39 protein-coding genes and 2 tRNA genes are annotated in these 54,772 nt (G+C 46.5%); 9 read left to right on the top strand and 32 right to left on the bottom strand.

Features of this window, described 5'->3' with window-relative positions; genetic code table 11:
• Positions 1–62: 62 nt before the first annotated feature.
• Entirely contained in the window at positions 63–266 is a 204-nt protein-coding gene (locus ACZLMD_RS02740; protein WP_022305290.1) for a hypothetical protein, read from the bottom strand.
• Positions 267–576: 310 nt separating this feature from the next.
• Between ACZLMD_RS02740 and truA the strand changes: the two genes are divergently transcribed.
• Complete coding sequence (truA, locus tag ACZLMD_RS02735) at positions 577–1,365, top strand: tRNA pseudouridine(38-40) synthase TruA (RefSeq protein WP_489495094.1); 789 nt, start codon at positions 577–579, stop codon at positions 1,363–1,365.
• Positions 1,366–1,552: 187 nt separating this feature from the next.
• Here truA and coaBC read toward each other — a convergent pair whose 3' ends face one another.
• The 18 genes from coaBC to ACZLMD_RS02645 all read right to left on the bottom strand — a co-directional run bounded on the left by coaBC (position 1,553) and on the right by ACZLMD_RS02645 (position 29,170).
• Complete coding sequence (gene coaBC / locus ACZLMD_RS02730; protein ID WP_482521283.1) at positions 1,553–2,749, bottom strand: bifunctional phosphopantothenoylcysteine decarboxylase/phosphopantothenate--cysteine ligase CoaBC; 1,197 nt, start codon at positions 2,747–2,749, stop codon at positions 1,553–1,555.
• Between the two features lie 57 nt (positions 2,750–2,806).
• Entirely contained in the window at positions 2,807–3,190 is a 384-nt protein-coding gene (gene panD / locus ACZLMD_RS02725; protein ID WP_022305125.1) for an aspartate 1-decarboxylase, read from the bottom strand.
• Between the two features lie 56 nt (positions 3,191–3,246).
• On the bottom strand, positions 3,247–4,086 hold the full coding sequence (gene panC, locus ACZLMD_RS02720; protein ID WP_118558959.1) for a pantoate--beta-alanine ligase: 840 nt from the start codon (positions 4,084–4,086) through the stop codon (positions 3,247–3,249).
• Positions 4,087–4,118: 32 nt separating this feature from the next.
• The gene (panB, locus tag ACZLMD_RS02715) at positions 4,119–4,946 is read right to left on the bottom strand and encodes a 3-methyl-2-oxobutanoate hydroxymethyltransferase (RefSeq protein WP_022305127.1); all 828 of its coding nucleotides are present in this window, start codon (positions 4,944–4,946) and stop codon (positions 4,119–4,121) included.
• A gap of 232 nt (positions 4,947–5,178) precedes the next feature.
• Positions 5,179–6,033, bottom strand: a complete 855-nt coding sequence (locus ACZLMD_RS02710) for a Rossmann-like and DUF2520 domain-containing protein (protein ID WP_489495093.1) — start codon at positions 6,031–6,033, stop codon at positions 5,179–5,181.
• Complete coding sequence (locus ACZLMD_RS02705) at positions 6,005–6,292, bottom strand: hypothetical protein (protein WP_489495092.1); 288 nt, start codon at positions 6,290–6,292, stop codon at positions 6,005–6,007. The genes ACZLMD_RS02710 and ACZLMD_RS02705 overlap by 29 nt, the downstream gene beginning before the upstream one ends.
• Positions 6,293–6,309: 17 nt before the next feature.
• Positions 6,310–7,344 (bottom strand): hypothetical protein, encoded by a 1,035-nt coding sequence (locus ACZLMD_RS02700; RefSeq protein ID WP_489495091.1) that lies wholly within the window; start codon positions 7,342–7,344, stop codon positions 6,310–6,312.
• A 713-nt stretch (positions 7,345–8,057) separates the two neighbouring features.
• Positions 8,058–8,324 (bottom strand): 30S ribosomal protein S18, encoded by a 267-nt coding sequence (gene rpsR / locus ACZLMD_RS02695; RefSeq protein WP_022304837.1) that lies wholly within the window; start codon positions 8,322–8,324, stop codon positions 8,058–8,060.
• A 33-nt stretch (positions 8,325–8,357) separates the two neighbouring features.
• The gene (locus ACZLMD_RS02690) at positions 8,358–8,813 is read right to left on the bottom strand and encodes a single-stranded DNA-binding protein (RefSeq protein ID WP_118558962.1); all 456 of its coding nucleotides are present in this window, start codon (positions 8,811–8,813) and stop codon (positions 8,358–8,360) included.
• A gap of 22 nt (positions 8,814–8,835) precedes the next feature.
• Positions 8,836–9,123, bottom strand: coding sequence for a 30S ribosomal protein S6 (gene rpsF / locus ACZLMD_RS02685; protein ID WP_118559033.1), 288 nt, complete (start codon positions 9,121–9,123; stop codon positions 8,836–8,838).
• A 208-nt stretch (positions 9,124–9,331) separates the two neighbouring features.
• Positions 9,332–12,298, bottom strand: a complete 2,967-nt coding sequence (locus ACZLMD_RS02680) for an MFS transporter (RefSeq protein ID WP_489495090.1) — start codon at positions 12,296–12,298, stop codon at positions 9,332–9,334.
• 15 nt (positions 12,299–12,313) lie between these two features.
• Entirely contained in the window at positions 12,314–14,353 is a 2,040-nt protein-coding gene (locus ACZLMD_RS02675; protein WP_489495089.1) for an ATP-binding cassette domain-containing protein, read from the bottom strand.
• A gap of 2 nt (positions 14,354–14,355) precedes the next feature.
• A complete protein-coding gene (locus tag ACZLMD_RS02670) occupies positions 14,356–16,653 on the bottom strand; it encodes a cysteine peptidase family C39 domain-containing protein (RefSeq protein ID WP_489495088.1) in 2,298 nt (765 codons plus the stop codon).
• Positions 16,654–16,665: 12 nt separating this feature from the next.
• Positions 16,666–17,580 (bottom strand): hypothetical protein, encoded by a 915-nt coding sequence (locus ACZLMD_RS02665; RefSeq protein WP_482522994.1) that lies wholly within the window; start codon positions 17,578–17,580, stop codon positions 16,666–16,668.
• Positions 17,581–17,593: 13 nt separating this feature from the next.
• Positions 17,594–18,748: an ABC transporter substrate-binding protein gene (locus ACZLMD_RS02660; RefSeq protein ID WP_489495087.1), complete on the bottom strand. Its 1,155-nt coding sequence runs from the start codon at positions 18,746–18,748 to the stop codon at positions 17,594–17,596.
• A complete protein-coding gene (locus tag ACZLMD_RS02655) occupies positions 18,736–20,133 on the bottom strand; it encodes a hypothetical protein (RefSeq protein WP_489495086.1) in 1,398 nt (465 codons plus the stop codon). Before ACZLMD_RS02655 ends, ACZLMD_RS02660 begins: the two co-directional genes overlap by 13 nt.
• A 138-nt stretch (positions 20,134–20,271) precedes the next feature.
• Positions 20,272–28,971, bottom strand: a complete 8,700-nt coding sequence (locus ACZLMD_RS02650) for a Calx-beta domain-containing protein (RefSeq protein WP_489495085.1) — start codon at positions 28,969–28,971, stop codon at positions 20,272–20,274.
• A 37-nt stretch (positions 28,972–29,008) separates the two neighbouring features.
• A complete protein-coding gene (locus ACZLMD_RS02645; RefSeq protein ID WP_022306644.1) occupies positions 29,009–29,170 on the bottom strand; it encodes a hypothetical protein in 162 nt (53 codons plus the stop codon).
• Between the two features lie 202 nt (positions 29,171–29,372).
• Here ACZLMD_RS02645 and ACZLMD_RS02640 point away from each other — a divergent pair, with 202 nt between their 5' ends.
• Positions 29,373–30,083, top strand: coding sequence for a LytR/AlgR family response regulator transcription factor (locus tag ACZLMD_RS02640; RefSeq protein WP_489495084.1), 711 nt, complete (start codon positions 29,373–29,375; stop codon positions 30,081–30,083).
• 93 nt (positions 30,084–30,176) lie between these two features.
• The gene (locus ACZLMD_RS02635) at positions 30,177–31,535 is read left to right on the top strand and encodes a sensor histidine kinase (protein ID WP_482523000.1); all 1,359 of its coding nucleotides are present in this window, start codon (positions 30,177–30,179) and stop codon (positions 31,533–31,535) included.
• A 55-nt stretch (positions 31,536–31,590) separates the two neighbouring features.
• Here the strand turns inward: ACZLMD_RS02635 and hisC are convergent, their stop codons facing one another.
• From hisC to ACZLMD_RS02615, 4 genes are all read right to left on the bottom strand, one after another.
• Positions 31,591–32,658, bottom strand: coding sequence for a histidinol-phosphate transaminase (hisC, locus tag ACZLMD_RS02630; protein WP_489495083.1), 1,068 nt, complete (start codon positions 32,656–32,658; stop codon positions 31,591–31,593).
• A gap of 129 nt (positions 32,659–32,787) precedes the next feature.
• Positions 32,788–33,978, bottom strand: coding sequence for a pyridoxal phosphate-dependent aminotransferase (locus ACZLMD_RS02625; RefSeq protein ID WP_455056369.1), 1,191 nt, complete (start codon positions 33,976–33,978; stop codon positions 32,788–32,790).
• Between the two features lie 194 nt (positions 33,979–34,172).
• A tRNA-Lys gene (locus tag ACZLMD_RS02620) sits at positions 34,173–34,245 on the bottom strand.
• A gap of 96 nt (positions 34,246–34,341) precedes the next feature.
• Positions 34,342–35,109 carry a CAP domain-containing protein gene (locus ACZLMD_RS02615; RefSeq protein ID WP_489495082.1) on the bottom strand — a complete coding sequence of 256 codons (768 nt, stop codon included), beginning with the start codon at positions 35,107–35,109 and terminating at the stop codon, positions 34,342–34,344.
• A gap of 240 nt (positions 35,110–35,349) precedes the next feature.
• Between ACZLMD_RS02615 and ACZLMD_RS02610 the strand changes: the two genes are divergently transcribed.
• Positions 35,350–35,422 (top strand) — tRNA-Lys (locus ACZLMD_RS02610).
• Between the two features lie 175 nt (positions 35,423–35,597).
• Positions 35,598–37,400: a glycoside hydrolase family 25 protein gene (locus tag ACZLMD_RS02605; RefSeq protein ID WP_489495081.1), complete on the top strand. Its 1,803-nt coding sequence runs from the start codon at positions 35,598–35,600 to the stop codon at positions 37,398–37,400.
• Between the two features lie 167 nt (positions 37,401–37,567).
• On the opposite strand, the gene glgB is transcribed toward ACZLMD_RS02605, so the two are convergent.
• Together glgB and ACZLMD_RS02595 are read right to left on the bottom strand one after the other, a co-directional pair.
• Positions 37,568–39,805: a 1,4-alpha-glucan branching protein GlgB gene (glgB, locus tag ACZLMD_RS02600; protein WP_489495080.1), complete on the bottom strand. Its 2,238-nt coding sequence runs from the start codon at positions 39,803–39,805 to the stop codon at positions 37,568–37,570.
• Between the two features lie 239 nt (positions 39,806–40,044).
• Positions 40,045–42,363, bottom strand: a complete 2,319-nt coding sequence (locus ACZLMD_RS02595; protein ID WP_489495079.1) for a cellulase family glycosylhydrolase — start codon at positions 42,361–42,363, stop codon at positions 40,045–40,047.
• A 138-nt stretch (positions 42,364–42,501) separates the two neighbouring features.
• On the opposite strand from ACZLMD_RS02595, the gene ACZLMD_RS02590 reads away from it, so the two are divergent.
• On the top strand, positions 42,502–43,389 hold the full coding sequence (locus ACZLMD_RS02590) for an AraC family transcriptional regulator (RefSeq protein WP_486817865.1): 888 nt from the start codon (positions 42,502–42,504) through the stop codon (positions 43,387–43,389).
• A 106-nt stretch (positions 43,390–43,495) separates the two neighbouring features.
• On the opposite strand, the gene ACZLMD_RS02585 is transcribed toward ACZLMD_RS02590, so the two are convergent.
• Positions 43,496–44,032, bottom strand: a complete 537-nt coding sequence (locus tag ACZLMD_RS02585; protein WP_489495078.1) for a hypothetical protein — start codon at positions 44,030–44,032, stop codon at positions 43,496–43,498.
• 588 nt (positions 44,033–44,620) lie between these two features.
• On the opposite strand from ACZLMD_RS02585, the gene ACZLMD_RS02580 reads away from it, so the two are divergent.
• Both ACZLMD_RS02580 and ACZLMD_RS02575 read left to right on the top strand, forming a co-directional pair.
• On the top strand, positions 44,621–46,003 hold the full coding sequence (locus ACZLMD_RS02580) for a flagellin N-terminal helical domain-containing protein (protein ID WP_489495077.1): 1,383 nt from the start codon (positions 44,621–44,623) through the stop codon (positions 46,001–46,003).
• A gap of 292 nt (positions 46,004–46,295) precedes the next feature.
• A complete protein-coding gene (locus ACZLMD_RS02575) occupies positions 46,296–47,018 on the top strand; it encodes an ATP-binding protein (RefSeq protein ID WP_489495076.1) in 723 nt (240 codons plus the stop codon).
• Between the two features lie 267 nt (positions 47,019–47,285).
• On the opposite strand, the gene ACZLMD_RS02570 is transcribed toward ACZLMD_RS02575, so the two are convergent.
• Entirely contained in the window at positions 47,286–48,728 is a 1,443-nt protein-coding gene (locus tag ACZLMD_RS02570; protein ID WP_489495075.1) for a flagellin N-terminal helical domain-containing protein, read from the bottom strand.
• A gap of 372 nt (positions 48,729–49,100) precedes the next feature.
• Positions 49,101–49,670 carry a tyrosine-type recombinase/integrase gene (locus tag ACZLMD_RS02565; protein WP_484108693.1) on the bottom strand — a complete coding sequence of 190 codons (570 nt, stop codon included), beginning with the start codon at positions 49,668–49,670 and terminating at the stop codon, positions 49,101–49,103.
• 301 nt (positions 49,671–49,971) lie between these two features.
• Here ACZLMD_RS02565 and ACZLMD_RS02560 point away from each other — a divergent pair, with 301 nt between their 5' ends.
• Complete coding sequence (locus ACZLMD_RS02560; RefSeq protein ID WP_489495074.1) at positions 49,972–51,483, top strand: flagellin N-terminal helical domain-containing protein; 1,512 nt, start codon at positions 49,972–49,974, stop codon at positions 51,481–51,483.
• 295 nt (positions 51,484–51,778) lie between these two features.
• On the opposite strand, the gene ACZLMD_RS02555 is transcribed toward ACZLMD_RS02560, so the two are convergent.
• From ACZLMD_RS02555 to ACZLMD_RS02540, 4 genes are all read right to left on the bottom strand, one after another.
• On the bottom strand, positions 51,779–52,693 hold the full coding sequence (locus ACZLMD_RS02555) for a hypothetical protein (RefSeq protein ID WP_489495073.1): 915 nt from the start codon (positions 52,691–52,693) through the stop codon (positions 51,779–51,781).
• Positions 52,694–52,794: 101 nt separating this feature from the next.
• Positions 52,795–52,920, bottom strand: coding sequence for a hypothetical protein (locus ACZLMD_RS02550; RefSeq protein WP_489495072.1), 126 nt, complete (start codon positions 52,918–52,920; stop codon positions 52,795–52,797).
• 164 nt (positions 52,921–53,084) lie between these two features.
• Positions 53,085–53,681: a hypothetical protein gene (locus ACZLMD_RS02545; protein WP_489495070.1), complete on the bottom strand. Its 597-nt coding sequence runs from the start codon at positions 53,679–53,681 to the stop codon at positions 53,085–53,087.
• The coding region (locus ACZLMD_RS02540) for an AAA family ATPase (RefSeq protein WP_489495069.1) at positions 53,674–54,772 on the bottom strand (1,099 nt) is incomplete at its 5' end. The genes ACZLMD_RS02545 and ACZLMD_RS02540, both read right to left, overlap by 8 nt.

Here is a 54,772-nt window from a genome sequence, read left to right as displayed (position 1 = left end):
CCACCTCGTTATAAATCAGCCATCTTCATTTCCAATAACCATTTTTCAATTGCAATCGCAATTTATTGCTTAATGATTTTATTGAGCTTCGCAAAATAATCTTTCTTAGAAATCACTTTCACACCGGTATCATTTTTATATATAATATTATCTCCATTTTCATCATACATCATTTTAGAATAACCACTGCAAACAAATGAATATGTATTTTCTTCAAAAATAGAATTTACATTATTAGATACCAAATAAAAAATTCCTTCATCCACTATAATATATGTATCTCTTAGTTTTTCTTTTAACTCATTTTTTCCTTAAAAATTCTTCCTTTTTCATAGTATCACCTTTTCAAATTATATCATTTACATACTTTAGTTATAATATTATTAAAAATATCTTTACTTTATCACTTCATTTATAATATGTCAACTCCTTCCTTGAGCCTCCAATGATATTCTGTTACAATAAAACACACACAATTGATAAATGATATAAGGAGTAAACGAACTTTTGACCTCAGCAACAACATCGTAAAACTTCTTGTCATATAGTGATATAAACACAGAAAAGGACACCACCATGAAAAATTATAAACTCATCCTGCAGTATGACGGCACGCGCTACAGCGGCTGGCAGAAACAGGGCAATACAGACAATACGATTCAGGCAAAGCTGGAGACGATCGCATCAAAGCTGACCGGCGTCCCGACAGATGTCAACGGCTCCGGGCGGACTGATGCCGGTGTCCATGCTTTGGGACAGGTGGCAAATTTCCGCTGTGAGGAGTCCGCACTGCCGCCGAAGTTTCTGCGATCAGAGGAAACTGTCACCGACCTGATCCGGGATTATTTTAATAATGCTCTTCCAATGGACGTCCGCGTCCTCTCGGTCAGTGAAGCTCCGGCACGCTTTCATGCAAGATTAAATGCAAAAGAAAAGCATTACCGATATGTGATCGATAATGCTGCCGTTCCCGATGTATTTACAAGGCGGTACGCCGCACGGATCCCGGCTGAGCAGGAGGCGCGCGTTTCATATGATATTGAAGCGATGCAGTGGGCCGCAAATGCTCTGATCGGCGAACATGATTTTAAGAGTTTTTGTGATAACCGGCACATGAAAAAATCCACTGTCCGAAGCATCCACGATATCCGGATCGTTTTGCAGGACGACCGAATCGCCATGGATTTCTACGGCAATGGATTTCTGTATCATATGGTTCGCATTCTGGTTGGGACGCTGTTGGAGATCGGAAGCGGAAAGCGCTCTGCCGATGACATTTCCCGCATTCTTCAGGCACTGGACCGCCGGGAAGCAGGGTTTACCGCACCGGCACAAGGGTTATTTCTCGTAGAAGTGACCTATTAGTTTGGAGTTTAAGCGCACTGGTACTTTTGTAGAATTCAATCCATTTCACAACTAAATAATTAATTTGTATTATAAAAGCCTCGCACTATTTGGATATATCCTCTCCTTGCCGGTTGTCCGGTAAAGAGGGGTTATATCTTCTATGTCGAGGCTTTTGGTATATATTATTATAAAATTGTAGTTCATTCTATGCCTGCATCCGCTCAAGGATCGTGTCTAACAGCTGCCCGGCAACCTCTTCCTTGGACTGCAGCGGCAGCTCAACGGTATCCTCCGGCGTGATCAGTGTGACCACATTGGTATCGCCTCCGAAGCCGGCACCCTGCACCTTGAGGTTATTGGCAACGATCATATCGACATTCTTTTTGGCAAGCTTCGCTCTGGAGTTATCGAGCATGTTTTCTGTCTCCATGGAGAAGCCGCAAAGGAACTGTCCCGGCTTGCGATTTTCTCCGAGCCAGCCGAGAATATCCTTCGTGCGGGTCAATGCGATCGCATTGTCGCCATCCTTCTTTTTGATCTTCTCGGAAGCCACCTGCACCGGTGTGTAATCTGCCACCGCTGCAGCTTTAACGATAATATCCTGCTCTGCCGCACGGCTTGTCACTGCTTCAAACATATCTGCCGCACTTGTCACAGGCACAACATTTACAAACATTGGCGGATCGATAGAGACCGGTCCGGTTACAAGAGTCACCTCTGCGCCGCGCAGCATCGCCTGACGCGCAATGGCATATCCCATTTTGCCGGTGGAATGATTGGTGATATAGCGCACCGGATCAATCGCTTCCACGGTCGGCCCCGCCGTGACCAAAACACGTTTTCCTTTCATTGTCTTCTCACATGCGGTTTCCTTCAAAATGTACTGAAGAAGGACATCCTCCGATGGGAGCTTCCCCGCACCCACATCGTGACATGCAAGAAGTCCGACTGCGGGCTCAATGATCTCCATGCCATAGTGCTTCAGCTTCTGAAGATTGTCCTGCACGATCGGATTCTCATACATTGCTGTATTCATAGCCGGAGAGATGATCTTTTTGCAGCGGCACGCCATGACCGTGGTCGTCAGCATATCGTCGGCAATACCATTAGCAAGCTTACCGATCACATTGGCGGATGCCGGTGCGATCAGTACAACATCAGCCTGCTTTGCGAGCGCGACATGCTCTACACTGTACTGAAAATTACGGTCAAATGTATCGATCAGACATTTGTGGCTTGTCAGTGTCTCAAATGTCGTCGGATGAATAAAATTCGTAGCATTCTGCGTCATCAGTACCTGCACATCAGCATGCAGCTTGACCAGCATGCTTGCAAGATTGGCTATTTTATAGGCTGCTATACTTCCTGTAACACCAAGTACGATCGTCTTTCCTTTTAACATTGTTTCCCTCTTTTCTGAGCCTTTCGAAGTTGTTGTAATGTACCACTTTTCTTTCCCCTAGGAAAGCTGTCCGTGCTTCTCATAGCTGGTGACACGGCTGATATGATTCTGCTCGTCTACAAATACAACCTTCGGTTTGTGATCCTTCGCCTCCTCCGGCGTCATCTGACAATAGCACATGATGATCACATGATCGCCCACCTGCGCCTGTCTTGCCGCCGCACCATTGAGGCAGATCATGCCGCTTCCCGGCTCTCCGGCGATGGTGTATGTCTCAAAGCGGTTGCCGTTCTCAACATCGACGATCTGAACCAGCTCATATTCTAATATTCCTGCCTGCTCCATGAGTTCCGGATCCACGGTAATGCTGCCCACATAATTTAATTCTGCCTGCTGCACGATGGCACGATGGATCTTTCCCTTTAACATTGTAATCTGCATTTTGATTCTCCTTTTATCTGCATAAGCTAATGAGCGGATTGCAAAACTCGCATTCATTATTTAATAAAGTTGTCGATCAGTCTTGTCTTACCGATATAAACTGCCATGGCTGTCAGGATCTCTCCCTCGGTGCTGTCAACCGGCTCAAGTGTATTCCAGTCTACGATCTCAACATAATCGATTTTGGCAAGTGGCTCTTTCTCGATCTCACCGCGGATCGCTGCGATAACCTTTTTGGCGTCCTTCTCACCATCCTCGATCAGCTTTTTGCCAAGCTTTAATGAACGGGATAATACAAGTGCTGCCTTTCTCTCCTCCGGGCTTAAGTAAGTATTTCTGGAGCTTTTGGCAAGTCCATCCTCCTCGCGGATGATCGGGCAGCCCACGATCTCAATACCGAAGTTCAGATCAGACACCATATGACGGATCACGGCGAGCTGCTGCGCATCCTTCTGTCCGAAATAAGCGCGGTCCGGTGTTACGATATTAAACAGCTTGGAAACAACAGTACATACGCCACGGAAATGAATCGGTCTTGTCTTTCCACAAAGACCGCCGGTCAGCGTACTCATATCCACAAAGCTTGAGAAGTCATCGTGATACATCTCGGACGGCTCCGGATGAAAGATCAGACTCGCCCCCGCATCCTCACAGAGTGCTGCATCTCTGTCCATATCTCTCGGATAGCTTTCCAGATCCTCGCTTGGTCCAAACTGCATCGGATTAACAAAAACGCTGACAACCACTCTGTCATTGTCTGCCACTGCGCGGTCGATCAGGCTCTTATGCCCTTCATGAAGATATCCCATGGTTGGCACAAGACCTACGGTAAGTCCCTGCTTTCTCCACTCCTTAACCTGTGCTCTCACTTCTGCTACTGTATTTACGATTTTCATTTTATGATACTTCCTTTCCCGTTGTCCTTGTATTAATAAAGCTTGTCCAATACGTCATCATCTATCTTAAATGTATGCTCCTGTGCCGGATAAGAGCTTTCCTGTACTTCCTTTATGTACTGGGTGAAGCCCTTCTTCATAACTTCTCCGACCTCGGCAAAACGCTTTACAAACTTTGGAGAATAATCGGAGAACATTCCAAGCATATCCTGATATACCAGAATCTGTCCGTCACAGCCTGCACCGGCACCGATTCCGATCGTTGGAATATCAAGCTTGTCGGTGATGATCTGCGCCAGCTTTGCCGGAATACATTCCAGAACAACCGCAAAGGCTCCTGCCTCCTGTACGGCAAGTGCCGCCTCGATAATACTCTGTGCTGCCTCCTGGCTCTTTCCCTGCACCTTGTTGCCGCCAAATGCATTGACGTGCTGCGGTGTCAGTCCGAGATGTGCGCATACCGGAATACCTGCATCCACGATTGCCTTGATCTGCGGACATACTTCCTTGCCGCCCTCCAGCTTAACTGCATTGCCGCGTCCTTCCTTCATCAGTCGTCCCGCATTGACTACGGCATCGTAAACGGATGTCTGATATGACATAAACGGCATGTCGATCATGACAAGTGCGTTTTGGGCTCCGCGGGAAACGGCAGCGCCGTGGTGGATCATATCCTCCATTGTCACAGAAAGCGTATCCTCATATCCGAGAATCACATTGCCAAGGGAATCACCAACAAGAATACCGTTGATCCCTGCCTCATCCTCCAGCTTTGCCGTGGAGTAATCGTATGCGGTAAGCATTGCGATCTTGACTCCGTCCTGTTTTGCCTGTCTCCATGTCTGTACTGTGTTTTTCATTTGATTACCAACCTTTCTGAATATCCGCTATCCTCATGGATAGTCGCATTTCCGGTCACCGCCCACACCTTCTGTGCAACCGGCAACGATGTTTGTTCTGTTCCATTTTACGGACAGATCTCCTCAGCCTGCGAATGCTTTAATCTGTTTTCTCTTCAAACAGATCTCTTTCAGTCCGCGAATGCTTTAATCTGCTCCCTTTTCAAACAGATCTCCTCAGCCTGTGAATTCTTTAATCCGCATTCTCCTCAAACAACTTCCGGATCGGGGTATAGTCCCTGTCCGGATTGCGCCGCCCGGCAAGCTCTACCATGGTGCTGCCAAGGCTCTGATAGATTCTTCCCGCCTTGCTGCCCGCCAACGCCTGCAGATGCTTCTCGACCGTCTGCGCATCACCGCGCTCCACCGGTCCCGTCAAAGCATTGACGCAGCCCTTCTCCAGCATGGATGCGATGTTGCCCTCCACAAGCGGACGCAGAAGTGCCATCGAATCCTCCTCGGCAAAACCACATTCGGATAGCACATCAATGCTCGCCTGCATGAGTCCAAGCATTTCATTGCTTGCCATCGCTGCTGCCGCGTGGTACTTGATCTTATCCTCCGCCTTCAGGGTCAGCACATGATGACCAAGCTCTTCCCACATCGGCTTCATCACTGCAACCGCCTCCGGGTCGCCCTCCAATGTCAGATATGCTGTATGAAATTGTTCATATGAATGGAACTTGTCGCTGAACGCGTACATCGGATGCATCGAGATTCCAAGGGCACCTGCCCTTTCCCGATCAGAAAATACATAAGAAGTTAATGAACCACTGAAATGACATATGATGTGATGATCTAAGTTTTCTTTCAAAAGTGCTTCCCAGACATGGGCGATCACGCCGTCCGGTGTCGTAATAAATATAATATCGTTATCCTGTGTAAGCTCATGCAGGGTCGTATATGTCCCTGTCCCTACAAAAGTCGCTGCCTCGTCAGCGCTTTCTCTCGTCCGGCTGTAAAATCCACCGACATCCCTTCCATGCATGGAAAGGTATCTGCCAAGTGTTGTTCCGACTTTACCAGCCCCTATAATGCCTATCTTCATGGGAAACCTCCCTGTGATGATATCGGAAGCTGTCCAATATCTGTGTGATCATCTGATTGTCATTTGTCGTTCGTTCTGATGCAGTTTCTCTCCGAATACCGCTCATTTTCACAGAATAACACAAAGCGGCGGCTTTTTCAAGCCGCCACTTCACAGAATATAACCCCCAATCAATTAAAATCAACCAAAACAATTCCCCCAGCCAGATCATGAACACGATTCCAATCCCCACCATGATTGCTATCGTTGATTTCTTCATCGCTGTTTCCTTCCTTTCTATAATTTATTAAGTTGATTTATCATCAAAAGCATCATTTCCTTTGTACTAAACGTCACTGTGGATCCGTCCTTATATGTAATACACGTTTCGTGAGGAAGTACCTTATCATATCCTGCTCCCAGATCCCAATATACGCTTCTGGTTTCGCCATTCTTCAGGGATTTACATGTATCCGTAAAATCAATCGGAGTACCACCATTCCACTCCTCACCATAGATATCATATAGCCTAAAATTAAATTCTACTTTTTTAATCGTTTTGCCCGATACATTTTTATAAGTGATATGAAATTCATTGGTAAAGCCGGACGTATCTACATATGATTTAACCCACTTGATGGAATGCTTCAACCGTTTGATATGAAGCTTTTTCTGTTTCTTTTTATACGCCTTTTCTTTTGCTGTAATTTCCTTTTCGTATTTTTCGATTTCCTCTTTATTTTTTCCAAACTCTTTTATTTCGTCTATTTCATTGAGCGCACTGGAATAGTCATTCTTTTTCACCTTTTCTGCACAGTCTTCCTGCACCTTTTTCCAATATGCGTCATAATTATCATTCATCATTTTCTGAGCCGTCTTGTAATTGCAATCCTGTTTTATAACACCATTTAAATTCTTAAACGCTGTCGCATACTCCTTTTTCTCAATCTGTCCTTTACCCAGACCAAATTGACCTTTGGAAACCTTCATTTTTAAAAGATCCTTCTGAAGAGACTCTGTATATTCCTTACAGCCTTCTACTCCCGCCAGCTCTTTCAGACTTTTCTCACAGTCTTCATAGCTTTTCGCTTTATCATTCGCATAATTCTGATAAATTTCTTTTGCTTTGTCCTTCACCATGCGTTTTGCCTGATCTGTTTTGTCGACATCCGTGCTGTTTTCCTTGATGTATGCTTTTACATCATTAATATTGTTCGCTTCCAGAGCTTTCCCGACAACATACTCCGGGCCGGTAAAATACTGATATGCATAATATCCTCCACCTGCCAGAAGTAACACCAGAATCACTAAAATAATAATTTTCTTTCTCATTTTCTCTCCTTTCCTAAGTGACTTTCTATGATTTTCATAGTATACACTACGCCCGGACATCGATGTCTTAATTTTTTAATCCCCCCAAAAACTTTCCTCCGGGAGATCAATATCCGCCCATACGATTTCCTATATCCAATAATTTATTTTGATATTTTGCCACCAAGACACTGAAAGATCCGAGAACTGTGCCTGAAAAATTGTCTTGTCACTTACGGATTTCGAAAAGACTAATTGCTTTGCTGCTTTGATGTTTGATGTTTGATGAATATGCCCTTCCGTACGCGCCCCAGGTGGGAATCAGGTGTTTCGCAAGGCACTCTGCCCCCGCCAGTACTTATGCGCCCTGCACTCAAGAAAAAATTTAAAAACAGGGCGCATTATGTACTGCTGCGTGGGGCAACGTAGCGGGAGCGTGCCTGCCGAAATAGCTGATCCCACCTAAGGGGCTTGCTCGTACGGACACACATTCATCAAAGCGTTGCAAAGCAAAGTCTTTTCAGAAATCCTACTGATCTGCGTCAATTTTTCAGGCACAGTTCTCGGATTACTTTGTTTTGTAGGCAAAATAATTATTTTTCATATTGGACATAAGAAATCGTATGAGCGGATACACTTGATTGATACGGGAAGTTTGGAGGATTAAAAAATTGCACAAAAAAACAGCCCTATTGATCACTCAATAGAGCTGCTATGAATCAGTCTGATTTCAATTAGTCTGTGGTATATGGCATAAGTGCTACGTGACGAGCGCGCTTTACAGCGACTGTCAGAGCTCTCTGATGCTTTGCACAGTTACCGGTAATTCTTCTAGGAAGAATCTTACCTCTCTCAGAGACATATCTCTTTAACTTATTGGTATCCTTGTAATCAATGAAATCATGCTCTTTGTCTGCACAGAAAGCACAAACTTTTTTTCTTCTGCGAATCGGTCTTCTCTTTGCTGGAGCACCGTCTCTATCGCCTTTATTATAAGCCATGACAAAACCTCCTAATCATTATTACGCCACTGTCTAGTTAAATGGCAATTCCTCTTCGATGGCATCCGGAATATTCATGAATCCATCCCCTGCTGCCTGTGTCGGCTCAGGTCTTGATGGAGCCTGCTGGTAGCCATCCCTGTTTCCGTTGTAGTTCGCTGCAGCTGCTTTGCTCTCGGCAAACTCCTGCTCCTCTACAACTACATCGGTCGTATAAACACGGTTGCCTTCCTTGTTGGTATAGCTTCCGGTCTGAATACGTCCGGTTACCGCAATCTTGGTACCCTGATGAAGATAATTCTCAGCGAACTCTGCACCTCTGCCGAATACGACACAGTTGATAAAGTCTGCTGACTGATCATCTCCCTGACGTTTAAATCTACGATCGACTGCAAGCGTATATCTTGCAATTGCTGTCTGATTCTCTCCGGAAGAATAACGAATCTCCGGATCACGGGTCAGACGACCCATCAAAATAACCTTATTCACTTAGGAAACACCTTCCTTTCTCCTATGCTTCCTGTCTGATGCATAAGAATCTGAGAACATGATCCATGATGCGGACTGCCTGCTCAAGCTGTCCCGGAACATCTGCCTCAGCATCGAACTGAATAAAGTAGTAGTAGCCTTCCTTCATGTGCTGGATCTCGTAAGCAAGCTTCTTCTTGCCCCACTCATCCACATTTGTGATGTTACCGCCGAATTTGGTCACATAGTCCTTTGCCTTCTCGACAGTTGCTACTCTTACATCCTCTTCGATCTTAGCATCGACAACTAACGCTAATTCATACTTGTTCATAGTTGTCTGTACCTCCTTTTGGTCTCTGGCTCTCTCCATGGCTCGCCTCCGTGTGATAAGCGGCTGCGGCATGTCCCTGCATGCTTTGCCCTGTCAGGAAAGAACAAGGATAAAATAAACGTATCACAATCCAACATTCTATATCATTTGTCAATAAAATGCAAGCGTTTTTTCTTTAAATTCCTTTTAAATTCGATTTTTGCGAAAATCACACGGTATTTCCCCGCTGCAGCCAACCGTAAATCCCCATAGCCGCCGCAGAAATTCCGGCAAAGATCCACATGCCGGTGACCAGTCCCACGCTGAGCATGCCACCAAACACCATGGTTCCAATGGATTCGCCCAGATTATCGGCAAGATTGTAATATCCCATCGCCTCATCCTCTCCATATGCCGCCACCTTCGGCTGCCTGCAGAACAAAATCTCCCGTCCCGCTGCGCCAAAGCTTTTCGCCGCGCCGAGAAGGAACAACGCAAGGGCAAGCATCGGAAGCGTCTGAAAATACCCAAACAGCAGAACAGCTCCCAAAGAAACCGCACTCGAAAGATAAAGCGTTCCTCTCCCGAGATGCTTCATGGTAAGACCGGTCAGTGCTTCACTTAAGAAGATTCCCACAAGACAGTTCATGACAAGAAGCAGACTCGTCTGTGACTCGCCGAGTCCCTGGCCATCCGCAAAGATCGGCAGAAAGTAGCTGGTAAAGCCGTTGATGATCACATACGGCACGACGATCAACAGAAGGTACCCAAGCACCTGTCCGGAAAACACAAATGACAGTCTTCCGGTATGGCGCACCCTCTCTTTGCCGGACATATGAAACAGACCACCCACGGCAAGCAGCAGGAAAAGCATACTTCCCCAGATCACCGCAGAGCAGAAGAACATTTTGGATTCGCCCAGCTTCTCGGCAATCGCAGCACCGATCACCGTGCCGGAGATCATTCCAGACAGGATCGCACTGTTAATGACCGAAAATCCCTTGGACTGCACCTGATCGGACTGGTCTGCCACGATGATCGACAGTCCGTTCATCAACAGACCACACCCCATACCGCCTAAGATCAGTCCTGCTAAGATCATGCCATAGCTCCCGGAGTATGCCATCATAATATCTCCCACCGCACAGCATAAAGCCCCGGCGCCCATGACAAGACGGAAGCCAAACCGCCGCAGCAGCCCGGATACAAACAGGGACATGACACCGATCATCGCAAAATTGACCGTCAGCGGCAGAGAACCCGCAAGCTCTCTGGTGATCGGAAAATCCTCCCGGTAAAAACGTTCCACATATACTGGCAGGAAACTTGTCGGCATGTTGTACGCCGCAAAAACGAAAAACGTCACAACCCGCAGATAAGGGATTGGAAAGGTATGTGTTCTTTCCTTATGACTTAAACGTTTCCAATCCCTGCGATCCTCCATAAATGCAAGACCTTCATTTAATAAGAAAACAGCGATGATCACCATCAGGATGATCTCAACCATGATCCTTGTACGCATCGAATCGATCATTCCGGACAGCGTATCGGACACCATGCCGATCTCAATAATTCCGATCACTCTTCCCGCGCGGTCCTTGACCGGTGCCTTAACGTAAACATAGGAGCCGGTCGCATCCTGCTTTCCGTCATTGATATACTGCTCTCCGGTCAGGTAAACCTTCTTCGCTTCCTTGGCTTCTCCCTCGTCCAGCGGATAATACGCGCCGATCGAATGATCCAGATATGCCAGTGCATACGCCCTTTCTCCATTCACTTTAACAATATTACAATAGAGATTTTCACTGTACCGGCTCGTCACATCAATCAGATCATTCATGCATTCCTGCAGCTTCCGGTAATCCTCAGAGCCATAATCCGTCGGATAATTCACATGCTTTAGTGCATCCGTATCCATAATATCCGATGCGATCTGCGTCACCGTGTACATGCTGCCGATCTGCTCCTGTGTGTAGCTGTCCTTAAAACGTTCGAGCATGCTCACCATAACCACAAGTGCCGAAATACTGACACCAAGGATCATAAAGATACTGAAGCGTTTCTTTTGAAAGATTCCCGAATGGATCAGATAACGAAGCAGCACCATCGAATAATAAATTGCCGTTACACCGGAAAATGTCCACACCACAAAACAAAACAACAGCTTTGCCAGAAAAGAATCTGCATAATAGAAGCTTTGTCTGGTGTCCATTTTTACGGACACACCCTGATCCACTGCCAGCACAGCCGAAGCATTATCCCAGGTAACGGAGATCATTTCTTTTCCTGCACTTTCCGTCACCTGGATCGTCTCCAGAACCGAATGCTTCAGATCAAGCCCGGTAATCTTCTGCAGCTTTTCCATCGGACAGAAGCACTCTGCCTGCTCCTTTCCTTCCTGCAGCCGGTATATCCCATTTCCACAGATATCCGTGAAATACAGATATCCTCCCCGAAAGGAAAGATTATACGGCAAAAGCCAGGTCCGGTCTTCCGCCCGGTACACCACCTTAAGCGGATCCTTTTCAAAGGAATAGATCGTTCCGTTTTTGATCACAAAATATCCGCCATTCTCATTGACGGCAAAATCCTGAATCTCATCCGCAAGATCCCAGGAAATATACCGGTCTCTTTTCGCATTTGTCTGTCCGTTTTTCAGGACATATGTACTAAAGCCCTTTCCATCCGGATCCACCGCCGCAAAACGAATCTCATTCTTCAGGGCAACAAGTGAAAACAAATGGCGTTTCATGATCATCATATCCGTATAATCATTTTCAAAAACAACACCGGCAAATTTCCCGTCGGAGGTATACTTGAGCACCCTCTCGCCGGAAAGACCAAGCCCTGTATCATTCCAGAGTATATCGAGAATATAAATGCTGCCATCACTGCCTACCGCCACCTCGTCCGCCTCTCCAAAGCAGTCCTTCTGGTGATCTCCCCACGCGATCCGTGCCGTGATGCGTCCTTTCCCTGATATTTTGAGAACCTCGCTTTTCCCCTCATTGATAATATAGCGGTTGCCCTTTTGATCCATTGTCGCAAAATACGGGTTTGATATGTCCCGTTTTACGGACAGGGTCACAGGCAGATACCACCACACCAGCATGCCTGCTGCCAAAAGAGCCGCTGCAAGTATCATCCATATTATATCTGTCTTCTTACATTCCAGTCTGCGAAATGCCGTAAACATACTATCACCTCTTTCTTATAACAGCTGGCGCTTCGCCATCTGTGCAAATCTGCCATTGCAATGCAGCAGTTTCTCATACGTTCCCTGTTCCGCAATCCTTCCCTGCTCCAGATAAAGGATCCTGTCACAGTCCCGGATCGTGGACAGACGATGTGCAATAACGAGACGCGTGCATTTCATCTGCTTCAACGTATCCACCACACGCCCCTGCGTCTCGTTGTCTAACGCTGAGGTCGCCTCGTCAAAAAGCAGGACTCCCGGATCACTTGCCAGTGCACGCGCGATCAGAAGCCGCTGTCTCTGACCGCCGGAAATGCCACCACCATCCTCGGAGATCATCGTAAACATTCCCATCGGCATCTGCCGGATATCCTCCGCCAGTCCCGCCCGTTCTGCCGCCTCCCATGCACCCTCCATCGTCAGCCATGGTGCACAGATCGTGATATTCGAGAAAATATCCCCTGCAAACAGCTTTCCATCCTGTAAAACAACGCCGATCCTGCGGCGCAGTGAGGGAAGATCAAGCTGTCCAAGCTCGCGTTCGTCATAATATACCGATCCCCTTTCCGGCACCTCAAAGCCCAGAAGGATACGCATCAGTGTTGATTTTCCGCAGCCCGAGCTACCGACGATCCCGATATATTCTCCCGGCTCGATCCGCAGATCAAGTCCGTCTAACACATACGGCATATCCGGCGTATACCGGAAACAGATGTTGTTTAGTTCCAGCCTTCCCTCAAGCCGTTCCACCGCTTCCCTGTCCTCATAAAGCTCCGGCTCTGCCAAAAGCACCGGGCGAAGCATTTTGACCGCCGGACCGAGACAGCCAAGCTGCAGGCCAAAGTCCGCAAGCATTAAAACAGACACGAAAAAGGAAGAAAATGCGGTCTGAAAGGCAATATAATCCGAGGTCGAAAGTCCACTCTTCCAGGCACACCAGTACAGAGCCATGCTTCCGCCAAGTGCTGTCACCTTTGCGATCACCGGCGACAAAAGGATCCATGCATTTCCCATGACCGGCATATGCTTCCAGACAGACGCCCAGACCTGAAATGCCGACTCCTGTGCACCGGCAATCTTGATCTTGCAGATTCCGCGGATCAACTGATAGGAAATGCCTGTCACCTTTGTCTGCGCCTCGTTCTCACGGTCACGCAGACGGATCTGCAATATACCTGCCACTGCAATATTACAAAGCTGAATGAAAAGGATCACAACCGACGGAATCATAAGTTCACCGGCAAACCATGAGATCTGAAACAGATAGATAACAGACAGCACCGCTGTCAATGCCGCCGGAAGCATTCTGCCGCCAATGATATTACAGATCTCCTCAATGGCGTCCGTGCGCTGATACAGCTCTCCGGAATCATATTGTTTGAAAAAGGCTGCCGGAAGCTGTAAAAGACGCCGCCACACGGCACTCTGTCCTGCCACCTTCATTTTCTCGCCCAGACGGACTCTGCAGATTTCTTTATATAAGGAAAGCAGGGTTGAAAAGATAACGGTGCTGATCACCAGAACCACGATGCCCGGGATTTCCCTTGCCGTCCCGGAAGGAATGACACGATTATAAACAACGCTGTTGATATACGGCATCAGCAGCCCGCACAGCTCCACAAACAGACTGATCACAAGGATTACGATCAAATCGGTATGCGGAATGCTCTCCCACAGGAAACGCCACAGCATCCCCGTCCCTTTGTGTTCACAGGAAAATGGCTTATAAAAGCATCTCGCCGTCCTCTGAAACTGCTTTGCAAGCTGCATATCTACCACCTTTTCCTGTTCTTCGATCCAGACATGGTAGTGGTCTCCGACCGGAACCGCCGCATAGATCCGGTCATCCTCGCCGTAAAGCTCCATTGGGAGAAATGCTTCCTTCCACCATGCCCCCTCCAGTGTGATTTTCCGCGGGATCAACCCAGACTGCCGCAGGATGCTTTCATGCCAGTCCGCTGCCAGCAGATCGATCCCCTCCGGCATAGAGATCCGGTAATAATTCAGAATCCTGGCAATCTCGTTTTGTTCTCTTTTTCTTTCTCTCTGCTCCAATTTCATTCTCCTTTTTGCGCATCAGCCTGCTCAGCGGATTCCTGCTTTATCGGTGAAGCCCCCTCTTCATCCGCTCGAAGCAATGCCGCATATGCACCGTCTGCCGCCATCAGTTCTTCGTGGGTTCCACGCTCCTTTATCACACCGCACTCCAGCATAATGATCTCATCGGCATCCCGGATCGTGGACAGACGATGTGCGATCACAACACAGGTCATCCCGCGCCGTCTTACTGCATCCATCACCTTCTGTTCAGTCATCACATCCAATGCAGAGGTTGCCTCATCCATGATCAGCACGGAAGGATCCTTTACCAGCGCCCGCGCAATTTCCATCCGCTGTCTCTGCCCGCCTGAAAAATCTGAGCCTCCCTCGCGGATCACATGCTGATAGCCATGTTTTCTCGCCATAATGTCCTGATGAATGCATGCATCCTTACATGCCTGAATCACCTTTTCCTGCCGGATCGAATCATCCCACATCGTGATATTATCCCGGACCGTTCCCCCGAAAAGGGCGATCTGCTGATCCACAACGGCAACTGACCTGCGAAGAAGCCGTATGTCCAGCTCCTCCAGCCGGACATCATCATATAACACCGCCCCGGACGCACAGGGATAAAGCCCGCATAACAGCTTTGCGACAGTCGATTTGCCACTGCCGCTGCCTCCTGCCAGTGCGATCACCTTTCCGGGCTCTGCCTCCATGGAGAAGCTCCGGATCAACGGTTCCGTCACCGGGCTGTAGCCAAACGAAATATCCCGCACACAAAGCCTGCCGGTCAGCCGCCCGGTATTCCCGGTTTCCGGCAAAACAGCGCCGCCCGGTAAAGAATCATTCTCCGTTTCCGGCAAAGCAGCGCCGCCCGGTAAAGAATCCTTCTCTGTTTCCGGCAAAGCAGCACCGCCCGATAAAGGATCGTCCTCATACTCCAGCACATCCTGTACCCGCTCAACATTTCCCTTCATCTCCTGTGCCGCCTGTAGCCCCTGTGCAAACGATGTCATCGGCGAGAAGCAAAGCTGCAGAAATGCCTGAAACGCCGCCAGCGTTCCGATCGTCTGCTGTCCCTCAAATACCGCATAAATTCCAAGGATCAGTATGATACCGTTACTAAGTCCAGCCATCAGTCCCGGAAGGATTCCAAGACGGATCCTGCTTTTCTCCAGCTCCAGCCTGGCATTGTCGTATCTGGTCTGATAGCCGAGGATCCGCTCTAAAAGCCCCTGCTCGGCACCACTCGCCTTGATCGTCTCGATCATGGAAATTCCGGACAGCTTCACCCCCGACAGTTTTCCACTGTCCCGGCTTAAATTGCGCCCAAGATTGCCATAGTGGCGCGCCCGCAAAAGAGCCGCCAGAAGCTGTAAGATCCCCGCCACGGCTGCCACAAGACTCATCCGGACATCCAGCGAAAACATCAGACCATACAGACAGAGCATCAGGATCACTTCCATAAGTGCCGGCAGGATCCGTTCAAAAAATAACGAAATAATCTCCTGTCCATCCTGCTGCCTCGAGACAATATCCCCACAAAACCGCTGGTCAAAAAATGCCGCCGGAAGCCGGAGCAGCTTCCGGAAAAACACTGCCGCTTCCCGGATGCGAAGCTGTGCCTGAAGCCGTTTGGCAAATAACACCTGCAGACCTCCGGCAAGAAGCATGCCTGTACCTGTCGCCAGCATGGCAAGCAAAAGTGCCGGCAGCCATTCCGGGGAACCGCCGAGAAGGATCCGGTCCGTAAATATTTTATAAAAGACCGGCGGCAGTCCGTTCAAAAGACTGTACACAGCCCCCAGAACAATGACAAACACAAATGCCGCCTTCTGTCCGCGACACATTTTCTTAATAAATCCTCCTGTCTGAGCCGGCATGCCGATCCGCTCAAACGCCTCTCCCGGTCTAAAACACAGAGCGATTCCGGTAAACGACCGGTCAAACACCTCCGCAGGAACCCGTATCCTTCCTGACGCCGGATCATTGATCACCGCATCCGTCCCGCGAAATCCGCACAGCACCACGAAATGATTGAAGTTCCAGTGAATGATCATCGGAAAATCCTGCCTTTGCCGGATCTGTTCCGGATCCATCTTGTAGGCTTTCGTCTCCAGCTCATGCTTTGCGGCAGCCTTGACAATATATTTTGCCAGGCTTCCATCCCTCGTCACATTGCAGTCAATCCTCATTTTCTCCAGGGGAATAAACCGCTTATAATACGCCAGTATCATTGCCAGCGATGCCGCGCCGCACTCAACGGCTTCCATCTGCAGCACCACCGGCACTCTCTTTACATTTTCCATTGCTTCCCCCTGTTATATTTTCTGAAGGATCAGCTCATACGGATGATATTCCTGCCGTATGATCCGGATCCGGCAACGGTCGCCGGATTTCATGTTCAACGCCTCGCCCTTCGTATTTGACCAGACATAGCCTCCATCTCCCGTCTCCTTCACACTGAGCTGAATGGTTACCTCCACACAATTCTGTGACGGCAGGATTTCCTCCACATAGTCCAATGTGCCCATATGTTTCACAATATGATTTTCCGTCACAATGTTTTCATCAATGTTCGAAATAATTCCTTCGACATAGCCATATTCCTCTCTGGTCACATACGACGGCGTGATCTGCGCCTCCATACCTACCGCAAGCGCGCCGATCTGCTCCCTCGGAACATAGATATAAACCTCCTGATAGCTGTAATCATCCTGCGGAACGATCGATGCCACCACGTCTCCGGCATCGACTGCCTGCCCGTTTAAAAGAATCTTCTGCACAACGCCGTCCGAGGTGCTTCGCAGCATGTATTCTCCGCGCTGCCCGCGGATCTTCTCCTCCAGATCACGGTATCTTTGCGAAGTCTTCGCATAGCTTTTCTGGCGTTCCCGCAAGGTCTCAATCCTTTGCAAAGCAGCTTCGTTATAGATGACCGCAATCACATCGCCTCGCGATACCGTATCACCTTCCTCGACTAAAACGTCACCCAGAACACCGCCGGTCTGCGCCCGCAGACTGATCACATCGTTGTAGTCGAAAATAACACCGTGATAATCTGCCCCGCTGGACACTGTCCCAAAAAGCGCCCACATCACCGCTGCCGCAATTCCTGTCAGAACCGCCGCAAATAAGATCCATGCACCGGATGGAATGATCCGCACTCTCTGGTCGAGCTGTTCGGGTGCTGCCAGCTGCTGCATTGCTTTTTCCTGAAATAATCCCTGTTTCATCCCTCGCTCCCTCTCATTTCATTCGCACAAACTTGCTGTTTCTGCACACAAACACCGGACAGTTTTCGGAAGAAAGACGTCCCTTTTCATCGAAATAAATCCTTCCTGCAACGCCCTCATATCCTTCCTTTTTCTTCAGCTCCCGCATCATGCTCTGACTTTCTCCGCCGCATCTGTCATACGCCTTTCCAAGCATCTGAAACAGATCATAATACTGCACCGCCGCAGTCGAAAAGCGAACCTGCTTTTCCACCTCGTAGCGCCGTATAAACCGTTCCATCTCCTCGCTTTCCTCGTACGGATAGACCGGAACGATCACGACCCCCTCCAGATCCTTTCCATACTTTTTCAGAATTTCAGAGCTGTCAAGGGCATAATCTCCAACCACGGTCAGATCCGGTCTTTTCTTTCGCAGTCTGCTAAGCAGCCATGCGCTGTCGGTCTGTGTATAAAAGTTGGCAACCACCGTATCAATTGAAAGCTTTTCGCATCTCGCCAGCAGCTGTGCCAGACCATCCTCATCAAACGGACCGGTCTGAGTATAATAAATATTCGTATTGTCACTGTCCCGGATTGCGGACTGTATCCCTTTTAGTTCGTCCTTTTCAAATGTTGTATCCGAATGACAGAGTGCAATGTTTTCCCGTTTTTCCTGTTTCAGAAATTCGCCGATACTGCTGCCGATCGTTCTGCCGCTTAAAAAATCCGTGATCAGATATTCATAGCCCCGTTCTGCCACCTCATCGTAGCAGCCCATTGTAATAATAAACGGCTTTTGTACCTGTTCAAAAAATCCGGCCTCCGCACCGATCGACTCGAAATTCTGAAAGCTGATGACCAAGTCCACACTTTCATCCTCCGCCAGTGCCTTCGCCATGGAAATTCCATTGACATAATCGCCTCCGTCATCCACACGCTCCAGATCGATTGATATCCCGCTTTCCTTTTCCAGTGCCTCCTGCGCAAGCATGATCCCATTTTCAATTCCTTCATCGGAATAATAGTAATCACCACTGTCCAAAATAACTATTTTTAATGTGTCCGTTTTTGTGGACTTTGCTTTTGGGGGCTTTCGCTGTATTTTTCCTGCCACCATAACAATTCCTGCCACTACTGCCAGAATAACGATTCCGGCAATGATCCGTTTTTGACGTTTCACTTCATCCATCCCTGCTCTCCTGCGGGCTGTCCGATATAATCCTTATATCCGGCAGTTGTCCGGTATATGGTGTTTTTGCCGTCTCTGCTTAAATATTCCGGATAGAGAAGCTGGATCAGTTCCATGTCTCCTCCATGAATCTTATTGCACTTACGCCCGGAGTCCGTCTCGTCCACGCTGTCCACCTGTACCACATACCGCGTCCCATACAGATAATACGGTAGTGCAAGCATTGTGATATAATCAACCACCGCCTCCTTGCGTGTATCCCTTCCCGTGATCTTCTGCATATAGGTTGATCCCTCAAGATACGGTCTTCTTTTTTCATAAAAAAGCTCCCGCAATTCCACCTCTCTGTCATGTACCACCAGATAGGAAAGCTTCGGATAATCCTCTGCGACATGACGGATCACATCCAGATAATGATCCGTGATCCGATAACATTCTTCGCGAAATTCTTCCATCACCTTCTCCCGGAGCGTTTCCTCCAGATTTTGAAGAATTGCCTCCATGTACTTAAAATAGGACAGATCCGGAAGCGGAATCACAATTTTCCCGTCAAATACCTCTGCCACACTGAACAGATAACGGATACTGTCATACTCCTGCCTTGTCACTCCCTTTTTACAGTTACGGATCCGGACAGCCTCGATCGTCTCCGGATGCCTTTCAATAAATTCCTCGATCGTCTCCTTTTCGTCATTTCCGACAAGGCAGCGTCTGTCACAGCTGCAGTCAAAAACCGCCCGCTCCCCATCGTCTGTCGTCATCTCCAGAAAAACCTCATCCACGCCAAACAGGCACGGTCCTCCCACCAGCCCGATCGGCTCCTTCTGTGCTAATGCCTTTCGAAGCTGTTCCAGATGCGACACAAAAAGAGGAATCTCCCGGATGTCTCCGGTCTTTATCTTTGCAAGCTGCGGAAACATTTTCTGCAGATCATAAAACCAGCTGAAATAGACCGTATTTTTGTACATCATTGTCCGGATCTCTCTGTAATCATAGCCGTAAATACCGCAAATCTCTTCCTCCTTTTCCCGCCGGATTTCCCTTTTTTGTTTCTGCAGACGTTTTCGTTTCTGTTTGAATATTGCCATTTCTTCCTGTGTAAAGCCTTCTCCCGCTTCGTTTTTCTTTCGCTTAAGCCATCTGCCAAGCTGCTCGGATATACGGTTGATACGTATATATTCCGGATCGTTTTCCAGCGCATTCTTCAGCCTGCTTTTGTATTCCAGAAGCTCTGCAAACTGCTCGGCACTGTCCTCTCCGTTTTTTTCCTGAAGAAAATTTCCTATCGTGATCGGATAATCAAGCACCTTTCCGGGCATTTCCTGGTAGACGCTCTGTTCCGGTTCCATTCTGTCACATAGTATACTCCGGATGTCTGTCAGCATTTTCTTTTCCTGCCTTTCTAAGCAAACAGCCCGGCATAAAATTACCGGGCTGCCTGGCAGCAAACCTGAAATCGGTATACTGCTTTCCTTGTTTTTAACCTTAACAAATGTCATGGATCACTTCATTTGACCCCTGAATTATTTTTTGACTTTAACAACGGTTTTGCCGGAGTATCCCTTCTTCGTCACCGTCACTCTTACCGCCTGTTTCTTTTTCAGCTTTTTCTTCAGGCGGATCACCACTTTGCCCTTTTTGTTCGTCTGATATACCGGATACTTCCGGATCAATCCCTTTTTCTTACCTTTTCCGGCTGTCTTTTTGTTCCGGTAAACAGTCACAGAGACCTTCGCCTTTGACAGCGTCTGAACGGTTATCTTATTCCCCTTTTTGTTGATCGTCACCTTTGCCGTCGTCTTTTTCACGGTCGGCTGTACGCCTGCGTCTGACGGTGCCGGCGATGCGGAAACTGATGGCGTACCGGATGGTGCTGCGGTCGGCTGCGAGCCGGCCGGTGCGGTACTTGACGGTGTATCTGTCGGCACCGGTGTCACAGTCGGTGTCGGCGTCGGCTTTACTTCTGCCTTTTTGACCGTTACCTTGATCGTATTTCTGGTGATCAGAGACTCCGGCACACGGTACATTTCCCGGTTCTGTCTAAACCATCCGGTTCCGTCGGTCTGGCTTAACGAGCCAAAGCTGCCATCGTATTCCTCCTCAATATTTCCGTTTGCGGCAAATGGATCTGCCTGCTGCAGCTCGCCGCCCGGATAAGTGACTGCGGTAATTTCCGTCTCGCCCTCCCTGAGCGGGATCAGCACACCGTTGTCATTGACATAAGCCACACTTTCATCCGAAGAGGTCCATTTTGTATTCAGGATCGCCTTTGGATCAAGCCCCTGTTTCTGAAGCTCGGCTGCCTCACTGCTATCATCTTTCCAGTCAAAGACCGGCTCCAGCTTAAGCACCTGATCCTCAGAAACCTTCAGCGTATCCTTTACCGGCTGCAGCGTCTGTGCCGCATCCATGATATCCGGAATACCCTGATCCTGAGCTGCTTCATTGCTAAGCTCACACTGTCCGATCCGGATACCGCTCAACGCATCCACTGCCTTTCCTTCCCATGCGGACACTTCTCTTGTCACATTAAACGGCTGTGAGATATCGCCATATTCCGCCGTCAGCGTCAGTGCATCGGACTTGCTTCCATCCTCTGCGGTTGTAACTTCGCCGAACTTCGAATTGCTGATATCAACCGTCATGGTCAGATCGCAGCTCTCTCCATATGCTGCCTTAACATTCTTTTCCTGTGCCAAAACTTCTTCCTTATCCTTCACCTTTACCGTTCCTTCAAAATCCTGATTTCCCGTATTGACAACATGCAGCTTCACCGATGCTGTTTTTGCATCAACAAGCTCTGCACTGACCACGGAAATACTCAGCTCCGGCTGTTCATGAAGCACCTTCTCCACGGTAGTGATCTCATCCCCCTGCTTCAACTCGATCACAAGCTTTGTTCCTTCTATCTGTCCCATATTCAGGACACCATCATACTGCAGTGTTACCGTATTTCCTCCGAGAAGCACTCCCTTTCCGCCATCCTCTGTGACGGTTCCAAGAGACGTCCATTCCACCTCGTCGGTCACGACTTCATTGTCCCCCCGGATATACATCCGATACTCCGCATTTTCGATCGGTTTTAAGCCATCGTTGGTGACATTCATCCGGAAGGAAATGTCCTCTCCCGGCGCATAAAGCTCCTTCTCCGTCTGAATGCCATCATTCTGTAATTCACTTCCGATCACAAAAGTCTGCGCATACATCTGCATATTGCTTTCATCCATTTCGAAGACATTGTTGTCATCGAGTTTCTGTTTTCCTTTGATAAAGAAGGCGCGAATATTTCCGTCCTCATCCACCCGGAAGGAAAGATCCTCGTAGTTGTCTCCCTGTCCATCGGTAAGCTGAACCGGTTCTGACCATCCATAGCCGTCACAGGCACGGATCGTTTTAATCTTTGCCGGATCCCCTGCCGAAACGACACCGGTCTGACCGTTCAGATCCTCCTGCTTTTTGTAGTCAAACGTGAACACATCGCCCGCAGAAAGGGTCGAACCGTCCTCCAGTGTTGTGTCCTTCAATGCCGTGAAGCTTACCGGATACGTTGTTTTATCCTTGCCTGCCGCAAACTGGTACGTTTTCGTATCATCGTCCTCAAATGTGTATGCGCTAGAAACAGATTCCAGCTCCGGTTCACAATATGCTCCGTAAAGCTGTGTCTCGCGCACGACATTTTCGGCTCCCGACTTATCTTCATCCTTCTGGCTCGTTCCGAGTGCACTCCAGATCACATACATGCTATTGTCGTTTGCCTGCACATCGTATTCACTGATCTTGTTCTCCGCAACACTGCCATCCTCGCTGACCTCCTGCTGATGACGGATTGCTGTGACAACCGGATCATTTTCGTATTTGTTGATGATATACATCGGTCTTGTACTGCCATCCGGCATGGAGACCTGTGTTTCCTTCAGATAACTGCTGTCACTGTTTAAGGACGATACTATATCGCTGACATTCAGATACTGAATATCTCCGTCATGCAGCCAGTACAGATAGGTCATGCCCTTGCAGCGCACAAACTTCGGTCTGGAATCTCCGACAGAATCGCCCGTGATCTGGATCGGATGATGGAACTCATCCTGCCTGAAGTTGTAGATCTGCAGGTACAGTCTCTGATCGTCACTCGTCTCCAGATTGGCATCCGCATCGGTCGTGTACGCATAAAGAGACAGGCCGTTGTAGGAAATGCTGTCGGAATCTACGACACGCGGATCTATCATCTCATCTACGATCACGTCTGAGGTCTTCTTTGTCTCTGTGATCGTACGCGTAACCGTTTCTCCGTTTTCATCCTCGATCTCAACGGTTTCACCCGGTACCTCAGTCTCCGTTTCCTCGATCCTTGCCGGTACACCGAGATCTAACAGTCTCTGACCATATAACTCAGGATCCTCCGGATCTGCAGAATCCCATTCCAATGCTCCGTTTTTCAATGTTGCCATACGACATGCGATCGCATTGTAGCCATTGATGATATCACCGTAGGTTGTCACCTCGGAATCACTGTCGGCATCCTCATCCACGATCACATCGCCATTGTTGCCATGCTCGTAGCTTTGCTCATCGTAATCAATCTTCGTATAGTAAACAACCAGCCTCTGTGATTCTTCATCAAAGGCGATCATCGGATCCATATCTGCCATCACTTCATCCTGTGTTGTCTTCGTGACCGCAAATTCGTCCGTCATCGTATTATCATTAACATCAAACAATACACCACTGATATCAAGCTGCGACAAAACATCCTTGGTGCCGTCCTGATCGGTAAATTCCCTTGCGGCATCGGACCATGTGATCAGCACCTTGTCATCTGTCAGACGATAAAGAGCCGGTGCCTCATCCCAGGTTCCGTCATCGCTGACACTGACCGGTCTGGACCATGTTGTGCCGCCATCTTTCGTGATCGTGTAGAACAGCTCGGCACGGTTGATCATGTCACGCTCTCCGCTGTCGCTGATAAATACCGTGAGCTGCTTGCCATTGCCCAGATCCAACATCTTTGTCTGCTGATCCGGATAAGCTCCCTCCATCAGGAGAACCTCTTTGCCGGCATCCACTGACCGCTTCTTTAGCTTCACCGGCTGCCACTTGCTTCGGTTATTCAGATAATCTCTCGCAAATTCTTCCGAATTGGAGATATCGTCAATATCCTCATAGAGATAATTCTCCTCGAAGTCATTTAACATCTTTGCCACGCTGACTGCACCATACTGGAACAGATTCATCTGCTCACCCTTGTAAAGCGTCCATTTCTTTTTGATAAATAAAATTTTCAGCTTCAGTGCCGCACTCAGTGTAACATTTCCATATCCGGAGGAAGATTCGTTCTGTCCCATAATTGGTACAGTGAATCCGAAGTTAAAATCGGCTGTTCCGGATACGACAACACTTGCCACCTTGCCAAGACCAACACCCGCGCCCACGGTAATGGTCGGTGCCAGCATGAATTTGGTGTACAGCGAGAAGTTATCCTTATTCAGGCTTAATGCCCCCTTCTCGTCGCCGGCCTTTGTCACATTGAATACATCATCGTACATTCTGCCGTTTGAGGATTCTGCGGCAAATGCTGCCACCGCCTTTCCTCCTACCTCAAGCTCTGCAAGGATCTCCACTCCGATCGGCGTCATGTAGCTGACCGTATACTGGAAATCTGCATCTGCCGCGGCGATCAGTGCCAGCGAATTAAAATAATACTGACCATCCGGCTTGCCCTGACCGGTAATTCCACTTTCCACCGTCAGGATCACCGCAACGCTGAAATTGTAATGGAAGGAGCTGCTTCCCATTGTACTGCTTGCCGGAGCAGCGCTTTCCTGCGCCTTCTCCGCCGCCTTCTTGCTCTCATTCAGATCCTTCTTCGGTGCCGGTGTGCTTGTTGCCTTCTCATCGTCACCGTCGTCATCCTCGCTGTCATCACTGCCCATCAGACTCTCCATATACTGCTTGATATTGTCTCTTCCGGACAGTGCCTCCCCCTTATTCTCCGCACGATATTCTAACTGCTGTTTCTTAAGCTCCTCCATGACCTTGCTGTTATAGCCAAAGGCAACCTGGATCGTGTTGATCTGCGCATTTGTTTTCTTATCATTGTAATGCGTCTTGTTGCCCATAGATTCGACATCATAATCAAGAGGAAGATCAAACTTTGTGCTGACACTTCCGATCAGCTTGAGCACCTTGGTAAACGGTGTCTTAAAGCTTGCTGCAATGCCGATCGCCGTCAGTTTATTCTGGAAGGTCATACCTACATCCACTGCAGGATATACATGGTCAATCTCCTTGCCATCCTTCTTATCCGTAAAGATTCCCTGAATGGTCATCTGGTCGCCGCCCTTGACGCCTGCCTTTAAGGTATTTAAGGTCAACTCAAACGGCTGATCTGCCGATTGACGCGTTAAGGTCTTCGAATAAATCTCACGGTCGTCGCGAAGAATCTTCACCACAGCCTTATTTGCCTTAACACCAACGCTGGAGCTAAAGCCAAAGGTAAATGTCGTGTCATCGTTGACAACATCTAAGATGCTGTCGCTTCCGTTGGAACGGATCCCTGTGTCTGTTCCGCCGATTTTCACTGAGAAATTGGTCGGGAACATATACTTGGAAACATCGATCGTCTCCTCTTTATAGCCGGTTCCCTGTACGGCACCGACAAAGCTGATCGCACCCATGCGGACGTCCGCCATATAGGTTTTCCCCTTCTCATAGTTACCTTCTGCGATATAGTAGCCTTCGCTGTCTCCGGTCACAGCATCCTGACCGGCAAAAGTCACGGTCGCATCAGTCAGCGGTTTCTCGATCGAAACATCCGGATCCAGCACCGTGGATGATTTCTGCGTCAGCTTCATCAGCACGGTATTTTCATTGCCGGTCGATGTGTCGCGTCGCACAAAATCATAATAAACCTTGCTGTTTGCATAAATGTTCGGGCTGTATTTGAATACATTTCCATAGAAAATGCTGACGCTTCCCGCAAGATCCCCGGAAAATCCAAGCTCTTCGAGACGTTTCTTCGCACTTTTCACATTTTCATCGGAAAGATTTCCATCGTTGTCGGTATCTGCGGAATAATCTCCCCATCTGCCGATAAACAGCGGAGAAATCATGGCATTCATGGTGTAATCCGTAAATGGATTTGCATTTTTGAAGGTCAGTCCGGTGTTTAAATTGCCAAAGGTGTTGCCGCTGCTGTCCTTCATCATGCCCTTGTCGTCAGACACGGACACATAGCCGCCGGAGTTTCCGAGGAAATCAATCTCTGTTTCCTGCGAGGTCAGACTTAATCCATTCACCTTGCGGCTTCCGCTGATTGTAATGGTTGCCCCGGTTCCGTCCACCCAGCCAAGCTTCTTCCATGTTCCGCTCATGGAGAAACGGTATTTTCCGTTTACAACCGTCGGTGTCAGTTTATACGGTGCGCCCGTAACCAACGCACCGCTGTCATCATACACACACAGACTTGCGCTGACCGGTTTGCCGAACATCTGCGCCTGATCGCCCTTGCCGTTTTTGTATTTTGGATTAGCAAGATATTCAAAGGAAATGGATACCTGTGCATCCGTACCACTCTGATACAGCTTCTCCATCGCCGTCTGCATTGCTTCCACATCAGAAGCCTTTGAACAGTTATACGTCTTTCCGGCGATCACATATTTCAGATTTGTGTAGGTATTGCGGTACGTGTTCGGATCCGCCTCCACCTGCAGCTTCGTATCGCTGTAGTCAAGCTTGACGATATTGTATGGCATCTGCAGCGAGATATTGGCAACATTTCCCGCCGAATTGCTGTTATCAAGCGTCAGACAGGTGCCTGCCGCTGCTGCCGCAAAGGACTTCCTGCCCCACCTGTAGTCATTCTCATTTCTTGTGGTATAAACAGAGAACGCCGGGTTGTACGCGGCAACATTTCCGGAGCCGGTCAGCCCCTTCACCGTATCACCCACCTTGAGCGTAAACTCTTTCCCCTTCGCATCAAAGCCCTTGAGCATTCCTCTGTTGACATTGGCATTCTCCAGCTTTAATTTCGCTGTCTTCTGGGACAATACCGGTCTGAAATAGATCGTATCTGCCTTATAAAGGTCAAATTTACTAAAGAAATCGGCATTTAATACAACATTTAAATTGCTTCCGTCTGTGATCCTCTGCCATTCCCTGTTGTCTGTTGATGCCTCAATTCCCTTCAGCTCCAGTACCTGCTCGTTGAATTTCTCGAGCTTAAAACGGATCACATCGGAGCGGTAAACGCTGCCATAGCTCGTTTGATTGATCCCGTTTTTACTGTTCTGTACATTCGAGGAAACAGAATCGATCTTTAAAGTAGGAGTAATATCCGTTTTCTTTTTTAAGGCCAGTTCTCCCTTTCCATTTCTGTCATACCCGACCTGATATTGCTGCGTATAAAATTTATCACGGGATGCCTGACAGGAGGCCGTGTATTTTTTCAGATATAAACGCATCCAGCCTACATAACCATTGGTATGATTGCCTTCCTTTGCCCAGCTCTGAACCTTCACCTTATTTTTCCACTGGTTATTGTTGTCAAAGGACTTCTTACAGACTGCCCAGTTTGTGTCTGCTTTATAGCTCCACTTCTGATCATTTCCAAAATACATATTGACGCCGTATTCTTTTTCTGAATGATGATGCGTCTTCTTAAAGATCCACCAGCCTGAGGTCGTGGTCCACTGTCTGCCGTTACCGGAATTGTAGTAGCCAAACTCCGCTGCCGAAGCACCGTACAACTTCACACTGTCCTTTGTGGTGATCCATCGGTCACCGCCCCAATATTGGAACCGTGTCTCATTATTCTCACGCCAGATATTACCACCGCTGTAGTCCATATCCTGCGCCGGAACAGCCCACTGACCATTTGCCGGCTTCCAGCCGTTCGGACTGATCTTCTCCGGACCGGTCTGCGCTGCCGTCGCTGTTTTCAGTGCTGCCTTTTTCTTCGATGTGGCTGCCGGGATCACAACCTGGCAGGCATCCTTCATATAGCTGCTTCCGTCACGGCTTAACAGAACATAAAAGTCGCGGCTTGCCTTGCGGTACTCATTTGATAATACATCAATGGATACCTTCTTCTCCGTCTCACCGGCATAGAAATCGACCTTTTTCAGACCGGCTTTATAGTCAGCCCCCTGATTGGCACTTCCCTCGCCGGTTCCGATATAAACGGAATCAAAGAAATTAATTCCTGCCGTTCTGCGAACCGTGACAACTGCTTTGTCCGCGGAGGCATTCACCTTATCCTTTGCAAAGGTATACTTAGACGTCTCACTGCCATCGTTATCCTTGATATTGACATAGGCATTGTAGGATTCGCCGACCGGTGCACTGCCCTCGACCGGAAGAAGTGCACAGACAAGCTGCTCCTCTGCCTCGGAAATCTTGTCATCCTTCGGCACCAGATAGAGGTATTTGACATACTCTCCGTCCTTGAAGTTTAACACCTGCTCACTTCCGGAAACATTGTCCATAAAGACTTCAAAATTGTCTCTTACCTCGTCTGCCTTCTCGGAGTTATCGGCAATCTTCCAGTTTGGACGATCCGATTTCTGTCCGGTCTGCGCGTCGCGGCTTGCCTTTAAGGATGTTTTCGCTGTCTGTGGTTTGCTATCTGCCTTTGCGGCATACGGCGTCACCGTCACGTCCGGATACTGATCCAGTGGATTCCCGGTTGCAACAACCTTCTTCTCCTGACCGCCGGCATAATCTGCTGCCGCAGCCTCCACCACACTGCTGCCGTCCGGCGCCTCGGTGCTTTCTGCGGTATCGTCTTTGCTCAGATCCACCTTCTTTTCCATTGCCGTCTGAATCAGCGGAAATGCATCCTTCCCCTTCTTCATGGCACGGAAACGATTCTTTCCCACATAGATCTTATAGTCCTCACCATAAGAGCTTGTGATATCAATCGCTTTAAACTTTACCTGTGCACTCCCCTCGGTTCCACCCTGACGGATCACGGCAATCTCAAGCGCCTTGTCACTCTCCTTCACCTCCATCTGGGTTCCCAGAAAGTTAAACAGTCCGTTCGGATATTCCTGTACCATCTGCTTTCCGTCCCGGATCGCTTCCCTTAAGCCGGCTTCCTGCGCCTTTGCCTTCTGCTGATAGGATGCTGCCGCGACCGAGACCTCCGAAACATTTCCCGTTGCGAGCATCGCCGCCACTAAGAGCAGCGATATTCCTCTTCGGTAATAACTTTTCCATTTTTTCATACAATCCCTCATTTCGTTTTGCGGATTTTACTGTGACTTAAATCCTGCTGATCGTGTCATCACTGATCGCAGTTGTCTCAACCTTCTTTTTCTCACGCAGGCTGTAGCCGCCTGCCACCTGCTCGAGGTCCTCCAGACTGATTTCTGTCACCTCCTGTGCTGCCTTCTTGTCCTCCTGATTGAGCTTCTTGTTTTCCATAAGCTCCTCCTTTCCTGCATTACCTTCATTGTTTTCATTTTATTCATAATAACATCGCTGTTACCGAAAGAATACCTGCATTTCGTCCAAAAATTCATACATTTGGTCAAAAAACGTATGCGTTTATGCATTTTTTGCTGTATTTTTGTGACGAAATGTGTTACAATTTGTTCATATTCATCGAACGAGGGGAGGGTTTGCTATGACCATTGCAATCTGCGATGATGATCCGGCGGTCTGTGACTATCTGACCGGCTGCATCCGGGAATACGATGCGCTTCACGGTATCGGACCGGATATGAAGATCCTCTGTTTTCCGCGGGGCGGGGATTTTCTGAAAAATCCCCACGCCGATATTCTGTTTACGGATATTTATATGGAAGATCTGTCCGGCATCGATATGCTCCAAAGCATTCCGCCGCGCTTCCGTCCCCGCTATGTGATCGTGATCAGCACCAGCCGCGAGTTTGCCATTGACGCCTTTCGGCTCAAGGCGACACATTATCTGATCAAGCCCCTTGACCGTAAGGATGTGTTCGAGGCGCTGGATCGCTGTATGGAACATCAAAGGCTCTCCCCGCAGCTTCAGCTCCATGCGGCTTCCGGTCTGATCTCCATCCCGATGGCATCGATCATTTATCTGGAGTCTTTTCATAAACGCACGCTGATCCACACGGAGCGTGAGACGATCTCCACCTACGATCCGCTGCAGTCACTAAACGAAAAGCTGGACGACCGTTTTCTGCAGCCACACCGCAGCTTTATCGTGTCCATGCCGCATATCCGTGCGTTTTATTATGATCATCTGATCCTCGATAATGATCTGGAGATCATGCTGTCCCGCAAGAAGCGCAACGAACTAAAGAAGCAGTATCAGGACTATCTTTGCCGGATCACGCGGGAACGCGGATGACTGCGCTGACAGAAAGGTAAGCTCAAAAAGGCTGCAGGCCGGAATGCTTTTTCTGATTTTACAGACTGCAAGTGCTGCAGAAGGGAGGTAGTTATGCTTTTATTGATACGTCTTCTGGTGGGATACTTTCTCCAGAGCTTCCCCTTCGGACTGCTCTGCATCTACGCCTTCCGGGATCATTACCGTTTTCGCAGCAGACAGACCTATCTGATTCTGAGTGGCGGAACCCTGCTGCTTAGCACAATCTTTTCTACTCTATGCATACTCCTGTACAAATATTCGATCATTCCACAGAAGGATCTCTTTTTCGCTGCCAATCTGCTTTTTATGGCAACAATGATCCCCTGTCTTTTGATGTATATTTATCTGACTCGCGGTATCTTCTCCAAGAAGCTGTTTGTTTTTCTGTTTGCGCTGACCGCAGCATTTGTTATAAATTCATTTAACAACATCATCTGCTCCCATCTTTCCAGACACATGACGGCGGACGGGCTGCCTTACGACAATGTCTCAATCCCGATGATCCTTTTGTGTACGCTGTTGTTTATCCCGCCGCTGTTATTTCTCCTGCACCACAAATTTATTCCGCTTTGCGATTTTCTGGATCCAAAAGAATACCGCCAGCTCTGTCAGCTCGCACTTGTTCTCTTTCTGATACTGATATTTGAATTTTTCCCGATGTCTGACGGAAGAATTTACAACCGGACCATCCTGTATCTTTACATCGCTTTGATCCTGTGTACGTTTATGATCTATTTTATATTCTTTCAGATTTTCGCCAGAGAGAAGAAGCGGTTTGAAGCGCAGAAGCAGCTGGAGGAGACAACCCGCCAGCTCGAGCTGCAGCAGACGTATTATCAGAATATGATCAAAAATACCGAAGAAACAAGACGGATGCGGCACGATTTCCGCCAGCACCTCATCGTTCTGCAGGGCTATGCAATGGCCGGAAACACACAGGGACTCGTCGAATATCTGTCCGACCACATCCGTCAGATCGACCATCTTGCCACTCCGTCGTATTCCAATCTTCCGGTCGTGAACATGCTCCTGCATCATTACCGCCGGCTTTGTCAGGAAAATGAGATCCGGATGGACATTTCCGCCACACCGATTCCATCCACCGGTCTCTCCGATTCGGAGCTTGCCACGCTGCTCGGCAATCTTCTGGAAAATGCCTATACCGCAGCAGACCACGCCCTGCCCGGCAACCGAAGCATTACGGTCCGCCTTGCTGTTCACGGCAACATGCTTGTCATCACGATCGACAACGGCTTTGACGGAAATGTCAACAAAAAAAGAGACCATTACCTGTCGACAAAAGTGTCTCATACAGGTTATGGTCTCCGCAGTATTCGTCATATCTGCGATACACACGGTGGAAACTGCAGCTTTTCGCATGATACGGACTGCTTTCACTCCTCTGCCGTGATCGCCATTGATCCGGATTAACCGCCGTTACGGTAAGACATTTTTACGTTCCTCGTATCGCTTTAAACAGCCTCTTTTACTTGCCGGCATTTGCTACGATCTTCTCTGTCTCCTCAATAAAACGCTCCATCTCTTCTCTCGTACCGATGGAGATCCGGAGATAATTGTCGATCCGTTTCTGGCTGAAATGACGCACGAAGATATGTTTTTCTCTGAGCGCATCAAAGATTTGAACAGCCGGTACGCTCTCATGAGCGGCAAAGATAAAGTTCGTCTGGGAATCCCGGAACGAAAATCCAAGACGTTTCAACTGCTCCTTCGTCCACTCTCTCGTCTCGATCACCTTTGCAACAGTGTCCTGAAAATAGGTCTCATCCTCGAGCGCTGCCACACCGAGTGCCACGGAAAGTCTCGTCATCGGATAGCTGTTGTAGGAATAGCGGACATCATTCATTGCTTTGATCAGCTCCGGATTACCCATCGCATATCCGATACGCATGCCGGCAAGCGCACGCGACTTGGAGTAGGTCTGCACGATCAGTACATTGTCGTATTCCTTCGTCAGCTCCAGCGCAGAGCTTTCGCTAAAGTCCGCATATGCCTCATCAATGATGACCACCACATCACGGTTATGCTCGATGACATCACGCAGAAAATCCATATTCTGCAGCACACCGGTCGGTGCATTCGGATTGGCAATGACAACACCACCGTTTTCTTTATAATAATCCTCCCGGATCAGATCAAAATGCTCATCCAGCGCCGGTCTCTCATACGGAATCTGAAACAGCTCTGCCCACACATCGTAGAATGAATAAGTAATGTCCGGGAAAAGAACCGGCTTCTTTGAATTGAAAAATGTCATAAATGCGATTGCAAGCACATCATCGGAACCGACTCCCAAAAAGACCTGATCACTTGCAAGGCCATATCTTTTCGCAAGGGCGTCTGCCAGAAGCTGTGAATTCGGATCCGGATAGAGACGCAGACTGTCACAGTCAAAGCTTTTGAGTACCCCAACCACCTTTGGTGATGGCGGGTACGGATTCTCATTGGTATTTAACTTGATCATGTCCGGCAGGTTCGGCTGCTCTCCCGGCACATACGGTTCAATTGTCCTTAAATTATCTCTCCATGTACTCATTGGTCGTCCTCATTTCTGTCTGATATCGTTGTTATTTGTAATTCCTATGCACCACTTTATAATTATTCTTTGTGCACTGTTTTGTAATTTTTTCTTTTGTTCGTAATTATCTGTGCACTGTTGCCGGCTTTATTCGTTCTCATAGCTCTTTGCAAGCTTCTCGAAGGCAGGCAGTGACCGCTTGATCATCTCCGGATCCACACAGTAAGCGATACGGATATAGCCCGGACACATAAAGGAGCTGCCCGGCACAACCAGCAGATTGTATTCCTTTGCTCTTGCCACAAATGCACTGTCATCCTCCTCGAGTGTCTTCACCCACAGATAAAAAGCACCCTCCGGCTTTACAACCTCATAGCCGTACTGCGTCAGTGCATTAAGCAGCATTTTACGGTTTCTGTCATACGCAGCCACATCGGTCTGCTCGTCCAGGCATTTTGCAACAGCAAGCTGCATCAGAGACGGCGCATTGACAAAGCCCAGAATACGGTTTGCTACATTGGCGGCGCAGATCACATTTTCAAAATCATCGACTTCATCCGGGATCACCAGATAACCGATACGCTCACCCGGCAGGGATAAGGATTTGCTGTAGGAATAGCCGACGATCGTATTATCATAATATTTCGTCAGATATGGCACCTCCACACCATCGTACGCAAGCTCACGATACGGCTCATCTGCGATCAGATAAATGGCTGTGCCGTATTCTTTCTGCTTCTTCTCCATAACGGCTGCCAGCGCACGGATCGTCTCCTCGCTGTAGACAACACCGGTCGGGTTGTTCGGATTGTTGATGATAACCGCCTTTGTCTTCGGTGTGATCTTTGTCTCAAACTCCGCAACATTCGGCTGAAACTCCGGTGGATTCGGAGCAACTACAACCATTTTGCCGTCAAAGTTGGCAACGTAATTGTTGTATTCTCCGAAATACGGTGCGAATGCGATGACCTCATCCTCCGGGTCAAGGAGTGTTTTGAGGACAACGTTCAGTCCTCCGGCTGCACCAACAGTCATAAGAATGTTCTTCTCTCCAAAGGATGTCCCGAAGCGTTTATTCAGTGAGGACGCAATGGCTTCGCGCACTGTCTCGTAACCGGAATTGTTCATATATCCATGCACATAACATGGAGATTCCTGCTCCAGAATCTCACAGATTGCATTCTTGACCGCAGCCGGCGGTTCCACACTCGGATTTCCCAGGCTGAAATCGTATACGTTCTCTGCGCCGTATTGGGCAGCCATCTTCTTTCCTTCCTCAAACATCGCTCTTGTAACCGAGCTTCCTTCCACATACTTGATCATTTTCTGTGCGATCATGCCAGACCCTCCATTTCGTATTATGCAATACCATACTGTAAATATCCGGAGTATCCCTGCTGCTCTCCGGTTATGTTCAATTTACTCCATTAAGTATAGCACTCACTCTTCTTATATGCAAAATGTTTTGTAAGTGGAGGAATATACGAATATACAAAAAAAGCACCTGATAATTATCAGATGCTTCAAAGTAGTGCGCGATCAGGGGTTCGAACCCTGGACACCCTGATTAAGAGTCAGGTGCTCTGCCAGCTGAGCTAATCGCGCTCATGTCGCTGTGCTCTCGCAAGCGACTTTGCTATAATAACAGATTATTTTATAAAATGCAACCCCTTTTTTGAAATTTTTTTATTTTTTCAAAAATCAGTTGGTAAAAATCTGTGACCAGTAGTATTTCTCCCCCTTTGTGGTGCTGTAATATCCAAGCCCCATATAAGCATAATCGGTCGACATGATCTGTGCACGGTGTCCGGCATCTGCCATCCACTTCTCCACAACATCCTTCGGCGTCTTGCAGCCGGAGGCAATATTCTCTCCTGCAGATTCGTATACGATCTTCTCATCAGTCAGAACGCTGCAGCCGTTTCTTCCATCCGGACGGTTCGGAGAATTCTGTGTCACAAGCTCCTTCGCACGGATACAGGCAGCCTTGTCGAGTGCTGTGCTCGCCTTAAGTGGTGCCAGCTCCTCCCTGGCGCGTTCTTCATTCACAAGCTTTAATACCTGTGCCGCATACTTGTCTGCCGTTGTCACGGCAACATACTTGCCAATCTTTACCACGGAGGAATACTTTCCGGTAACGATCCGGGAACCGGAGGTCTTATAGGCACGAACCTTTACATAATATACTTTATTTTTCTTTAATTTGCTCATTTTAAATGAGGTTGTGCGTGTTGCACCGATCTGGGAATACTTTCCTTTCTTCTTAGTGGAAAGAAACACCTGATAACCGGTCACTCCAGACATCTTCTTCATGGTAAGCTCCGCCGTGGTCCCGGTGCGCCTGCTTACCGATACACCGGCACGTCCTAGTGCATGTGTCCTCTGAACCGACTGCCACTGCAGCATACTGACACAGCATAATATCGCCAGTACACCACAAAATCTCCTTTTGAATGTTATTTTATTCATAAAAATATTCCATCCCTTTCTCCTCCCGCAGGCTTTAAACCGCAGGCATCAATCGTCATAAAACCTTACTTCTGTAACGACTTTTCAATTTGTCCCAGTATACCACGATTTCATGGTGTTGCAAAGTATCCTCCGGATTTCTTCAAGAAAATTTCACATTTTTTTTAATTTTTTTGTAAAAAAGGGTTGCATTTTGTCGGCGGGTTGTATATAATGAATTCGTTGTCGCAAAGACGATGAGCGCGATTAGCTCAGCTGGCAGAGCACCTGACTCTTAATCAGGGTGTCCAGGGTTCGAACCCCTGATCGCGCATTGAAGGTCCTAATTTGATAGAAGTCTATCGGGTTGGGGCTTTTTTTCTACCTAATTTTATGACTGAATATCATATCGCGGATTGTATTATATTATGCAAACAATCACATTTTTGACAAACAATCACATTACACTAACCATATTGGCACAGGGCATTTACATATAGGAGGTATTTATGAGAAAACATTTTGTGATCAGTACACTGTTAAGTGTATCTATGGTCCTTTCGTCACTATCCTGCATACCGGGACGCACTGCTTTGGCTGCAGAGCAGACACAGGGGGGATTTGCTGAGGCTGTTTCACAGACGGCTGCACCGCAGGCGCTTCCTGCCGATCAGAACGATCCCGGCTACGAGCGTCTTACCGGTCAGTATGAACCTGCCGCCGAGGAGAATATTTCCGGCGCAGACTCTGCTGTTTCCACATTCTCAGCGGATGCGCAGGGATCCGGAGGATTTCTTTCCGTGAATCCCGCCACCTCCGGTCTGAAGGGCTACAGCTCTTCCGTGAGTGCATACACCGGCAAGACCTACACACATGCATCCAATTTTGACGGCATGAGTATCTACAACGGTATCGATGTTTCCTATCATCAGGGCACGATCAACTGGAGCAATGTGAAAGCTGCCGGCATTGATTTCGCAATTCTGCGTCTGGGCTACCGCGGTTACTCCAACGGCTCTCTCGTCACCGATTCCAAATTTACTACATATATTAAGGATGCAGCCGCAGCAGGCATTCCTCTCGGCGTATATTTCTGGACCGAGGCGATCAATGTCGATGAGGCAGTCGCCGAGGCACAGTATGTCGTATCGACACTCGCTCCTTATAAATCATCGATCACCATGCCTGTCGTGATCGACTGGGAGTTAAACAGCAACAGCCGTCACGGCGGTCTTCCGAGAACTACCAATACCGCAATCTGTTCCGCTTTCTGCGATTATGTCAAGCAGAGCGGCTACACACCGATGATCTACGCAAATGTCAGCGACCTGAATAACAATCTGGACGGCGAGGCACTGGGACAGAAATACGAGATCTGGGTTGCCCGTTACAACAACATTGTGAACAATGCCACCGCTCAGTTCTACGGCAATTACAGTATGTGGCAGTACGCCAGCTCCGGTTCTGTGGACGGGATCTCCGGCAATGTCGATATGAATTTCTGGTATACGACCGGAAGCCCTTCCTCACCGGTCTTTTCCCATGGTGCAACACCGGGAGCAATTGCCACAGCCACACCGGCTCCGACTGCGGATGATGTGGACAGCCTCGACAAAGTCACAGACTTTTCGGCAAAACCTGCCGCCAAGAAGCTTACTCTCAGCTGGAATGATGTAGAGGACGCCGATGGATATCAGATTTACCGCAAGAACACCTACAACGGCTCCTTCAAAAAGGTAAAGCAGATCAATGACCCCGACGTAACGACCTGGACCAACAGCGGTCTTTCCAAAAATCACGAATATTATTATAAGATCCGGGCATTTCATAAGAACTCGGACGGCACGGTCTACTCCGGTTATACGACACTGACGGCTGCCACGAAGTCTTCCAGCCAGTCCGGCATTGTAAAGAAAAGCTTTATCCTATACAAAAAACCGGTCAAAACCGCTGCAAAGCTGATGACACTTAAAAAAGGAATGCCTGTCGAATATGTCGGCGTAACCTACCGCAGTGATGGCAGCAAGTTCCATCATTTCCGTTATCACACATCGACAAAAGTGTATAACGGCTATGCAAAGGCAAAGTCCGGTCTGACCTATTACACGCAGGGCTGTACCACAGCAAAACTCAATCTGCGCAAGACAGCCGGCACAACCGGCAAACTGATCACCAGCATTCCGAAGAACACGTTTGTACCATTGCTTGGCACGAAAAAGGTCAAGGGAACAACCTGGTATAAGATATGCTTCTCCATCAGGAAAAACACGGTGACAACCGGATATGTTTCCGGTAATTATATTCGCAAATAAAACTTCCATTCAAAAACAGACAAGCTTCTCTGAGAGGAAAAGCTTGTCTGTTTTATTTATGGTATATGAAAATGCTCGTAATGTAGTGTTAAGTCAACGAGAATTGCGAAGCAATTCCTGGAGGACAAAACGCCGGTTCTGCCCTTTTTATGACATCATGCTACGGATTATTTATTCTCTTTGTAATCGTACTCATAGATCGTCACGGAAAGTGGCGGAAGCGTCATCCGAATCGAATAATTCCTGCCATCACACGGCTCCTCCTTCGCTGTAAGCACCTTCGGATTGACAATACCGGTTCCGCCGAATCTCTCCTCATCGGAAGATAAGATCTCCTTGTAGGTTCCCGGACACGGAACGCCGAACAGCATATCCTCTCTTGTCACCGGCGTGAAGTTACACAGGAACAAAAGCTGCTTCTTAGCAGTGGATCCGCGGCGCACAAAGCTGACCACGCTCATGTCTGCATTCTCGCAGCTCATCCACTCGAAGCCGATCGGATCAAAGTCATTCGCATAAAGTGCATCGTACTCCTGATACAGCTTATTCAACGCCTTCACATAGTCCTGCATCTGGTGATTGCGTTCCTCACCCAGCAGATTCCAGTCAAGACTTCTCGCCTCACTCCACTCACGGAACTGCGCAAACTCCTGTCCCATGAACAAAAGCTTCTTGCCCGGATGACCATACATAAAACCGTATGCCGTACGCAGATTGGCAAACTTTGCATCCAGCTCTCCCGGCATCTTATTGATCATCGATCCCTTGCCATGCACAACCTCATCATGCGAAAGCACCTGAATGAAATTCTCACTGTATGCGTACTGCAGGCTGAAGGTCAGTCTGCCGTGGTTTGGTCCACGGAACAGCGGATCCATATGCATATACTCAAGGAAATCATTCATCCAGCCCATGTTCCACTTAAACAGGAAGCCAAGACCACCCATCTGTGCCGGAGAGGTTACTCCCGCCCATGCGGTAGACTCCTCTGCAATGATCATCGTACCTGGTTCTTCCTTCTCAACAACCTGATTCATATGCTGCAGCAAATGGATCGCATCAAAGTTCTCATTGCCGCCCTTCTCATTTGGCAGCCACTCGCCGTCATTCTTGCCATAATCCAGATACAGCATGGATGCCACCGCATCCACACGAAGTCCGTCCACATGGAACTTCTTCAGCCAGAATAGTCCATTGGCAAGCAGGAAGTTCTCCACTTCCTTCTTCTTGTAGTTAAAGATCAGTGTGCCCCAGTGAGGATGCTCACCACGACGCTTATCCGGATGCTCATAAAGTGCCTGACCGTCAAACTGTGCCAGACCGTGTGCATCTTTCGGAAAATGTGCCGGCACCCAGTCAAGGATAACACTGATGCCCTGACTGTGCATATAATCAACAAAATACATGAAATCCTCCGGCGAACCATAACGGCGCGTCGGTGCATAATATCCGGTCACCTGATAGCCCCAGGAGCCGTCAAACGGATGCTCCGCAATACCCATCAGCTCAATGTGGGTATATCCCATCTCCTTCACATAAGCAGCAAGCTCTACTGCAAGCTCTCTGTAATTATAAAATCCGTCCTCGGTACCATCGTCTTTCTTACGCCAGGAACCCGGATGCACCTCGTAGATCGCGATCGGCTCCTTACGGCGGCTGTCTCTCGTCTCCTTGCGGCGGCTGGTCATCCACTTGCGGTCTGTCCAGCGGAAGCCCCGCAGATCCGCAACAACAGATGCATTATCCGGACGCATCTCTGCACAATTTGCATAAGGATCCGCCTTCATAAGTATCTCATCATTCCGGGTAAGGATCTGATATTTGTATACCGCCCATGGCTCCACCCCCGGGATAAACAGCTCATAAACACCGGATACCTCCAACGTACGCATCGGATGCAGTCTGCCATCCCACATATTAAAGTTACCGACCACACTGACGGCTCTCGCATGAGGCGCCCAGACTGCAAAATATGTACCCTTAACACCATTGATCTCCATCGGGTGAGCACCCAGCTTATCAAAGATCTGGTAGTGCTTGCCCTCTGCAAACAAATAAAGATCCAGGCTGGAAAGCTGTGGTGCAAAGCAATAAGGATCTGCAGTCACTACCACGTCATCCTCACCGTACTTGATATTCAGAAGATATGGTGCCTTAAGCTTCTTGCGGTTCTCGACATATTTCCCAAAAAATCCGCTGCCCGGCTCCACCTCTTCCAGCTCGGTCGGATGGTTTCCGCGCATATCTGTCACGGTAACTGCTTTCGCCTCCGGACGATACACGGTAAATACCTGTCCCTTGCCAAAATCGTGAAGTCCCAGTATATTGTGAGGGGCATTATGTCTGCCCTCCAGTAATTCGTCATACTCCACCCAATTGATCCACTGATCTAACTTCTCCTGCATAGTCTCCTCCAATCATCCTATATAATTATAATGTATTGAAAACCCCATTTCTTTCGCAGTGCGAATATATCGCATAATAACGAAAACCTCCTACACAATCGCATAGAAGGTTCCTGTAAAAGCATGTGTTATTATTATAATTGATTGACTGAATTTCGTCAATGAATAAGACAGAGTTCCCAGCATGAACTCTGTCCCATTCTGTGCAAATCTATTTCATTTTATAAGGAAGAAAACAACTAGTTATTGTATTTAAATTCGGTTCCATCTGCATTGTATGCACCGTCACAGATCTCGATCTTGACATAGGATGCACCGGTATAAGTATTGGTGGTGATCCACAGCCATGGATAATTTCCCTTGAGATTTTCTGCATCCAGCTTCACATACTTGCCAACCCAGATCTGATTGTTATTCTGATCATAATCAACATCAAACTTTGCAGCACCGTCCTCTGTCTCTATATATCCTACCTGAAGATCAGCGCCCTTACTTGCATCGTTGTCCGCAGGATAGATCCGGACACAAGGCTCCTCGATCTGACTCCAGTCTACATTCAGATGAATGTTCCAGTACTCTTTGTTAATGATCGCCTGCAGCTTATCGGTCGGATTGCCATCCGCATCGGTAATGCTTGTGGTGTAACCGATTCCATGGTAAACAGGATCAAAGATATCTCCTCTCTCTTTTGCGATGATCTTTGCCTCCGGATCACCGGTGTGGCGCATGAACTCGCCTTCCCATGTGTAAAGAACCTTAGGATTCTCATTTTCAACAGTTGGCACTACGGAAATTCCTGTATTTACTAATTTAGCACTCTTCGGAAGCTCAGGCACCTTATTGCCTGTTATTTCTGCGAAAAGCTCTCCGACATCACCGTATGCGAAGTAGCCTCTCTTACGCTCGTAATAATGACCCTCGTCCCACATTACCGGGCAATAACCGCTTGCCAGGCACTGCTTAAATAACTCTCTTGTAAAATCAATCACATTGTCTTTATAACCCTTAACGCAGCCACACTCACCAATGATCACGCCGTAGCCCTGATCCGTGAACTTCTTCAGACGAGCCAATGAACCGGTCATGTACTCGTAGTCCTCTTTGGTGCCCCATGTGTCACGATAACCCCAAGTGGTTGTAGAAGTTGCAGAGATACAGTAGTCTGTCGGATCATAGTAGTGAACCGATACGCTTAACTTATTGTTACCATTCTCTTCTGTATCCTTTGGCATCCGGTAGCGATCATCCATCGTACCGTCTGTCTCATAGTAATCACTCTTATAACCCCCGATCACGCAGGACTCATTTCCTGTACCGGGGATCAGCAAATGACGATATGCGTTGTTGCCGCCTGTGCTTCTTACAATATCAACGAATGTCTGGTTGATCTGATTAACAAGCTGATAGATTGCATTACCATCCTTAGGAAGCTTGCCGGTCTGGTTTGACTGACCTTTCTCCGGATGCTGATAATCATCGTTCAGACGACCGCTGAGCTCCTCGTTTGCTCCCTCGAAGATCAGATGATCGGAATATTCTTTATAACGGTTTGCAATCTGTGTCCAGAAAGCTTTGTATTTCTTCCATGCCTGATCACGGATCGGTGTATCCTTGGCATCGATCTCCTCAGCACCAAACATTCCCCACCATCCGCCATCCCAATGGATGTTGATGATAACATACATCTCATCATTTAATGCATAGTTGATGATCTGCTCTACACGTTTAAACAGATCCTCGTTGATAGTATAATTACCATCGGTTGACATGAAGTTGGACCATGCTACCGGCACACGAACTGTGTTGACACCATATGCCTTAAGTCCATCGAAAGTCTTCTGTGTTGCCATTGGGTTACCGGCACTTGTCTCACACTCCTTGAGTGTTGTCCAGTTGCCCATGCAGTTAGACTGCTCCATCTGGTTACCCAGATTCCATCCAAGGGACATTACAGGCATCAGATCCTGAGAAGAAAGCTCTTTTCTCATAAGACCGTTATCCTTTGTAGTAATTCCGTTTGCTGACTGATGCTCTTCGCCAACATTGGACATTTTCAAAAGCTCTGCCTTATCCTTCGGCAGCTCCGGTGTTGGTGCTACGGTTGGTGCAGGTGCTACAGTAGCTGTCGCTGCAGGTGCTTTTGTTGCGATCGCGCCATTACTTGCTGTTGCTGCAGGTGTTGGTACATTCTTTTTCTTTGCCTTCACTGTCACCTTAGCGGTCAGCTTCTTAGTAACCTTTTTCTTCTTATTCTTATAAGTTACCTTGCAGGTAATCTTAGCAGTTCCCTTTTTCACTGCCTTCACCTTGCCGTTTTTCACAGTTGCTACTTTCTTGTTACTGGTTGACCATTTTAATTTTGCCTTAGCCGGCTTATTCTTAACGGTCAGCTTCTTGCTCTGTCCCACGGTCAGCTTCAAAGAAGTCTTGTTCAACGTGATCTTCTTTTTTGCCTTTGTCTTTGCAGCGGATGCCAGATTGGTAACACCATTCATCGTGAATACCATGGCAGTTGCCAGAAGCAGAGCGGTAAACTTGTTGAAACATCTACGTTTCATAATCATTTCCTCCTTTTCCATGTGTAACTGTGTATTCTTTCTTTCATAAAAGTATGTTACAATGAAATAAGGCATAATAATATCATTTTAGTAACGATATTTATAACTTTTGTATTATTTTGTGGAGGATATTTACAAATGATCGATATAGAAATCATGCAGGATGCATCCGAGATCATCCATTACGACTCCCCTGAAATCTCTTTCGCCGTTCAGGAACGATCGCTGTCAAACTACACAGATATGCGAGCTCTCTGCCACTGGCATGATGACCTTGAACTCCTGTATATCTTCGATGGTGAGATGAATTATGAGGTCAACGGGCAGAAATACCTCCTGCAAAAAGGCGATACGATTTTTATAAATTCCCGTAAGCTTCATTATGGATATGACAACAACCGGAGGGAATGCGAATTCATGGTTGTGCTGATCCATCCGGAGCTTTTAAAGGCAAGCAATTACATGTACCGCAGATACGTTCATCCCATCTTAAATTACGCCACGGACATCGTCATTGTTGACCATGCCGGACCGGATGCAGGGAAGTTCTCCGCACTTTTCCACAAGATCCTTGAATGCCACCGTCTTGCGGAGAGCAGTCATGAATTCCAACTGCTCGGATACTTCTATGAGCTTTGGAGTCTGATCTACCAGAACTGCAACATGGAGGAAAATGTCATCTCCAGCCTGGAAGATCCCGACATTCAGATTCAAAAGCAGATGGTATCATATATCTACCAGCACTATCAGGATCATATCACGCTCGAAGATATCGCTGCAGCCGGCGTGGTCAGCCGCAGTAAATGCTGCCGTATCTTCCAGAAATACCTTTCCCAGTCACCAATCTCCTTCCTGAACAACTACCGTATGGAGATCAGCTGCAACCTGCTTTGCGATACCGCCTTCAGCATCACCCAGATCGCCACCTCCTGCGGTTTCAACCACTTAAGCTACTACTCCAAAATGTTTCTGCAGCGGTATGGCTGCACCCCCAATGGATACCGCAAGGCACACCAGAGAAAGTGAGATCTGCAGAGATTGAGAATTCTCTGTAATTATATATTTTCTTTGATATACTATCATTCATCGAGCTTTTGTCGATGTATTTATGTGTTTACTGCATATGAGACGATTACTGCTGCAATATGGCATAGATCTTGTCTACATCATAATCGGGAGCACACATTCTGGCAGCATCATAGATGCGCTCGATTAATGTCACGTTTTCCTCGAGCATATCCGCAGCTTCCTCGGCTGGAATATTTTTAAGAATCTTTTTGATGGTTAATTCAATAAGATTCAATATTTTCCCCTGTTCAAGTCCCAACTCGCGACCCCGTTCAAGTCCTTGCTCGCGCCCCTGTTCAAGTCCTTGCTCGCGACCCTCGCGGACTCCGGACTGGTAATGATCTTCCCATGCTTTACACATATTAAATTCCTCCTTTTCGTTATGATCCATCTTAATATCGGTAAATCCTTCAATAACCTTGGCAGCGGCATACTCTATATTGTGCAGTGCCGCAAGCTCCAGAAACTCCTTCGTATCCATCTCCCGCAAATCCTCCGCCCGGATCACATCCTGACCGTCGAACAGACAATAATTACAGATATCCGCAAACCTTGCATTATCAGACAGATATTCCGTTGATAAAGTATCCTTTCTTCCCATAAAGTTCCTCCCTTCGGTATGGCAGGAAGAACTTCCTTTTCTCCCGGAAATTTTCCTGCTTTTATAGTGATTGAAATGGTAAAAGCATTGAAAATTCCAAGATGTTTTGAAGAACAGATAATAGAAATATGCTTTGTACGGATTGTAGCACGGTGGCAGTGCCGTGTCGAGAGAAAACTGACTTTTCTCTGTATTGCCGAAAATAAAATTTATTTTTGGACAAGTTGCCGGAATTGATAAAAATTCGATAAACCGATGCCGTTTTGTACACGGCACGCTTCGTCAAAATCACCAAAACAATTTATGCACAATTCACATAACGCCTCATGCACACCCTCCAAACACGCATAAATAAAGCGTTTTTGGCATTGTACAAATACAACATTTGTTAGAAAATGTATCCTTCCCGGCCGGGCGGTCGATCGTACCTGCACAGAAGCCCACGGAGCGTGGCACCGGAAAGGAACGGCTAACACGCTGGCAACAGCACATCATCTACAACAAAATAACGTAACTTCCGCCAGGATCGGCGGATCATTTCACACACTGCACATGGAGGTGCGGTGGTAAAACAAGGAGGTAATTACTATGATAGTACAACACAACATTACAGCGATGAACGCAAACAGAATGCTGGGTCTGACAACAGGATCCCTTTCTAAGTCAACTGAGAAGCTTTCTTCCGGTTACAGAATCAACCGTGCAGCAGACGATGCAGCAGGTCTTACGATTTCCGAGAAGATGAGAAAGCAGATCCGTGGTCTTGACCAGGCATCTACCAACGCAGAGGACGGTGTTTCTGCAGTACAGACAGCTGAGGGTGCTCTGACAGAGGTTCACTCTATGCTTCAGAGAATGAATGAGCTGGCTGTTCAGGCTTCTAACGGTACAAACTCTACATCTGACCGTCAGGCTATTCAGGACGAGATTTCACAGCTGAATACTGAGATTGATCGTGTTGCTGAGACAACAAAGTTCAATGAGATTTATCTGTTAAAGGGCGATGACGGCACAAAGAATGTTTACATGAATGGGCATGATGCTGGTCTGAAAGGAACATTGACTGACAGTGCTACATCAGCAACATTTAAAGTTGCCGCTGGTGCATTGGATGCAGGAAAGAGCGTAACTATTGGTGGTAAAGAGTATACAATTGGAGCATCAAAAACGGAAGCACAGGATTTATTTAAAACAGCTGCAGAGGATGATACTGTGACAATTGATGGAACCGTATACACAATTAAGGGTACAACAAATGCGGGTGATAATGAATATACGGTGGCTGATTTAAAGGCGAAGGTACTAGATGGATCCACTGTAGAATATAAAGGAAAATCATTAACTGCGATTGATGCAACAGGCGCCGATCCTCAAGTTGATAAAGCAGATTCTTCCATTATCACTGCAGCAAAGGCTGTTGAGTTAATGGAAGGTGAATTAACTGCCGCTAATCAGATTGGCGTAGATGATGCTAGTACTGTTACAGCAGAAAAAAAGGCAGCGTATTCTTCTACTGATGGTGTAGAATTTACTATTACAAAAGGTACTGCCAATGTTGCTAATAAGCTTTCATTCAACCTTCATGTAGGTTCTGATGCTGACATGACCAACAAGATCAGTGTCAACATCGAGACAATGAACTCTGCATACCTTGGAATCAAGGGTCTGAAGGTCGCTGATGACTCTGGTAAGGCTGCTACATACGCAATCGACGCTATCGCAGATGCAGTTGCCAAGGTATCCGAGCAGCGTTCCGCACTTGGTGCAGTTCAGAACCGCCTGGAGCACACCATCGACAACTTGGATAACGTTGTTGAGAACACCACTTCCGCTGAGTCTCGTATCCGTGATACAGATATGGCTGAAGAGATGGTTAACTACTCAAAGAACAGCATCCTTCAGCAGGCTGGTCAGTCTATGCTTGCGCAGGCTAATCAGGCAAATCAGGGTGTTCTGTCACTTCTCCAGTAATTTACTGAGATACTTTGAGTACGCCGCATAAATTGAATAATATATTGTTGCATTTTAAATGTTTGTAGATGATTTCACCGTCAGTCCAATAAGGGCTGGCGGTGTTTTTTGTAAAGCAGATTTAAAAGGCGCACTGTTGCGACAAAGCAAGATATAGTAAAAAACGAATATAAAACAGCAAAATAAAAACAACCGAAAAAGCAATCGTAAAAAAATACAATTGTTTTTTCGATTGTTTTGCATATAATATATTCAATAAGAACGAAATGGATTCAATAATGCAGCCGGACTTTTGGCAGATAAAAATCATTTTCCGGGGATTGATACTATCAAATTCGGAGAGAACATCAGTATCATTCAAAAGAGATCAACTTTTGAAAATATATCTGTTTTAGAGGTCTATGATAAGGCAATTGATGTCTTCAGAGACTATTACCAATATGAAGTAATACAAGGCGCCGATCGACAAAAAATAGAGAAAATACCGGAAGCAGCTTTCCGTGAAGCAATCGCCAATGCGCTGATTCACAGGGTATGGGATGTGGAATCACAAATCAGAGTTTCGATGTTTGATGATCGACTTGAAATTGTTTCTCCGAGTGGACTGCCGTCCGGAATAACAGAGGAAGAATATCTGTCTGGTAAACTTTCAATTTTAAGAAATAGAAATCTTGCAAATGTATTTTATGGATTGGGATTTGCAGAAATATTTGGAACAGGTAATACAAGAATAAAACAACTGTATGCGGAAGGTTTGACAAAACCGGATTTTGAAATATCAGAAAATGCCATAAAAATTGTGCTTCCAATATTTGAAAAAAGTGCTGATCTGACAGAAGACGAAATCGTGATCTATAAGCTTTTAAGCAAGACGATGCTGAAGCCAATCAGTGAAATTGCACCATATGCACCTTTCGGTAAATCAAAAACAGCAAAGCTGCTAAAAGAAATGTGTCAAAAAGGCGTGATCACAGTGAAAGGAAACGGCAAAGGTACAAAATATATTATTCGATAGGGCATCTGGGGCATCGGCATTTGGTGCAGCTGCTTGCGAAACAGGTCTTGCATAAATTATACGGGAACTTGTACTTTCTGCCCCTCTGCGCGTCTTATTATTTATCGTTGTTATATTATGCTTTATCGCAACAGTGCGCCTTTTAAATTTGCTTTACAAAAACACCGCCAGTCCTTATCGGACCGGCGGTGAAATCATCTACAAGCATTTTGAAATGCAACAATATATTATTCTATTTATGCGGCGTACTCAAAGTCTCTCAGCAAATTACTGGAGAAGTGACAGAACACCCTGATTTGCCTGATTAGCCTGTGCAAGCATAGACTGACCAGCCTGCTGAAGGATGCTGTTCTTTGAGTAGTTAACCATCTCTTCAGCCATATCTGTATCACGGATACGAGACTCAGCGGAAGTGGTGTTCTCAACAACGTTATCCAAGTTGTCGATGGTGTGCTCCAGACGGTTCTGAACGGCACCAAGTGCAGAACGCTGTGCAGAAACCTTAGCAACTGCATCAGAAATGGCATCGATAGCGTATGTGGCAGCATTTCCAGAATCATCCATTACATTAAGACCCTTAATACCAAGACTTTCAGAGTCCATAGAATCAATATTTACCTGAATCTTATTGGTCATATCGGCATCGGCACCAACGTGAAGACTGAAACTTAAGCTGTTAGCAACATCTGCCTGACCAAGAGTAATCGTAAATGAACCATCTGCAGCACCAGCGTTTTTGTCAGCTACAGCAGCCGTTCCCTTAGTATCACCAATCTGATTAGCAGCAAGTAATTCTTTCTTAGCTAATTCGTATGCTTTTGCCTTAGTAATAACTGTTGGATCGTTAGATTTTACACCTGCTGTTGCGTCTGCATCTTTAAGAGATGTAAGTTCTTTTCCTGCAACACTTACCGTCGATCCTGCAGTAGCAGCAGCTTTCAAATCAGCAGCAGATTTTGCAGTAACACCAGTTGCCCATTTTCCGTCCGCATAATAACCACCTTTTAGATCTGATGCTGAGGAGTCATCCTTGTTACCAGATTCTGCAAGATATTTATATGTTGTACCATTAATAGTAATATCTTTTTCTTTGCCAGTTTGAGAAGCGGCATCAATCAAATCATCCGTATCAGCTTTTGTTGCACCGATAGTATATGTTTTTCCGCCAATACTTACTTTATCACCTACAGCAAAAGAATCCATAGTAAATGTTGCTGTTCCGTCACCATTGGTAACTAAAGTACCTTTCAGACCTGCGTCATGAGCCTTCATGTCAATTGTCTTTGTTCCGGACTCGCCCTTTAACAGATAAGTTTCATTGAACTTTGTTGTCTCAGATACACGATCAATCTCTGTATTCAGCTGATCAATCTCGTCCTGGATTGCCTGACGGTCAGATGTAGAGTTTGTTCCATTAGAAGCCTGTACTGCCAGCTCGTTCATTCTCTGAAGCATAGAGTGAACCTCTGTCAGAGCGCCCTCAGCAGTCTGTACAGAAGAAACACCGTCCTCTGCGTTGGTAGATGCCTGGTCAAGACCACGGATCTGCTTTCTCATCTTCTCAGAAATGGTAAGACCTGCTGCATCATCTGCTGCACGGTTGATTCTGTAACCGGAAGAAAGCTTCTCAGTTGACTTAGAAAGGGAACCGGTTGTCAGTCCCAGCATTCTGTTTGCGTTCATCGCTGTAATGTTGTGTTGTACTATCATAGTAATTACCTCCTTGTTTTACCACTGCACCTCCATGTGCAGTGTGTGAAATGATCCGCCGAACCCGGCGGAGGTTACGTTATTTTGTTGTAGATGATGTGCTGTTGCCAGCGTGTTAGCCGCTCCTTTCCGGTGCCACGCTCCGTTGGCTTCTGTGCAGGTACGATCGACCGCCCAGCCGGGAAGGATACATTTTCTAACAAATGTCGCATTTTTTATTACACTTATATTATCGGCTTATTTACCAAGGACTTAACCCTTTTTTTGAAATTTTTGTATATTTTTTATTTTTACGGATTCGAACAAAATATTGTGGCAAAGAAAAGCCCTTGGCACATGATATGGATTTCAAAATACTTCTTATTAAATTCTCTATAATTTTATATGGTAAAACACGTCGTCTTTTTCTTCCTGTACGATTCCGAGATAGCGTTTTGTGATCTGATAGGACGAATGGTTGTAGATCATCATTAGCATAACCGGGGAAACGCCCTGTTTCCATGCATGATAGCCAAATGTTTTGCGCAGGGAATGGCAGCTGATGTGCTCGTCCTGCCCGGTTTCCTCGGCGGCTTTGCGGATGATCCGCCACGCCTGACTCCGGCTGATCGGCTGGTTGACATGACGATTGGTGCAAAACAGGTATTCCTCACCCTTTTGACCGTGATAACACTGTTCCAATGTGGATATAATGCAATCGTTTAACGCAATGTAATTTTGTTTACCCGTTTTCTGCTCGACTACATGCAGATGCCGGCGAAATCTGCCCCAGTGCTCGTCGTAGACATCTTCCCATTTTAATTTCAGGACATCGCCAATGCGCAATGCCGTGTTCAATCCTACCACAATTAATAGGTAGTTTCTCATGTTTCCTTTTTCCAGATAATAGTTTTTAAATCGCTGCAAATCCTCTTCTTTCCTGATGGGACACGTTGTACTCATAATATTTTCCTTTCCGGTAATGCTACCTTTTGTATTTCTGCGGAATGCAATTTTCCGCGGATTGCTGCAATTTTATTTTAATTCTTTCTTATGAAATACGGAAGTCTGCGAACGCCCTGTTTATGCGTGTTCAGAGTAGGATGCGACATTTGTTAGATAGCGTTTCTGTTTTACGAAAGGAGGCAACAATTTAACACAACCGAATCAATGATAATTGTAATATGATGCCGCACTTGCGGTGTCGAAACATAGCACACGGGCAGAAAGGAATCTGCCTGTTTCAAACAAGGAGGTAACTACTATGATAGTACAGCACAATATTACAGCGATGAACGCAAACAGAATGCTTGGAATGACAACCGGTTCTCTTTCCAAGTCAACCGAGAAGCTTTCTTCCGGTTACAGAATCAACCGTGCAGCAGATGATGCAGCAGGTCTTACGATTTCTGAGAAGATGAGAAAGCAGATCCGTGGTCTTGACCAGGCATCTACCAACGCAGAGGACGGTGTTTCCGCAGTACAGACAGCTGAGGGTGCTCTGACAGAGGTTCACTCAATGCTTCAGAGAATGAACGAGCTGGCAGTACAGGCTTCTAACGGAACAAACAGCCAGTCTGATCGTCAGGCTATTCAGGATGAGATTTCACAGCTCACAACCGAGATCGATCGTGTTGCTGAGACAACAAAGTTCAACGAGACTTATCTACTGAAGGGCGATGATGGCACAAAGAAGCTTAATCTGAAGGCTCATGATGCAGGTCTGAAAGGTACATTAACAGATAATGGTAATGGAACAGCTACTTTTGTTATGGACGAGTTGAATGCTGGCGACAAGGTTACTATTGGTGGTAAGGAGTATACTATTGGTGGCGAAGCTGCTGATATAACTAATGCATTCGGATCAAATGGATTAGATATCGATACGAATCATCAAGATGTAACGGTTAATGGCAAAACATATAAATGGTATGCTAACACAGTAAAAACAAAAGACAATAACACAATTTCTGCTGGTTATTATTCTGAAGATCCGTCAACCTTAGCAGACCAAACTGCCGCAACAGCCACAAGTGTAGGTGGAGCAGCAACCGCATCAGCAGCAAATTTAGCAGCTAACGCTCCTGCAGGTGCAACTATTACAGTGGGAACAAAATCGGTCACACTTATCAACGATGCAGGCACTAACGGTGGCACTGCGGATGATGGAATTGATGACACCAACACTTCCATCATCTCCAAGGGTAAAGCCTATGAATTGGCAGCCAAAGAACTGCTTGCAGCTAACCAGATTGGAGATACCGAGGGAAATGCCAAAGTTGGAATCAATGCAACTTATACTGGTGTAACTAAGGATAATGGTACAGGCACATTTTATATCAAAACCGGTCAGACCGAAGTTGCTGAGAAACTTTCCTTCAACCTGCATGTAGGTTCTGATGCCGACATGACCAACAAGATCAATGTTGACATCGAGACAATGAATTCTTCTTACCTTGGAGTTAAGGGCTTAAACGTAGCTGATGATTCCGGTAAGGCTGCTACATACGCTATCGATGCAATCGCTGATGCAGTTGCTAAGGTATCTGAGCAGCGTTCCGCACTTGGTGCCGTTCAGAACCGTCTTGAGCACACCATCGACAACCTGGATAACGTTGTTGAGAACACCACTTCTGCTGAGTCTCGTATCCGTGATACAGATATGGCTGAGGAGATGGTTAACTACTCAAAGAACAGCATCCTTCAGCAGGCTGGTCAGTCTATGCTTGCACAGGCTAATCAGGCTAACCAGGGTGTTCTGTCACTCCTTCAGTAATTGACCACACTATCGCTGCCAAACCTTTTATAAACAGAAACTATTTTTATTACAAATATGAACGAGACTGCCGCTTCCGTGGAATCCACGGGGCGGCAGTTTTTGTTATATTCTTCATTTCCAGCATTTGATCCCAAAAACAACGTAACGAACCTACTACAATCAAATTAAAATCGACTTACTGATCTTTTTGACGCAGAAGCAGACTTTCTAACCGCTTCTGCTTTTTTACCTTCTTAAGCAGCAATCTCTTCACCTGATGAATCCACAACTTTCTAATATTGCTCAATAGACATTAGTTGCCTTCTCGGTTTTCTTTTATAATTTCCAATTTTTTGAACACGCTCGCTATATTTGTCTTCCAATCTCGTCTGTGATCTAATTTGGCGATCAGCACCTTTTCGTCAGTCAACTCTTTTTTTGTCTTTTGACTCATTACTTCCCAATTATCCTTTGGAATTATATATGTCGCATTTCCATAAATTGCACACTCAAGCACACAATACTTATCAAATAAATATGCATAATATCCCTTAAATCCATTTATTCCTTCTACACATGTTGCAACATTATATTCCTCGATATAATTTAATCTTGCGATATCATATGTGTCCGTTTTTTTATTCATTGATTTTAACTGTTTTTTTACATGTCTACTTGGCATCTCTCCCTGCGGAAGCATTTCCCAGTTACATCTCTGCCTTTTGATTGTTTTATCGACACTAATCACTCCATCATACACATAACATTCTCCATATATTTCAAGCATTAAATTAATTGCTTCTTTCATATGGTCTTTTCTAATTTCATCCGTCATATTGACAATAACATACTGCTGATTATCATCCCCTTCATACAACTGTAATTCTATTCCATATGCTTCTACTTCAATTTTAGGATAACACGGTTTATGTATGTCCACGGCAATCTCTGAGGCATTGGTATTACCATGTGGATATATCCAATTTGTTGAAACATAACGGCGCTCTTTCGGTTTTGACTTATCTGTATATGAATACCCATAAGCATTTCTTTTACTCTGAGGTCCAAATTTTCCGGACGGCAATACAATATGTCCGACTTCCTTCAATCCAACAATAGCCGCTTCATTAGCAGTCACAGGAATTCCCAATTGTATTTTATTTATGTCGTAAGTTTCAGGTATATGCAGCTTATTGATTCTGTGTTTTTTAATGTGATAAGAATTCATATTATTTCTCCTTTCATAATTACATTTTCCTATATGTTAATTTCATCAATAAAAGAGCCGTTTTGAGACTTGCTCAGGTCTGTGATTACCAACTACTCAAGTCAATGTTTCCTTGCCTTGTGAGTAGCTAATGTTTTTCCAGCTTTACTCTTGGTACTCTTGCCGGTTGACTTACTAGCCAATTTCTTAGCTGCGTTACCGACTTTACCGCCATGATGTACTGCCATATCACTATACCTCCTTTGCAAAATCTCCTTGCCAAAGAAGGTGTTCTTTGTTATTATTAATTTGCGAAAAAAATATGTCCAAAGACCTTCTTTGGCAAGGGAATCAGTCAGAGTCAAGCTCTGGCTTTTTCTATGTAAAGAGCTATGCTCTTACATACCAAACTTTATTTTGTTTTATCTACGCCAAGCACCTTATATAAAGGATTCAATTGATCTTTTACCTCATCTGCAATCTTATCAATATCCAAATGAGCTATCATACCATTACTCTTATTTCCCTTAATATAAATTTTATTGGCTTGCTTGTACAAACGCTGCAGTTTATCATATCCGTTTTTTCCGGATACTTTTGTATTTTTAGCCAACCTTAAGAATTTCAAAATCCCTTCAAGATCATGTAAAAACCAATCTTCAATTGACCTTTTCGCCTGCACATGTATGACTTTCTTAGCTCCATTAGCCTCAAGCTCTTTCTTGACTTCATTCCACTTTATCGGTGGTTTAGAAGCGAACTCAAAAACATCTGTATCACTACATAAAACAACCGTAAATTCACAATCGTTGTCATATTTAGTCTTTACCTGTTTTATAAATTTCCTAAGAGCGATATTTTTAAAGCCACCCACACCCCCTACACTTCTGTATTCGATATAGGTATCAAATTTTCCGGCAGGATGTAGTTTTCTTGCATTAGCAATTACCTGTTTATAAAATTCAACCTCTGTATCACCCTCTACAAAAAGCACGAGACATTTACTCATTAGCATCACACTCCAAATAATCACTTATATTGCTCTCGGAATCTGCAAGCAACGAGAATAAATAATCTCCTATGCTCATATTAAACCCGGCAGCATCATTTTCTAATTGTTTCTGTCCTGACTTTCTAAATGTAAAGAATTCAGCCACTCCGGCTTTTCTATTCATGCCAACATGAATCCATAAAAGGTTAAGATAACTAATAATATATGGTGAATGGCTTGTTATGATAACCTTGCAATCGTCCAACAATTGGCTAATAATCTGGATATATGCTTGGAACAAACCGGGATGTATTGAGTTTTCCGGCTCCTCAATTGCTATCAGTGAAATATTGCTAACACTGGACACAATTACCTTGGTCAAAATCATAAAAACTCTCTTTGCTCCATCGGACATCATCGAAAAGTTTACCGGATTAGCCAAGTTCTTCTCTCTTACAAATAATACATAAACGAAATCTGTAAAGGCGAAAGGGGCATCCTCAGGAAGTTGATTTCCCGTCTCAGCCTTCAATTGGAATTTCTTGACAATAACATCCTCAATATCAGGAAACAACTGAGAATATACATCTTTTAAAAGTTCAAACTTATCAGGACGCTGCCTCTTTAAGTTATAAATAACGCGTGGCAAATTATTTGCATTTATCATCTCTTCCTCAAAGCCTTTACGTATAATAGGATCTGGTCGATAAAAGCTTTTTGCATCCAGATTATTTTCCATGTATATTTTCATCCCATTAAGTTTTGTAATAATCTCAGCATAATAAAGTTCATCATAAGCTCTCAACTTATTGACAACTAATTCAGCATCCTCAACCTTAATTTTCGAAGAACACCTTCCTGTCTCCGAACTCTTATATAATGCCGTGTCAGCAGTTCGATTGATTAGTTGTGTAAACTTTTGTCCCTTTTCATTGAGCTTTATCTTTAAAAACTCTGATACTATTCTTGGTTCTTTATCTTCGTTATCTTTCCATTCAAACTCAAAACCATATTGAATAATATACTCCTCCTCGTTGACATCAGTAGACACTTCCATCTCATATCTATAATTTCTTCCAATCATACTACAATTAATAGGAATCAAACTG

This window comes from Jutongia sp. (assembly GCF_057878315.1).
Note: the sequence above shows the minus strand (reverse complement) of the source record. Positions and strands in the feature narration are given on the sequence as shown.

Coding starts and splice junctions, on each gene's coding strand:
- truA (WP_489495094.1), top strand. CDS start 577: ATGAAAAATTATAAACTCATCCTGCAGTATGACGGCACGCGCTACAGC.
- coaBC (WP_482521283.1), bottom strand. CDS start 2,749: ATGTTAAAAGGAAAGACGATCGTACTTGGTGTTACAGGAAGTATAGCA.
- panD (WP_022305125.1), bottom strand. CDS start 3,190: ATGCAGATTACAATGTTAAAGGGAAAGATCCATCGTGCCATCGTGCAG.
- panC (WP_118558959.1), bottom strand. CDS start 4,086: ATGAAAATCGTAAATACAGTAGCAGAAGTGAGAGCACAGGTTAAGGAG.
- panB (WP_022305127.1), bottom strand. CDS start 4,946: ATGAAAAACACAGTACAGACATGGAGACAGGCAAAACAGGACGGAGTC.
- ACZLMD_RS02710 (WP_489495093.1), bottom strand. CDS start 6,033: ATGAAGATAGGCATTATAGGGGCTGGTAAAGTCGGAACAACACTTGGC.
- ACZLMD_RS02705 (WP_489495092.1), bottom strand. CDS start 6,292: ATGAAGAAATCAACGATAGCAATCATGGTGGGGATTGGAATCGTGTTC.
- ACZLMD_RS02700 (WP_489495091.1), bottom strand. CDS start 7,344: ATGAGAAAGAAAATTATTATTTTAGTGATTCTGGTGTTACTTCTGGCA.
- rpsR (WP_022304837.1), bottom strand. CDS start 8,324: ATGGCTTATAATAAAGGCGATAGAGACGGTGCTCCAGCAAAGAGAAGA.
- rpsF (WP_118559033.1), bottom strand. CDS start 9,123: ATGAACAAGTATGAATTAGCGTTAGTTGTCGATGCTAAGATCGAAGAG.
- ACZLMD_RS02680 (WP_489495090.1), bottom strand. CDS start 12,298: ATGTTTACGGCATTTCGCAGACTGGAATGTAAGAAGACAGATATAATA.
- ACZLMD_RS02670 (WP_489495088.1), bottom strand. CDS start 16,653: ATGGAAAATGTAAAGAGAGTGCCGGTGGTGCTGCAGATGGAAGCCGTT.
- ACZLMD_RS02665 (WP_482522994.1), bottom strand. CDS start 17,580: ATGAAACAGGGATTATTTCAGGAAAAAGCAATGCAGCAGCTGGCAGCA.
- ACZLMD_RS02660 (WP_489495087.1), bottom strand. CDS start 18,748: ATGGATGAAGTGAAACGTCAAAAACGGATCATTGCCGGAATCGTTATT.
- ACZLMD_RS02655 (WP_489495086.1), bottom strand. CDS start 20,133: ATGCTGACAGACATCCGGAGTATACTATGTGACAGAATGGAACCGGAA.
- ACZLMD_RS02650 (WP_489495085.1), bottom strand. CDS start 28,971: ATGAAAAAATGGAAAAGTTATTACCGAAGAGGAATATCGCTGCTCTTA.
- ACZLMD_RS02645 (WP_022306644.1), bottom strand. CDS start 29,170: ATGGAAAACAAGAAGCTCAATCAGGAGGACAAGAAGGCAGCACAGGAG.
- ACZLMD_RS02640 (WP_489495084.1), top strand. CDS start 29,373: ATGACCATTGCAATCTGCGATGATGATCCGGCGGTCTGTGACTATCTG.
- ACZLMD_RS02635 (WP_482523000.1), top strand. CDS start 30,177: ATGCTTTTATTGATACGTCTTCTGGTGGGATACTTTCTCCAGAGCTTC.
- hisC (WP_489495083.1), bottom strand. CDS start 32,658: ATGAGTACATGGAGAGATAATTTAAGGACAATTGAACCGTATGTGCCG.
- ACZLMD_RS02625 (WP_455056369.1), bottom strand. CDS start 33,978: ATGATCGCACAGAAAATGATCAAGTATGTGGAAGGAAGCTCGGTTACA.
- ACZLMD_RS02615 (WP_489495082.1), bottom strand. CDS start 35,109: ATGAATAAAATAACATTCAAAAGGAGATTTTGTGGTGTACTGGCGATA.
- ACZLMD_RS02605 (WP_489495081.1), top strand. CDS start 35,598: ATGAGAAAACATTTTGTGATCAGTACACTGTTAAGTGTATCTATGGTC.
- glgB (WP_489495080.1), bottom strand. CDS start 39,805: ATGCAGGAGAAGTTAGATCAGTGGATCAATTGGGTGGAGTATGACGAA.
- ACZLMD_RS02595 (WP_489495079.1), bottom strand. CDS start 42,363: ATGAAACGTAGATGTTTCAACAAGTTTACCGCTCTGCTTCTGGCAACT.
- ACZLMD_RS02590 (WP_486817865.1), top strand. CDS start 42,502: ATGATCGATATAGAAATCATGCAGGATGCATCCGAGATCATCCATTAC.
- ACZLMD_RS02585 (WP_489495078.1), bottom strand. CDS start 44,032: ATGGGAAGAAAGGATACTTTATCAACGGAATATCTGTCTGATAATGCA.
- ACZLMD_RS02580 (WP_489495077.1), top strand. CDS start 44,621: ATGATAGTACAACACAACATTACAGCGATGAACGCAAACAGAATGCTG.
- ACZLMD_RS02570 (WP_489495075.1), bottom strand. CDS start 48,728: ATGATAGTACAACACAACATTACAGCGATGAACGCAAACAGAATGCTG.
- ACZLMD_RS02565 (WP_484108693.1), bottom strand. CDS start 49,670: ATGAGTACAACGTGTCCCATCAGGAAAGAAGAGGATTTGCAGCGATTT.
- ACZLMD_RS02560 (WP_489495074.1), top strand. CDS start 49,972: ATGATAGTACAGCACAATATTACAGCGATGAACGCAAACAGAATGCTT.
- ACZLMD_RS02555 (WP_489495073.1), bottom strand. CDS start 52,693: ATGAATTCTTATCACATTAAAAAACACAGAATCAATAAGCTGCATATA.
- ACZLMD_RS02550 (WP_489495072.1), bottom strand. CDS start 52,920: ATGGCAGTACATCATGGCGGTAAAGTCGGTAACGCAGCTAAGAAATTG.
- ACZLMD_RS02545 (WP_489495070.1), bottom strand. CDS start 53,681: ATGAGTAAATGTCTCGTGCTTTTTGTAGAGGGTGATACAGAGGTTGAA.